The organism is Herbaspirillum sp. CF444, assembly GCF_000282135.1.
Classification (GTDB): Bacteria; Pseudomonadota; Gammaproteobacteria; order Burkholderiales; family Burkholderiaceae_D; genus Herbaspirillum.
The window spans coordinates 1-48,232 of sequence record NZ_AKJW01000006.1 but is presented as its reverse complement, the minus strand read 5'-3'; the positions used below and the strand labels follow the sequence as shown (position 1 = coordinate 48,232).

At 58.2% G+C, this 48,232-nt stretch carries 62 protein-coding genes; 9 read left to right on the top strand and 53 right to left on the bottom strand.

From position 1 onward, the window contains the following. Nucleotides 1-681: branched-chain amino acid ABC transporter substrate-binding protein (locus PMI16_RS00685; RefSeq protein WP_007875384.1), on the bottom strand; the 681-nt coding region annotated here is incomplete at its 3' end. A gap of 295 nt (nucleotides 682-976) precedes the next feature. On the opposite strand from PMI16_RS00685, the gene PMI16_RS00680 reads away from it, so the two are divergent. Further along, nucleotides 977-1,441: an Lrp/AsnC ligand binding domain-containing protein gene (locus PMI16_RS00680; protein WP_007875383.1), complete on the top strand. Its 465-nt coding sequence runs from the start codon at nucleotides 977-979 to the stop codon at nucleotides 1,439-1,441. Nucleotides 1,442-1,462: 21 nt separating this feature from the next. Here the strand turns inward: PMI16_RS00680 and PMI16_RS00675 are convergent, their stop codons facing one another. The 8 genes from PMI16_RS00675 to gpmA form a co-directional block, all read right to left on the bottom strand. After that, on the bottom strand, nucleotides 1,463-2,605 hold the full coding sequence (locus tag PMI16_RS00675) for a branched-chain amino acid ABC transporter substrate-binding protein (protein ID WP_007875382.1): 1,143 nt from the start codon (nucleotides 2,603-2,605) through the stop codon (nucleotides 1,463-1,465). A 136-nt stretch (nucleotides 2,606-2,741) separates the two neighbouring features. Then, a complete protein-coding gene (locus PMI16_RS00670; protein ID WP_007875381.1) occupies nucleotides 2,742-4,760 on the bottom strand; it encodes a TonB-dependent receptor in 2,019 nt (672 codons plus the stop codon). Nucleotides 4,761-4,886: 126 nt separating this feature from the next. Beyond that, a complete protein-coding gene (locus PMI16_RS00665) occupies nucleotides 4,887-5,258 on the bottom strand; it encodes a hypothetical protein (protein ID WP_007875380.1) in 372 nt (123 codons plus the stop codon). A gap of 391 nt (nucleotides 5,259-5,649) precedes the next feature. After that, the gene (gene dksA, locus PMI16_RS00660; RefSeq protein WP_034378678.1) at nucleotides 5,650-6,054 is read right to left on the bottom strand and encodes an RNA polymerase-binding protein DksA; all 405 of its coding nucleotides are present in this window, start codon (nucleotides 6,052-6,054) and stop codon (nucleotides 5,650-5,652) included. 784 nt (nucleotides 6,055-6,838) lie between these two features. Then, nucleotides 6,839-7,594: a HesA/MoeB/ThiF family protein gene (locus tag PMI16_RS00650; RefSeq protein WP_034378674.1), complete on the bottom strand. Its 756-nt coding sequence runs from the start codon at nucleotides 7,592-7,594 to the stop codon at nucleotides 6,839-6,841. A gap of 87 nt (nucleotides 7,595-7,681) precedes the next feature. After that, nucleotides 7,682-9,178, bottom strand: a complete 1,497-nt coding sequence (locus PMI16_RS00645; protein WP_007875377.1) for a S41 family peptidase — start codon at nucleotides 9,176-9,178, stop codon at nucleotides 7,682-7,684. Nucleotides 9,179-9,181: 3 nt separating this feature from the next. Beyond that, on the bottom strand, nucleotides 9,182-10,597 hold the full coding sequence (locus PMI16_RS00640) for a murein hydrolase activator EnvC family protein (RefSeq protein WP_007875376.1): 1,416 nt from the start codon (nucleotides 10,595-10,597) through the stop codon (nucleotides 9,182-9,184). Between the two features lie 14 nt (nucleotides 10,598-10,611). Beyond that, nucleotides 10,612-11,358: a 2,3-diphosphoglycerate-dependent phosphoglycerate mutase gene (gene gpmA, locus PMI16_RS00635; RefSeq protein ID WP_007875375.1), complete on the bottom strand. Its 747-nt coding sequence runs from the start codon at nucleotides 11,356-11,358 to the stop codon at nucleotides 10,612-10,614. Nucleotides 11,359-11,470: 112 nt separating this feature from the next. On the opposite strand from gpmA, the gene PMI16_RS00630 reads away from it, so the two are divergent. From PMI16_RS00630 to PMI16_RS00610, 5 genes are all read left to right on the top strand, one after another. After that, the gene (locus tag PMI16_RS00630; protein ID WP_007875374.1) at nucleotides 11,471-11,896 is read left to right on the top strand and encodes a rhodanese-like domain-containing protein; all 426 of its coding nucleotides are present in this window, start codon (nucleotides 11,471-11,473) and stop codon (nucleotides 11,894-11,896) included. After that, a complete protein-coding gene (gene grxC, locus PMI16_RS00625; RefSeq protein WP_007875373.1) occupies nucleotides 11,893-12,153 on the top strand; it encodes a glutaredoxin 3 in 261 nt (86 codons plus the stop codon). Before PMI16_RS00630 ends, grxC begins: the two co-directional genes overlap by 4 nt. Before the next feature lie 50 nt (nucleotides 12,154-12,203). Then, nucleotides 12,204-12,698: a protein-export chaperone SecB gene (gene secB, locus PMI16_RS00620; protein ID WP_007875372.1), complete on the top strand. Its 495-nt coding sequence runs from the start codon at nucleotides 12,204-12,206 to the stop codon at nucleotides 12,696-12,698. A gap of 136 nt (nucleotides 12,699-12,834) precedes the next feature. Further along, a complete protein-coding gene (locus tag PMI16_RS00615; RefSeq protein WP_007875371.1) occupies nucleotides 12,835-13,287 on the top strand; it encodes an SH3 domain-containing protein in 453 nt (150 codons plus the stop codon). Nucleotides 13,288-13,369: 82 nt separating this feature from the next. Continuing rightward, entirely contained in the window at nucleotides 13,370-14,371 is a 1,002-nt protein-coding gene (locus PMI16_RS00610; protein WP_007875370.1) for an NAD(P)H-dependent glycerol-3-phosphate dehydrogenase, read from the top strand. Nucleotides 14,372-14,463: 92 nt separating this feature from the next. Here the strand turns inward: PMI16_RS00610 and PMI16_RS00605 are convergent, their stop codons facing one another. The 7 genes from PMI16_RS00605 to PMI16_RS26365 all read right to left on the bottom strand — a co-directional run bounded on the left by PMI16_RS00605 (nucleotide 14,464) and on the right by PMI16_RS26365 (nucleotide 20,975). Beyond that, complete coding sequence (locus PMI16_RS00605) at nucleotides 14,464-14,703, bottom strand: hypothetical protein (RefSeq protein ID WP_007875369.1); 240 nt, start codon at nucleotides 14,701-14,703, stop codon at nucleotides 14,464-14,466. 245 nt (nucleotides 14,704-14,948) lie between these two features. Continuing rightward, nucleotides 14,949-15,581, bottom strand: a complete 633-nt coding sequence (locus PMI16_RS00600; RefSeq protein ID WP_007875368.1) for a protein-methionine-sulfoxide reductase heme-binding subunit MsrQ — start codon at nucleotides 15,579-15,581, stop codon at nucleotides 14,949-14,951. A 208-nt stretch (nucleotides 15,582-15,789) separates the two neighbouring features. After that, nucleotides 15,790-16,449 (bottom strand): HAD family hydrolase, encoded by a 660-nt coding sequence (locus PMI16_RS00595; RefSeq protein ID WP_007875367.1) that lies wholly within the window; start codon nucleotides 16,447-16,449, stop codon nucleotides 15,790-15,792. A gap of 12 nt (nucleotides 16,450-16,461) precedes the next feature. After that, nucleotides 16,462-17,613, bottom strand: coding sequence for a c-type cytochrome biogenesis protein CcsB (gene ccsB, locus PMI16_RS00590; protein ID WP_007875366.1), 1,152 nt, complete (start codon nucleotides 17,611-17,613; stop codon nucleotides 16,462-16,464). Nucleotides 17,614-17,723: 110 nt separating this feature from the next. Then, complete coding sequence (locus PMI16_RS00585) at nucleotides 17,724-19,856, bottom strand: cytochrome c biogenesis protein ResB (protein ID WP_007875365.1); 2,133 nt, start codon at nucleotides 19,854-19,856, stop codon at nucleotides 17,724-17,726. Nucleotides 19,857-19,987: 131 nt separating this feature from the next. Continuing rightward, nucleotides 19,988-20,656 carry a c-type cytochrome gene (locus PMI16_RS00580; protein ID WP_007875364.1) on the bottom strand — a complete coding sequence of 223 codons (669 nt, stop codon included), beginning with the start codon at nucleotides 20,654-20,656 and terminating at the stop codon, nucleotides 19,988-19,990. A 25-nt stretch (nucleotides 20,657-20,681) separates the two neighbouring features. Next, on the bottom strand, nucleotides 20,682-20,975 hold the full coding sequence (locus PMI16_RS26365) for a hypothetical protein (protein WP_237719758.1): 294 nt from the start codon (nucleotides 20,973-20,975) through the stop codon (nucleotides 20,682-20,684). Between PMI16_RS26365 and yihA the strand changes: the two genes are divergently transcribed. Together yihA and hemB are read left to right on the top strand one after the other, a co-directional pair. After that, nucleotides 20,871-21,566: a ribosome biogenesis GTP-binding protein YihA/YsxC gene (gene yihA, locus PMI16_RS00575; protein ID WP_237719757.1), complete on the top strand. Its 696-nt coding sequence runs from the start codon at nucleotides 20,871-20,873 to the stop codon at nucleotides 21,564-21,566. The genes PMI16_RS26365 and yihA overlap by 105 nt on opposite strands. Nucleotides 21,567-21,950: 384 nt before the next feature. Then, on the top strand, nucleotides 21,951-22,970 hold the full coding sequence (gene hemB / locus PMI16_RS00570) for a porphobilinogen synthase (RefSeq protein WP_007875362.1): 1,020 nt from the start codon (nucleotides 21,951-21,953) through the stop codon (nucleotides 22,968-22,970). A 163-nt stretch (nucleotides 22,971-23,133) separates the two neighbouring features. On the opposite strand, the gene PMI16_RS00565 is transcribed toward hemB, so the two are convergent. From PMI16_RS00565 to PMI16_RS00555, 3 genes are all read right to left on the bottom strand, one after another. Next, on the bottom strand, nucleotides 23,134-24,318 hold the full coding sequence (locus tag PMI16_RS00565) for an ABC transporter substrate-binding protein (RefSeq protein WP_034378682.1): 1,185 nt from the start codon (nucleotides 24,316-24,318) through the stop codon (nucleotides 23,134-23,136). A 123-nt stretch (nucleotides 24,319-24,441) separates the two neighbouring features. Further along, entirely contained in the window at nucleotides 24,442-26,046 is a 1,605-nt protein-coding gene (locus PMI16_RS00560) for an aldehyde dehydrogenase (NADP(+)) (RefSeq protein WP_007875360.1), read from the bottom strand. Nucleotides 26,047-26,058: 12 nt separating this feature from the next. Then, nucleotides 26,059-27,198: an iron-containing alcohol dehydrogenase gene (locus PMI16_RS00555; RefSeq protein ID WP_007875359.1), complete on the bottom strand. Its 1,140-nt coding sequence runs from the start codon at nucleotides 27,196-27,198 to the stop codon at nucleotides 26,059-26,061. Nucleotides 27,199-27,381: 183 nt separating this feature from the next. Between PMI16_RS00555 and PMI16_RS00550 the strand changes: the two genes are divergently transcribed. Continuing rightward, nucleotides 27,382-28,332: a LysR family transcriptional regulator gene (locus tag PMI16_RS00550; RefSeq protein WP_007875358.1), complete on the top strand. Its 951-nt coding sequence runs from the start codon at nucleotides 27,382-27,384 to the stop codon at nucleotides 28,330-28,332. Between the two features lie 63 nt (nucleotides 28,333-28,395). Here the strand turns inward: PMI16_RS00550 and PMI16_RS00545 are convergent, their stop codons facing one another. The 34 genes from PMI16_RS00545 to rpsJ form a co-directional block, all read right to left on the bottom strand. Then, the gene (locus PMI16_RS00545) at nucleotides 28,396-29,034 is read right to left on the bottom strand and encodes a peroxiredoxin (protein ID WP_007875357.1); all 639 of its coding nucleotides are present in this window, start codon (nucleotides 29,032-29,034) and stop codon (nucleotides 28,396-28,398) included. Nucleotides 29,035-29,255: 221 nt separating this feature from the next. Beyond that, nucleotides 29,256-31,031, bottom strand: coding sequence for a protein-disulfide reductase DsbD (dsbD, locus tag PMI16_RS00540; protein ID WP_034378680.1), 1,776 nt, complete (start codon nucleotides 31,029-31,031; stop codon nucleotides 29,256-29,258). Nucleotides 31,032-31,068: 37 nt separating this feature from the next. Beyond that, the gene (cutA, locus tag PMI16_RS00535) at nucleotides 31,069-31,401 is read right to left on the bottom strand and encodes a divalent-cation tolerance protein CutA (protein WP_007875355.1); all 333 of its coding nucleotides are present in this window, start codon (nucleotides 31,399-31,401) and stop codon (nucleotides 31,069-31,071) included. 34 nt (nucleotides 31,402-31,435) lie between these two features. Next, complete coding sequence (locus tag PMI16_RS00530; protein WP_007875354.1) at nucleotides 31,436-32,212, bottom strand: ABC transporter permease; 777 nt, start codon at nucleotides 32,210-32,212, stop codon at nucleotides 31,436-31,438. A gap of 27 nt (nucleotides 32,213-32,239) precedes the next feature. Next, entirely contained in the window at nucleotides 32,240-33,172 is a 933-nt protein-coding gene (locus PMI16_RS00525) for an ATP-binding cassette domain-containing protein (protein ID WP_007875353.1), read from the bottom strand. Nucleotides 33,173-33,555: 383 nt separating this feature from the next. Next, nucleotides 33,556-33,945, bottom strand: coding sequence for a 50S ribosomal protein L17 (gene rplQ / locus PMI16_RS00520; protein WP_007875352.1), 390 nt, complete (start codon nucleotides 33,943-33,945; stop codon nucleotides 33,556-33,558). Nucleotides 33,946-34,127: 182 nt separating this feature from the next. Further along, nucleotides 34,128-35,105: a DNA-directed RNA polymerase subunit alpha gene (locus tag PMI16_RS00515; protein WP_007875351.1), complete on the bottom strand. Its 978-nt coding sequence runs from the start codon at nucleotides 35,103-35,105 to the stop codon at nucleotides 34,128-34,130. Nucleotides 35,106-35,210: 105 nt separating this feature from the next. Further along, complete coding sequence (gene rpsD / locus PMI16_RS00510) at nucleotides 35,211-35,834, bottom strand: 30S ribosomal protein S4 (RefSeq protein ID WP_007875350.1); 624 nt, start codon at nucleotides 35,832-35,834, stop codon at nucleotides 35,211-35,213. 167 nt (nucleotides 35,835-36,001) lie between these two features. Continuing rightward, nucleotides 36,002-36,406, bottom strand: a complete 405-nt coding sequence (gene rpsK, locus PMI16_RS00505; protein WP_007875349.1) for a 30S ribosomal protein S11 — start codon at nucleotides 36,404-36,406, stop codon at nucleotides 36,002-36,004. Between the two features lie 43 nt (nucleotides 36,407-36,449). Then, nucleotides 36,450-36,815: a 30S ribosomal protein S13 gene (gene rpsM, locus PMI16_RS00500; RefSeq protein ID WP_007875348.1), complete on the bottom strand. Its 366-nt coding sequence runs from the start codon at nucleotides 36,813-36,815 to the stop codon at nucleotides 36,450-36,452. Nucleotides 36,816-36,843: 28 nt separating this feature from the next. After that, on the bottom strand, nucleotides 36,844-36,957 hold the full coding sequence (rpmJ, locus tag PMI16_RS25115; RefSeq protein ID WP_014004415.1) for a 50S ribosomal protein L36: 114 nt from the start codon (nucleotides 36,955-36,957) through the stop codon (nucleotides 36,844-36,846). Between the two features lie 38 nt (nucleotides 36,958-36,995). Continuing rightward, nucleotides 36,996-37,214 (bottom strand): translation initiation factor IF-1, encoded by a 219-nt coding sequence (infA, locus tag PMI16_RS00495; protein ID WP_005663428.1) that lies wholly within the window; start codon nucleotides 37,212-37,214, stop codon nucleotides 36,996-36,998. Nucleotides 37,215-37,248: 34 nt separating this feature from the next. After that, entirely contained in the window at nucleotides 37,249-38,580 is a 1,332-nt protein-coding gene (gene secY, locus PMI16_RS00490; RefSeq protein WP_007875347.1) for a preprotein translocase subunit SecY, read from the bottom strand. A gap of 25 nt (nucleotides 38,581-38,605) precedes the next feature. Beyond that, entirely contained in the window at nucleotides 38,606-39,037 is a 432-nt protein-coding gene (gene rplO, locus PMI16_RS00485) for a 50S ribosomal protein L15 (RefSeq protein ID WP_007875346.1), read from the bottom strand. Between the two features lie 27 nt (nucleotides 39,038-39,064). Continuing rightward, nucleotides 39,065-39,244, bottom strand: coding sequence for a 50S ribosomal protein L30 (gene rpmD, locus PMI16_RS00480; RefSeq protein ID WP_007875342.1), 180 nt, complete (start codon nucleotides 39,242-39,244; stop codon nucleotides 39,065-39,067). Between the two features lie 10 nt (nucleotides 39,245-39,254). Then, complete coding sequence (gene rpsE, locus PMI16_RS00475; protein WP_007875340.1) at nucleotides 39,255-39,773, bottom strand: 30S ribosomal protein S5; 519 nt, start codon at nucleotides 39,771-39,773, stop codon at nucleotides 39,255-39,257. Nucleotides 39,774-39,784: 11 nt separating this feature from the next. Next, a complete protein-coding gene (gene rplR, locus PMI16_RS00470; protein WP_007875338.1) occupies nucleotides 39,785-40,147 on the bottom strand; it encodes a 50S ribosomal protein L18 in 363 nt (120 codons plus the stop codon). A gap of 12 nt (nucleotides 40,148-40,159) precedes the next feature. Continuing rightward, nucleotides 40,160-40,693 carry a 50S ribosomal protein L6 gene (gene rplF / locus PMI16_RS00465; RefSeq protein ID WP_007875337.1) on the bottom strand — a complete coding sequence of 178 codons (534 nt, stop codon included), beginning with the start codon at nucleotides 40,691-40,693 and terminating at the stop codon, nucleotides 40,160-40,162. A 10-nt stretch (nucleotides 40,694-40,703) separates the two neighbouring features. Then, nucleotides 40,704-41,099: a 30S ribosomal protein S8 gene (gene rpsH / locus PMI16_RS00460; RefSeq protein ID WP_007875335.1), complete on the bottom strand. Its 396-nt coding sequence runs from the start codon at nucleotides 41,097-41,099 to the stop codon at nucleotides 40,704-40,706. 14 nt (nucleotides 41,100-41,113) lie between these two features. Continuing rightward, entirely contained in the window at nucleotides 41,114-41,419 is a 306-nt protein-coding gene (gene rpsN / locus PMI16_RS00455) for a 30S ribosomal protein S14 (RefSeq protein WP_007875333.1), read from the bottom strand. A gap of 7 nt (nucleotides 41,420-41,426) precedes the next feature. Continuing rightward, entirely contained in the window at nucleotides 41,427-41,966 is a 540-nt protein-coding gene (gene rplE / locus PMI16_RS00450; RefSeq protein ID WP_007875323.1) for a 50S ribosomal protein L5, read from the bottom strand. A 6-nt stretch (nucleotides 41,967-41,972) separates the two neighbouring features. Beyond that, a complete protein-coding gene (gene rplX / locus PMI16_RS00445) occupies nucleotides 41,973-42,287 on the bottom strand; it encodes a 50S ribosomal protein L24 (RefSeq protein WP_007875321.1) in 315 nt (104 codons plus the stop codon). A gap of 9 nt (nucleotides 42,288-42,296) precedes the next feature. Continuing rightward, nucleotides 42,297-42,665, bottom strand: coding sequence for a 50S ribosomal protein L14 (rplN, locus tag PMI16_RS00440; protein ID WP_006464924.1), 369 nt, complete (start codon nucleotides 42,663-42,665; stop codon nucleotides 42,297-42,299). A gap of 202 nt (nucleotides 42,666-42,867) precedes the next feature. Continuing rightward, nucleotides 42,868-43,140: a 30S ribosomal protein S17 gene (rpsQ, locus tag PMI16_RS00435; protein ID WP_007875319.1), complete on the bottom strand. Its 273-nt coding sequence runs from the start codon at nucleotides 43,138-43,140 to the stop codon at nucleotides 42,868-42,870. Continuing rightward, the gene (gene rpmC / locus PMI16_RS00430) at nucleotides 43,137-43,328 is read right to left on the bottom strand and encodes a 50S ribosomal protein L29 (protein WP_007875317.1); all 192 of its coding nucleotides are present in this window, start codon (nucleotides 43,326-43,328) and stop codon (nucleotides 43,137-43,139) included. The genes rpsQ and rpmC overlap by 4 nt, the downstream gene beginning before the upstream one ends. A gap of 12 nt (nucleotides 43,329-43,340) precedes the next feature. After that, on the bottom strand, nucleotides 43,341-43,760 hold the full coding sequence (gene rplP, locus PMI16_RS00425) for a 50S ribosomal protein L16 (protein WP_007875315.1): 420 nt from the start codon (nucleotides 43,758-43,760) through the stop codon (nucleotides 43,341-43,343). Between the two features lie 2 nt (nucleotides 43,761-43,762). Next, complete coding sequence (gene rpsC / locus PMI16_RS00420; RefSeq protein ID WP_007875313.1) at nucleotides 43,763-44,581, bottom strand: 30S ribosomal protein S3; 819 nt, start codon at nucleotides 44,579-44,581, stop codon at nucleotides 43,763-43,765. Between the two features lie 9 nt (nucleotides 44,582-44,590). Next, nucleotides 44,591-44,923: a 50S ribosomal protein L22 gene (gene rplV / locus PMI16_RS00415; RefSeq protein ID WP_183381547.1), complete on the bottom strand. Its 333-nt coding sequence runs from the start codon at nucleotides 44,921-44,923 to the stop codon at nucleotides 44,591-44,593. Between the two features lie 6 nt (nucleotides 44,924-44,929). Continuing rightward, a complete protein-coding gene (gene rpsS, locus PMI16_RS00410) occupies nucleotides 44,930-45,205 on the bottom strand; it encodes a 30S ribosomal protein S19 (protein WP_007875308.1) in 276 nt (91 codons plus the stop codon). A gap of 9 nt (nucleotides 45,206-45,214) precedes the next feature. Next, a complete protein-coding gene (gene rplB, locus PMI16_RS00405) occupies nucleotides 45,215-46,042 on the bottom strand; it encodes a 50S ribosomal protein L2 (protein ID WP_007875306.1) in 828 nt (275 codons plus the stop codon). Next, nucleotides 46,042-46,356 (bottom strand): 50S ribosomal protein L23, encoded by a 315-nt coding sequence (gene rplW, locus PMI16_RS00400; RefSeq protein ID WP_007875303.1) that lies wholly within the window; start codon nucleotides 46,354-46,356, stop codon nucleotides 46,042-46,044. The genes rplB and rplW overlap by 1 nt, the downstream gene beginning before the upstream one ends. Further along, on the bottom strand, nucleotides 46,353-46,973 hold the full coding sequence (gene rplD, locus PMI16_RS00395) for a 50S ribosomal protein L4 (protein WP_007875301.1): 621 nt from the start codon (nucleotides 46,971-46,973) through the stop codon (nucleotides 46,353-46,355). Before rplD ends, rplW begins: the two co-directional genes overlap by 4 nt. A gap of 3 nt (nucleotides 46,974-46,976) precedes the next feature. Next, nucleotides 46,977-47,633: a 50S ribosomal protein L3 gene (gene rplC / locus PMI16_RS00390; protein WP_007875299.1), complete on the bottom strand. Its 657-nt coding sequence runs from the start codon at nucleotides 47,631-47,633 to the stop codon at nucleotides 46,977-46,979. Between the two features lie 195 nt (nucleotides 47,634-47,828). After that, nucleotides 47,829-48,146, bottom strand: coding sequence for a 30S ribosomal protein S10 (rpsJ, locus tag PMI16_RS00385; protein ID WP_006464935.1), 318 nt, complete (start codon nucleotides 48,144-48,146; stop codon nucleotides 47,829-47,831). Nucleotides 48,147-48,232 lie beyond the last annotated feature (86 nt).

Below are 48,232 nucleotides of genomic sequence, written 5' to 3'. Positions count from 1 at the left end.
CCCGCCGATGAACACGGCTTGCGGCTTCTTGCCCTTGATGGAGGTCAGGATGGCGGTGAAGTCGGTTGCCTTGTCGTTGGTGAAATCCTTGCTGACGACCTTGATGCCGTTGGCTTGGGCGATCTTGATGAATTCTTCCGCCAGGCCCTGGCCGTAGGCGGTACGGTCATCGATCACGGACACGGTCTTGATCTTCAGTTCCTTGGCTGCATACAAGGCCATCTTGCCGCCCAGCTGGCTGTCGCTGGCTGCAACACGGTACAGCGTGGCAAAGCCTTGCTGGGTGATCTTGGGATTGGAAGCCACGGTCGCGATCACGATGCCGGCGTCGTTGTAGACGCGCGAAGCCGGGATGGTGACGCCCGAGTTGTAAGGGCCGACGACGGCTTTGACGCCTTGGTCAGCCAGCTTTTGCGCCACGCCCACGCCCGACTTCGGATCGGCCTGGTCGTCTTCCGCGACGATTTCGAATTTGATCTTTTTGCCGCCGATGACGAGACCTTGCGTGTTCAGACGCTCGACCGCCATTTGCAAACCGCCCTGGTTGTCCTTGCCGGCCGAGGCTTGTGGCCCGGTCAGCGGACTGCTGAAACCGATCTTCACTGTTTGCACTTCCTGAGCAGATGCGAATGCCGGGATGATGGCAAGTGAAGCGGCGATGATATGCATGCGGTTATACATGTTGTTTCCTCTCTTGGTTGAAGGTCAGGCTTGGGATAAATCGCTGAATTCAGGCCGGGCGGCAACAAAGGCTAGACGGTCGCAAGGCGCAACGGCAGATAACGGCATGGCGGGTGGTCTCTCTTCTGTGCTTTGGTCGGCTTGTCGCGTCCGGGTCTGTGTGCAGACTCCGGCGCAACGCTTTTTATGGTGCTCGATTCTATTTACTCTTGAATGATATTAGTCCCGATAATTGCACTTATAATCAGAATTTAATTCACTCCATTCGCTTTTAACTGAATAAAATTCAGATTCTATGGCTACGCTCGACAAAATTAGTAAAAAGATCCTGTCCGAACTGCAAAACGACGGCCGCATCAGCAATGTCGACCTGGCCGCTCGCGTCAATCTGTCCCCTGCCGCCTGCCTGGAGCGGGTGCGCAAGCTGCAGGACGCCGGCTATATTCTGGGTTACGCCGCCCAGCTCAATCCGGAATTGCTGGATGTCTCGCTGCTGGTGTTCATCGAGGTGGTGCTGGACCGCACCACGGCGGACGTCTTTGAAGCCTTCAAGAAAAGCGTCCAAAGCATTCCCGAGATCATGGAATGCCACATGGTGGCGGGCGGCTTCGATTATCTGGTGAAGTCTCGCGTGAAGGACATGAACGCCTACCGTGAATTCCTCGGCAAGTCGCTGCTGCAACTCAAAGGCGTGCGCGAAACACACACCTACGCCGTCATGGAAGAAGTGAAGAGCACGATCCGGCTGCCGATTAAATAACCCCCCTGCTGCGCCCCGGCCTCAGAAGCTGGACAGCGGCACCAGCTTGCCATCCTTCACGCGCAGGATAGTCACGGTCGAGTCCTTCATATTGTGCTTGGCGTCGAATTCATAGGTGGCCGTGACGCCTTTGTAGCGTATGCGCGCCAGTACCGGCATGAAGACACGGGAATCGATCGAATTGGCCGATTTCATCGCCCGCTCCAGCAGCAACACGCCATCGTAATACGTTGGCGCAAATACGCCCGGCATCGTGCCGTATCTGGCTTGATAGGCGGCGGCAAAGACCGCGCCGTCCGCTACCCGCGTCAGCCAGACTCCGCCTTGCACGCAATATGTTCCTTCACCGACGCCGCTGCCGGCCTGCGTCAGTATAGTGAAGGAGCACAAGGCGTCGCCGCCGAGCAGCGGCATCGACATCCCCAGTTGTTGCATCTGCTTGAGCATTGCGCTGGCTTGCGGTGCGTAGCCGCCGAAGAAGATGGCGTCGACCCTGGCTTCGCGGATCTTGTTCAGCACGCCGCGAAAATCGCTTGCCCTGTCGCTGACGACCTCTCGCAGCGCAATTTGCAGGCCGTTCTGTTTGCCGGTTTTCTGGAATTCCTCGATCAGCCCCTGCGCATAGGCGGAACCGTCATCGATAATGGCGACGACTTTAATTTTCAGGTTGCGCGCGGCATACAACGCCATCTTGCTGCCTATGTCACTGTCGCTGGCGGCGATGCGGAAGACTTGACTCGCTGCGTGATTGGCCGGCGACAAGGTCGCTTTCGGATTGGAGGCGACGGTGAGCGAGACGATGCCCGCCTCGTTGTAGATGGGTGCCGCGGACAGCGTCACGCCGGAATTGAAAGGGCCAAGCACCGCCCGGACGCCGGCATCGACCAGTTCTTTGGCCCGGATGGCGCCAACGTCAGGATCGGCTTCGTCATCCTTTGCCAGCAACTCGAAACGCAACACTTTGCCGTCGATGAGGGTGCCTTGCTGGTTTAAACGATCAATCGCGAGCTGTACGCCGTTCAAGGCATCCTTGCCGATGGAGGCTTGCGATCCCGATAAAGGACCGCTGAAACCAAGCTTGACGACCAGCATTGCCGGCGCGGCAGAGGCCGCAGAGGCGACCAGCAGCAGCAGCCATGCAGAAACATTGCGAATAATCAACATACCGTCCCCTGTAGGCTGCCAGGGCGGCGTTTTCACCCTTTGGCAAGACAGAGGATATAGCAATCCGGTATCGACCGCAGTTGAAACAACCCGGCGAAAAGGCGTCCTTTTCGCCGGATAGTGATTGCCGACGGGATCAGAACGCGCTGCGCACGCCGACAATCAGATTGCGGCCTGTTTGCGGCACGGTATCTTTCAATACCGAAGTCGACAGACGAATATCCTGATTCAGCATGTTTTTGACCAGCATGAACCAGGTGACGCGCATCGACGGCAGCTTCTGGGTATACGACAGGTTGGCGTCGAGCTGGGTATAGGACGGCGTATTTGTCGATTCAAACGAGGCGAGTCGATCCTGTTTCAGCGCATGCAGCACGCGCATGCCGCTGGCCCACGATCCCTGGCGATAGCCGAGATCGACGCCGTAGCGCGTGGCCGGCTGCAGCGGCAAATTGCCCTGGTTGTCCAGCTTGCCGCGCGACGTGTCGGCAAAACCGCGCACCGAAAAGCCCTCGTTGTTGAGGTTGTAGCTGACCTCCACTTCAGCGCCGTGAATGGTGGCGTCGCCCTGCGACCAGAAGCGCTGCAGGAATTCGCCGGCGGGATCAGGATTACCGCTGTCGTCGACCTGACCGTTGGTGCGGCCGTAGATGAAGTTCTTCACCTTGTTCTGGAACAGGTTGCCCTTCCAGCGCACCAGGCCCTCGGTCTTTTGCAGGCTCAGCTCGATGTTGTGCGAGGTTTCCTTTTGCAGACTGCTGTCGCCGACGTCGAAGGTCGAGGTCGCATCGTGCGGGCCCTTGGAATACAACTCTTCCACGGTCGGCGCGCGCTGCGCCACGGAATAGGTCGCGCCCAGGCCGTAGCCCGGCATGAAACTCCACAAGGCGCCGGTGGACCAGGAGAACAGATTGAAGTCGCGGTTTAGCAAGCCTTCCGGACGGCGCTGCACCGATTCCAGGCGCAGGCCGGCGCTGGCCAGCACGTCGCCGAATTTGCGTTCTTCCACAAGGAAACCGGCGAACGAGCTGGATTTGGTTTTAGGCGTGAGCTGCGGCGAGCCGTCAACCGCCGACAAGGCCGCGTAGTTGCTTTGCTCGGTCTGGACACCGAAGTTGCCGCGCCAGCCCGCCAGAGGCTTGTGCGTCAGTTCCCAACGCGTTTGCAGTACCCGGTTGGTGAAGACGGTGTCGGCGGCGCCGTTTTCCTTCTTTTCGGTGTGGGTGTAGTCGGTGTAGCCGAGTTTGAACTTGAACGACTCGATGCCGGCGAACGGTTCCCTGATCAGGCTGTCGACGTCGTAGCGTGTCTGGTGCAGGTCGATGAAGGACTTCTCCGCCGTCGGAATGCCGTAGTGATCGTCCAGCGACGACAGCGAGGCGCCGATGTGGCCCCAGTTTGCGATGTAAGAACCGCCGACGCCGACGCTGCTCTCATGCGTGAAGGAATTCGGCAAACGGCCGGAAGCGCTTGTTGCGTCGCCTTGCCTGGCGTTGCCGGGAATCTTGTAATTGTCGGTGTCGCGATAGTTGCCGTCGACGTGCACGCCGATCTGGCCTGCGGAACCGTCAACGCCGAAGGAGGTATTTTTCTGGCCGTCGGCGGTGCCGTAGCGCGCTTCGACCTGGCCGGTCGGCTTGCCCACCAGTTCGGTCGGGATACGATCGTTGACGACGTTGACCAGGCCGCCGATGGCGCCCGAGCCGTACAGCAGCGCCGCCGGGCCGCGCAGGATTTCAATCTGGCGCGCGGTGGCCGCTTCGGTCGCCACGGCATGATCGTTGGAGACGGTCGATACGTCGGCGGTCGACATGCCGTTTTGCAGCATCATCACGCGCGGGCCTTCCATGCCGCGGATGATCGGGCGCGAGGCGCCGGCGCCGAAGCTGGAGGCGGAGACGCCGAGCTCCTGCGACAGCGTGTCGCCGAGCGAATTGCCGAGCTTGTTGCGCAGCTCGTCGCCGGACAGGATCTTGGCGGGCGTCAGGATCTGCGCGCTTTCTTCAGAGGAGAAAGGACTGGCGGTGACGACTACTTCCTGAAGTTTTTGTTGCTGCTCGGTTTGCTGCGGCGCCGTCTGCGCGACGGCGACCGTGGACATGGCGGCGAGCGCGGACAGGACGGCGCTTGCCAAAAGAGTTGGCTGGACTTGCATGGTGTTCCTTGACTGACAAATGAGAGTGAAAATTTGCCCGGACGAATGGCAGAGACGATCGCGGCGACGAGCGTGAGCCCGCAGCTGCGGCATCGCAATCCGGACAAGGAATCGACGGTTCAGTTGTCAGCGCGGTGGCGCGCGCGAGGAGAAATGGCAGGCGACCGGCGCATCCCAGGAGGCGAATGCCTGCCACAGCGCAAGTACCTGCGCGCCCGGGATCAGAGGAGGAGAGAAGAAGTGGACATGGATGCCGGCGCCGCCGCCGGCGGCGTCATATTCGACGCAGGAATGATGATGCTTGTGATGTTCGGCGCCTTGCTTGCCGGCGGTCTTGTCATCCGCATCGTCGTCGACGTAGTTGAACACGGCTGCGTTGAACGAAGTCGCCGCAGCCTGCTTCGCTGCAGGTGGCCAGCCGGCGTGGGCAATGCCGTGCAGCAGGCCGAGAAATTGTGAAAACAGCAGCGCCAGCGACAGCAGCAATGCCCATCCCATGCGCCGTCCCGCTCGCGCCGGAGCGCGAGAACGGGATGCAGGCGGCAGTGTGGCGATGGCCATGGTGGTCGGGTTTCTGCTGACGATGGACGACGAAAAAGAGGATGCCGGGTAGTGCGCCGGCGAGGGCGAATTATAGCAGCATATTGCAACACTGTTGCATTTAGAGATGTAGGGGAAATTTGAAGCAGTTTCGCCGTCCGGTGCAAATAATCGCGGCGGCGAAACGACAAACCGGCTGTCAGAGCCGTTTCAGGGAACTCAACGCGACGTCATCGGACGGACGCACACAACCAAGCCGCGCCATGCAGCGATGGACAATGACGAAAACCGGAGGTTAGTAAGCGAATGGCGCCGGGTGGCGCCATTGCAGGAGGATTTCTGCAGGAACTCAGTCGCCGTACAGCTTTTGCTTCAGTTCGCGACGTTGCTGCGCTTCCAGAGACAGGGTTGCAGTCGGACGCGCCAGCAGACGCGGGATACCGATAGGTTCGCCGGTCTCTTCGCACCAGCCGTATTCGCCGGCATCGATGGAGACGATGGATTGTTGCACTTTTTTGAGCAGCTTGCGTTCGCGGTCGCGGGTACGCAATTCCAGCGCGTGTTCTTCCTCGATGGTCGCGCGATCGGCAGGATCGGGAACCAACACGGTTTCACGCAAATGCTCAGTGGTTTCGCCTGCGTTCTTGAGCAGATCTTTTTCCAGCTGTTGCAAACGGGCCTTGAAGAAAGCCAACTGCGCTTCGTTCATGTAGTCCTTCTCGCCCATCTTGAGGATTTGTTCCTCCGTGAGCAAGGTTTGCGTATCAGGGGTAGTTTTGGGAGTTTTAGTTGCCACTTCGCTTACTTTCAATACTACGGGTTTTTCAATTTTATCCTTTAATCCGGCGCTTGCTTCCTGGTTTGTTGCCTGGTTTTCTGCCTTACCGGCGCTGGCTTTGCTGCCGCCTGCGCTGGTGCCGGATTTGGTCGCTTTTGAATCCACTTCCCTTGCTGCCGATGGTACTGCCTTCTTGGGCATGCTATCGATTGCTTTGCCTGCGCTCTTCCCGGTGCCGGGCTTCGCCGACGCTGGTGCCGTTTTTTTAACGGTCAGGGATTTTACTACAACAACATTGCCTGTCGACGAAGTTGCGTTTTTCTTCGGCGCCACGGCCGTTTTTGCTGCCGCGGGGGCACTTGTTCCGGCCTTGCCGCCTGCTGCCGGAGTCTTGTCGCCGCCGGTCTTTTTCACCGGGGTTGCCGCCCTGCTTGCCATTTTCGGCGGCGCTTTGGCGACCGTTTTTGGTGCTTTGACGGCAGACTTGGCGGCTGCCGTGCCGACTGCGGCTACCTTGCTCGCGCCCGAGGTGCTTTTTTTGACGGTTTTCTTTGCGATGACGCCCATAGACTTCCCTTCCCCGAGTCGCTCGGTTTGCGGTAGATCAGTTGCCGTCGCCGGCTCGCAACGCGCACAAATGCAAATCCAATACAGTGTATACCAGAACTTGGCGCATAAATAGCACTTCGCAAGCCCCTTTTGCGCTGCCGCACCCATGCTGCACGGGTCATTGCGGGCTTTTTCGCCCTGCCGCAGCCGTTCAGGGGTGGACGGTTCCGCACACCGGACAGGCGGCGTTGCGCACGAAGCGGATGCTGGTCCACTCCATGCTGCGGGCGTCGAGGATCTGCAGACGACCGGCCAGCGACTCGCCGACGCCGGCCACCAGCTTGAGTGCCTCGGCCGCCTGCATGGCGCCGATGATGCCCACCAGCGGGGCAAACACGCCCATGGTCGAACACTGTACTTCATCGAATTTCTGGTCGGGAGGGAACAGGCAGGCATAGCACGGCGCGTCGTCCCGCCGCGTATCGAACACGCTGATCTGACCGTCGAAGCGGATGGCGGCGCCCGACACCAGCGGCACCTTGTGCTGCACGCAGGCGCGATTGACGGCGTGGCGGGTGGCGAAATTGTCGCTGCAGTCGAGCACCACGGAAGCGCTGCGCACCAACTCCTCCAGACGCGCGTCGCTGACGCGTTCGGCGACCGCAAGGACGTCGATGTCGGGATTGATCTCTTCCAGCGCCTGTCGTCCCGACTCGACCTTGAGCTGGCCGACGCGTCCGGTGGCGTGCATGATCTGGCGCTGCAGGTTGGTCAGGTCGACGGTGTCGTCGTCGACCAGCGTGATCTTGCCCATGCCCGCCGACGCCAGGTACAAGGCCGCAGGCGAGCCGAGGCCGCCGGCGCCGATCACCAGCGCATGCCCGGCCAGGAATTTTTCCTGGCCTGCGATATCGATGTCGTCGAGAAGGATATGGCGCGAATAGCGCAGCAATTGCTGGTCGTTCATGGCGTGGCGGCGATGGCGCGGTAAATGACAAGAGGGCTGCATTTCTGCAGCCCTCTTAATGTAACGCAATTCCTTGCTTTGCTTCTTTTACTTCTTTTCGATCTTTTCCGGCGGCGCCTTGTTGTCCTTGCGGATATCCTTCACCGGCTTGTCGTCCTTGCTGGAATTGTCGCGAATCTCAGGCTTGACCTTGGATTCCTGCACCGGCAGGCCCTTCAGATGGTTCAGCGCCTGGGCCAGCTGGAAGTCTTCCTTGCTGCCGAATTCGAGCGGCTTGCGCTTTTTCTCCAGCGCGATCAGGCGTTCTTCTTCCTTCTCGTCGACAGTCGTCGCCTTGACTTCGGCGGCGTCCTTGTCCTTGTCGTTGATCAGATGCTTGGTCAGGTCGGCTTCGCGCAGACGCAGGCCGTTGAGGCCGTCGCCGTCGGCGTATTCATCCACCATGATGTCCGGCACGATGCCGCGCGCCTGGATCGAGCGGCCGTTCGGCGTGTAGTAACGCGCGGTGGTCAGCTTGACGGCGGTCTGGCGATCGGGCGGCAGCGGAATGACCGACTGCACCGAACCCTTGCCGAAGGACTGCGTGCCCATGATGGTGGCGCGCTTGTAGTCTTGCAACGCGCCGGCCACGATTTCGGAGGCCGAAGCCGAACCCGAATTGATCAGCACCACCATCGGCACCTTCTTGATCGCATCCGGCAGACGCGCCAGCGGATCGGTCAGGGAGCCCTGAGCGTATTCATCGCGCTTGGCGGCATAGATGACCTTGGAGCTGGCCAACTGGCCGTTGGTCGTCACCACCACCGCATCCTTCGGCAGGAAAGTCCCCGACACGCCGATCGCGCCCGGCAAGACGCCGCCCGGATCGTTGCGCAGGTCGAGCACGATGCCCTTCAGGTTAGGTTCCTGGGCGTAGATCGCCAGGATCTTCTTGGCCATGTCGTCGACGGTCGGCTCCTGGAATTGCGTCACGCGCAACCAGGCATAGCCGGGTTCGATCACTTTCGACTTCACGCTTTGCATGCGGATTTCCTGGCGCATGATCGTGACGATGATCGGACGATCCTCTTCCTTGCGGGCAATCGTCAGCGTGATCTTGGTGTTGGGCTCGCCGCGCATTTTCTTGACGGCTTCATCCAGCGTCAGGCCCTTGACCGGCGTTGCATCCAAACGGGTGATCAGATCGCCCGCCTTGATGCCGGCGCGGTAGGCCGGGGAATCTTCGATCGGCGAGATCACTTTGACGTAGCCGTCTTCCATGCCGACTTCGATGCCCAGGCCGACGAACTTGCCCATGGTGCTTTCGCGCAGTTCCTTGAACGCCTTCTTGTCGAGGTAGGCCGAATGCGGATCGAGCGAGGCGACCATGCCGGAAATCGCCTCGGTGAGCAGCTTCTTGTCTTCGACAGGTTCAACATAGTTGGACTTGATCATCCCGAACACGTCGGTCAGTTGCCGGACCTCTTCCAGCGGCAGCGGCTCCGCTCCGCTTTTCTGCGCGATGGCGTCCAATTGCATCGAAGCCGCCACGCCTGCAATCATGCCCAGACCGATAAGACCGATATTCTTGAGTTTGCTGCCCATGTTTCACCTAGTAGTTACCCAGCCGAGTGGGTCGAAAGCGCGGCCCTGATGCCGCATTTCAAAGTATAAACCCGATTGCTCATTGCCGCCGCTATTACCTGCGCTGGCGATGACATCCCCGGTTTTGACGAGATCCCCTGCCCGCTTCAAGACGGACTGATTATTGCCATAAATGGTCATGTACTGATTGCCGTGGTCGACGATGATCAGGTTGCCGAAACCGCGCAGCCAATCCGCATACACCACCCGCCCGGCCGCCACGGCCTTGACTTCCGCGCCTTCCGGCGCGCGGATGAAGAGGCCTTTCCAGCTTGGCCCGTCGCCGCGCTTGCCGCCGAACTTGGCGAGCAGGTCGCCACGCACCGGCAGGCGCAACTGGCCGCGCAGGCTGGCGAATGGTTTACCAAAATTTTCCTCCGCAGAAGGCGTGGCGTCATTGCGGCCCAGCGATTGCGGCGCTTCGTCGTCGTCAATTGCCTCGGACGGCGCCGGCTTGCCCTTGGTTCCCGGCGCGGCCTTGGCCTGCTGGGCGGCGCGCTTGTCGTGTTCGGCCTTGGCCTTGGCCAATTGCTCCTGGCGGCGCCTTTCGCGCGCGGCGGCTTCGGCCTTCTTTTGCTCTTCGATGATCTGTGCCAGCTTGTCGACCAGGCCGGAGAGGCGCTGTTCGTCGCGCTGCAGGTTGCCGACTTCCTTGCGCTGGGCGGTAAGTTTGGTCGACAACTGGGCCAGCAGGCTGCTGCGCTTGGCCTTTTCCTTCTCCAGCAACTTCTTTTGCTCGTTCTCTTCCTGGGCGATTTCTTCCAGTTCGAACTTGGCGTTTTGCGTCGCGGCCTTGTTGTCCTTGATCGCCTGCAGGTTCACGCGCAGGGTTTCGATCAGGCGCGCCTGCGCCTGCGAGACGTAGCCCATGTATTGCAGCTCGCGGTTGATGCGATTGGGATTGTCGCCCGACAGCAGCAGCTTGATGCGGTCTTCGTTGCCGGCCACGTACTGCTCGCGCAGCAGCTTGGACAGCTGCGCCTGCTGGACATTGACGACGCCCGACAATTCGGACTGCTGCCTGACCAGCACGCCGAGCTTGGACTCGGTGTCGGCCTGTTCCTGCGTCAGCTCACGCAGCGAACGGTTGGCCTTGGAGATGGCCTGCTCCGACTCGGCCAGCGCATCGGCGGCGTTGCCTTTGGCGGTCTCGGTCTTGTCGATGTCGCGTTTGAGATTGGCCAGTTTTTGCTGCAGGTCGGCGCGCTCTTTCTCGGCCGCTTGCTTTTGCCGGGTGCGCTCGGTCACCTGCTGCGCCCAGGCGCACGACTGCCACAGCGCCGCCGACAGGAACACCGCAGCCGCGACCGCCGGGAGTCCGCTCGCCGACCGCAACTGCAGTGACGGCAGAATGTGCCGCCGGACGTATTGCCTGAGCATGCCGCGAAAGGTAGTTATTTCGATTTCCCTTGGCTGGCGACCGCTTTCAGGGCCGCTTCGATGGCCGACTGGTCGCCGAGGTAGTAGCTCTTGATCGGCTTGAGGTCGGCGTCCAGCTCATACACCAGCGGCTGGCCGTTGGGGATGTTGAGGCCGACGATATCGTTGTCGCTGATGCCGTCCAGATACTTGATCAGGGCGCGCAGGCTGTTGCCGTGGGCCGAGATGATGATCTTCTTGCCGGCGCGGATGGCGGGAGCGATGGAGTCGTTCCAGGCCGGCAGCACGCGGGCGACGGTGTCCTTGAGGCACTCGGTCAACGGGATCTGTTCACGCTTGAGGTCGGCATAACGCGGGTCGTTGTAAGACGCGCGCGGGTCGTTCGGCTCCAGCGGGTTGGGCGGCGTGTCGTAGCTGCGGCGCCAGACCAGCACTTGCTCGTCGCCGTACTGGGCGGCGGTTTCCGCCTTGTTCAGGCCTTGCAGGGCGCCATAGTGGCGCTCGTTCAGACGCCAGTCGTGCTGCACCGGCAGGTACATCAGGTCCATTTCGTCGAGCGTGGTCCACAGCGTGCGGATGGCGCGCTTCAAGACCGAGGTGTAGGCCAGATCGAAGGTAAAGCCGGCTTCCTTGAGCAGCTTGCCGGCCTGCCTGGCTTCGGCCACGCCTTTTTCGGTCAGATCGACGTCAACCCAGCCGGTGAAACGATTGGCGAGATTCCAGGTCGACTCGCCGTGGCGCATGAAAACGATTTTGTACATAGTGAGGAACAGTCAGAAAAAGGAAGCGATGAGAAAATAGCAATTGAAGATTTAAATAGCGTGTCAGCTTCTATTTTATAATGCCGGGATTCAGTAAACCCATTGAGATCCCGTGAAATTCATCGTAGACAATATTTTTCTGGTCGGCCTCGTCATCATTTCCGGTGGCGCGCTGCTCATTCCTTTCCTGCAACAGCGCGGCAGCAAGCTGACATTGCTGCAGGCCACGCAACTGATCAACACCGGTAAAACCCTGGTTCTGGACGTGCGCGACGTCGAACAATTCAATACCGCCCACCTGCGCGACGCCCGCAACATCCCGCTCAAGGACCTGGCGCAACGCGTCGGCGAGCTGGACAAGTTCAAGGGCAAGAACGTCATCGTGGTCTGCCAGTCGGGCACGCAAACCGCCAAGGCGGAAGGCATCCTGAAGAAAGCCGGCTTCGCCGAAGTACACGGCCTGACCGGCGGCATCGCGGCCTGGCAGGCACAAGGTCTTCCGACCGCCAGCCAAAACAGCCCGAAGGTCGCCAAATGACAGCCCGCGTCGTCATGTACAGCACTGCCGTCTGCCCGTATTGCATGATGGCTGAGCGGCTGCTCAAGAGCAAAGGCATCGAAGACATCGAAAAGATCCGTGTCGACCTCGATCCTCAGCAACGCGACATCATGATGCAAAAGACCGGCCGCCGCACCGTGCCGCAAATCTATGTCGGCGACACCCATGTCGGCGGCTTCGACGATCTGAGCGCACTGGACCGTGCGGGCGGACTCGATCCCCTGCTGCAAGCCTGACTCCCCTTTTTATCCATTTGTATTAATCCAACCTGAAACGAGAGCATTCCATGGCGGAAGAGAACCAACAAGCTGAACAGCAACCCGTATTCCAGATCCAACGCGTCTACCTGAAGGACCTGTCGCTGGAACAACCGAATTCCCCTGCGATTTTCCTGGAACAGGATGCACCGGCCATCGAAGTGTCGGTCGACGTCGGCGCCGAAGCGCTGGCTGACGGCATTTTCGAATCCACCGTCACCATCACCGTGACCGCCAAGGTCAAGGACAAGGTCGCGTTCCTGGTCGAAGGCAAGCAAGCCGGCATCTTCGAAGTGCGCAACGTTCCTGCCGAGCAACTGGATCCGCTGCTGGGCATCGGTTGCCCGAACATCATCTATCCCTACCTGCGCGCCAACATCGCCGACGTGATCACCCGCGCCGGTTTCCCGCCGATCCACCTGGCTGAAATCAATTTCGAAGTGTTCTATCAGCAACGCCTGCAAGCACTGGCCGAGCAACAAACCGATGGCACGCTGGTCACCGGTTCGACTACCGTCAACTGATACTGCCGTACCGCTGCATTGCCGTTGCGCCTGGGCGCACCCGGCAATGCGGGCGCGCCTCTTTCCTGCTATTCGACGCCGTAACGTGCCACTGTTCCCGGATACGCGGCATCAACCTCTACAGCGGAGCAAGTCCATGAAATTTTCCTCTCTCATTCTATCCGCTCTCGTACTAGGCTCGGCCGCGGCCGCCCCCGCTTATGCGCTCGACTTCAAATCGGTCGGCGCCGCGCCGGCGATCCTGTACGACGCGCCGTCCGAAAAAGGCCGTCGCGTGTCCATCGCGCCGCGCGGCATGCCGGTCGAAGTCGTGCTGACCTACGGCGACTGGAGCAAGGTGCGCGACGCCACCGGCGCACTGTCGTGGGCGCAATCCAAGGCTCTGGTCGCCAAGCGCAACGTCATCGTCAGCGCCGCCAATGCCAAAATCCACGCCGCCGCCGATGAGGCCAGTGCAACCGTCTTCAGCGCCGACAAGAACGTGCTGCTGGAACTGACCGATCCGACGCCCGTGTCGGGCTGGATCAAGGTCAAGCATCGCGACGGCCAAAACGGTTTCATCAAGACTTCCGAAGTATGGGGCGACTGATTGCCCGGCATTTCCGGCATCTGCCCCAGCGTCGGTCGTGCTTCTGCCTGCGATTAGCCATTAACCACCAGCGATTGCCTTCATGAATATTTCGATACTCGGCGCCGGCGCCTGGGGTACAGCACTGGCCATCAACCTGGTGCAACGTCACAAAGTCGTCCTCTGGGGCCGCAACGTGCAAGCCATGCAAGACGCCGCCGCCCAGCGCGAAAACATGGACTACCTGCGCGGCTTCCATCTGCCCGAGTCGCTCACGGTCAGTGCGGATTTCGACCTTGCGGTCGGACACGTGACGCACAACCCGGCCGACAGCCTGCTCATCGTCGCCTCGTCGGTGTCCGGCCTGCGCGCACTGGCCGAAACCTTGCGCAACCGCAATGTCCCCAACATCGTGTGGCTGTGCAAAGGACTGGAAGAACAAACCCGCCTGCTGCCGCACCAGATCGTGCGCGAAGTCATGGGCGACAGCGTGCCGGCCGGCGCCTTGTCGGGCCCGTCGTTTGCGCAGGAAGTCGCGCGCGGCCTGCCCTGCGCACTGACCATCGCCAGCAGCGACAAGGCTTTGTGCGAACGCGTCGTCGCGGCAGTGCACGGCGGCAACCTGCGCGTGTATTCGAGCGATGATCTGATCGGGGTGGAAATCGGCGGCGCCGTGAAGAATATCCTGGCCATCGCCACCGGCGCGGCCGATGGCTTGCAACTGGGCCTGAATGCGCGCGCGGCGCTGATCACGCGCGGGCTGGCGGAAATCAGCCGCCTCGGCATCGCGCTGGGCGGACGTGCGGAAACCTTCATGGGCTTGTCCGGCGTGGGCGACCTGATCCTGACCTGCACCGGCGATCTGTCGCGTAACCGTCGCGTCGGACTGGGTCTGGCACAAGGTAAAAAACTGGAGACTATCGTCGCCGAACTCGGTCATGTGGCCGAAGGCGTGCGCTGCGCACAAGCCGTGCGCTCGCTGGCGCAAGAGCTGAACATCGACATGCCGATCACCGATGCGGTGGCCGGCGCCTTGTTCGATGGCATTTCCGTGCAGGAAATGGTTGCGCAATTGCTGTCGCGCGATCCGCGCGAAGAAAACTGAAAAAAACTAAAACGCCATCAAACCGGGATTCCGGACTGCGCGATCGACATCAGCGGCAGTCCCGGCATCCCTGCTGAGCTATCCAGCCCTGATCAACGCGCAACGATGTCGCTGTCCACTTTGGGACGTTTGAAACGCTTGGGCGACTCGCCCTCGACGATGTCGTCGATCTGCTTGGGCAGCTTGTCGTAGATGGAGCAATCGTCTTCGCGCTCCTTGGCGCGGAACGATTTGCCTGCCTTGCTGAAACGGTTTTCCTTGGGAGAAAGCGCATATGACTGATGATGGCTGACGCCGGTCTTTGTCTTTGCGTTGCGTTCGATTGCTTGCATAACCCTGTCCTTACCGTCTTCCGACGTTCCTGTTCGTAACTTCCGCAGCAACATCGATCCTGTGAGTTGCCGTAGCCGTGCGTTTGTGGCTGCGCGTTTTGGCGCGCTGTACGTCATCTAACGCACCAAATGCGATTTGGAATACGCGAAAAACAGTTTTTTGTCAGGGAATAGCAAGAAAAGTGCAAACGAGCGCATGTTCGCCGCGCCGCAACAAAATATTAATATCCTTTATTTTCAATTACTTATATATTTTTCTGAGGCTTGAATTTAAAAAACATACGCAGTAGCAGCAACATCGAAACAATTGTTGCAAAAAGTATCGGCTGGGCCAGCAGATTCTTTCCGGCCTTCATCCACCAGAAGTGCAAGATGCCCAACGGCAAGATCACGTACATCAGACGATGCAGCCACTGCCAGCGTTTTCCGCCCAGGCGGCGCACCATGCCGTTGGTGCTGGTCAGCGCCAGCGGGATCAGCAGGACAAAGGCAATGAAGCCGACCGTGATGAACGGCCGCTTGAGCACATCTTTCCACATCTCCTCAACGTCGAAAAAATGATCGAACCAGAGAAAAGTCATGAAATGCAGCACGACATAGAAGAAGGAGAACAGCCCGAACATGCGGCGCAAGCGGATCAGCCAGTTCCACCCGGTCAGCCGGCGCAGCGGCGTGATCGCCAGCGTGATGCACAGAAAATACAAGGTCCAGTCACCGGTATTGCGCGTGATGAATTCGATGGGATTGGCGCCGAGCCGGTCCGTGAAGGCGAACACGGCAAGCCGGAAGAATGGCAAGAGCGACGCGGCAAACAGCAAAGCCTTGAAGATGCCGACCTGGCGTGGCGTCAGCTTGCGGACGGCATGGACGGGATTCATGTCGTCGCTTGCGGCCGGCGGACCTGAGCCGGCTTGGCGCCAGGGAAAAGAAGACCTTCAATATTGCAGGATAAACGCTTGATCGACATGAAAACTCCGTGAACGGCGAGGAACGAGGAGACTTATCCGTCTCGTCCCGCATCATCTTACAGAAATTCTCGTTTTTGATTTTTCCGGCGGCTTGCCGGGAAAAGAGCGTGAAATACGCTCAGGCCGCGGAAAGCAATCGCCCCGGCAGCTCAGCCAGCTCGCGGATGACGTGCACGCCGTCCGGCAAATCCAGCTCATGATCTTCGGATTGCAGCGCAAACACGGTCATGCCGGCGGCCAGACCGGCCTGAATGCCCGGCAGGCTGTCTTCGACCACGGCGCAGCGATGCGGCTCCACGCCCAGGCTGGCGGCGGCATGCAGGAACAAGGTCGGATCGGGTTTCCATTTCTGCACGTCGTAAGCGCTGAAAATGCGGCCCGCGAAATACGGCAGCATGCCGGTGACCTGCAAGCACAGTTCGATTTTGTTGCGAGGGGCGTTGGATGCAAGGCAGAACGGCACCGACAGCGCCTGCACCATCTCCAGCGCGCCATTGATCGGTAGCAGGCGCTCGCTCAGCATCTCGGTCATGACGCCGCGCAGTTCCTGCTCGAATACGGCCGGCAGCGGCGCGCCATGCAATTCCTCAATGCGCGCCAGGCACAGCTTCATGCTGGTGCCGCGAAACTGCTGCAAGGCCTCCTGCGCCGTCAACGTGACGCCGTAGCGCGCCACGTACTGCGACCAGGCATCGGCGACCACCACTTCGCTGTCGACCAGGGTGCCATCGCAATCGAACAGCACCAGATCGAAGCCGGACCTTGCATCTTTCTTCAAACCGGAACCCTCTTAAAGTTCGCCGTAGGAATGCAGACCCGACAGGAACATATTCACCCCGAGGAAGGCAAACGTCGTCACCAGCAGACCCACCAGCGCCCACCAGGCTGCGAACGGCCCGCGCAGGCCCTTCATCAGACGCATGTGCAGCCACGCCGCGTAATTGAGCCAGACGATCAGCGCCCAGGTTTCCTTCGGATCCCAGGACCAGTAGCCGCCCCAGGCTTCGGCCGCCCACAGCGCGCCGAGGATGGTGGCGATCGTGAAAAAGGCGAAGCCGACGGCAATCGCCTTGTACATCACGTCATCGAGCACTTCCAGCGACGGCAGGCGATCCGCCAGATAGCCCTTGGATTTGAGCAGGTAGGCCACCGCGACCATGGCCGACAAGGCAAACGTGCCGTAGCCGATGAAGTTGGCCGGCACGTGGATCTTCATCCACCAGCTTTGCAGCGCCGGCACCAGCGGCTGGATCTCGGCCGCATCGCGCGACATCGTGTACCAGAACAGGAAACCGACCGCCGCCGTGATCACCAGCAAGACAAAAGCACCGAGCTGGCGGGTTTCATAGCGCTCTTCGTAATACAGGTAGAACAACGCCGTGATCATGCAGAACAGGATAAACACTTCGTACAGATTGGAAATCGGGATGTGGCCGACGTCAGCGCCGATCAGGTAAGACTCGTACCAGCGCACCAGCATGCCGGTGAAGCCCAGCACCACGGCGGCCCAGCACAGCTTGGAGCCAATGGCGGAACCGACCGGCGAACGCGCGATCAGGCCGATCCAGTAAAACAGCGTCGACAACACGAACAAGGCGCTCATCCACAGGATGGCGGACTGGCTGGAGAGGAAGTATTTGAGGAAAAATTTCTTGTCGGCGAGCTCAAGGTTGCCGCCGTACATGGCGATCGCCGACAACGCCAGCACCGCCAGCAAGGCCATGAGCCAGCGCACCTGCTTCCAGTGCCAGCCGAGCCAGGCAAAGGTCGGCGCCGCCAGCACCAGGACGGCCTTTTCGTAGTAATCCATATGGCCGCCGTAGCGGTTCAGCGCAAACAGCGAGGCAGCGACCAGGGCGAGCGCATAAATCCAGTCCAGCACGCTGAGGCGTTTAAAAAAGCCGATATCCTGCGAGTAAGCGTGGGGTTGGCTCAATTCCATCATATTCTCCGATTTGTCTCCTGCCGCCATCCTACCCGTCCGTGGCGCGGGAGATATGTCGTTTCAGGCATAAGCGTTAAACGCCAATGCCCATAATCTCGGGCGCTAGCTTACGCCGTTTGCGTTAATTTCGCTTTGAGTAATTCGAATTCCTTGTCGAAATCCAGCGTCTTGCGTTGCGTGCTCATCGCCATCAGTGCATGCGAACCGCCCGAGTCATTTTCCTGAGGACGGATCCAGACCCACAAGCGACGCTCGCGGATGTACAGCATCGAGAACACCCCCAGCACCAGGAACAGGCAGCCCAGGTACACCACTTTCTTGCCCGGCGAGCGCGTCACCTGGAACACCGAGGCCTTGACCTCGTCGAAGCTGCTCAATTGCAGGTACACCGGCGCATGGTAAAACCCGGCGTCGGCCATGGCATTGATCGCCAGTTGCAGGAAGCGCGCATGCTTTTCATCGGTCGCCATCGGCGGCTGGCCAGCCTTCTCGCGCGCGACTTGCCACAACTCCCACATGCTGCCGTTGAGGATTTTCATGAAGATGTCGGCGGCTTTTTCCTGCTCCGCCGCCGGGATCTTCTCAATGAAGCGCGAAACGGCGATATAACCCGACTCCTTGCCGTCGCCGGCAAAAATGCTCAGGCCGCGCAGCGCCGACTGCTGCACCTGCTCCCGCAACTGGTCGGAATTGTTGCTGGTGCCCTTCATGGCCTGGCGCGCATAGCGCGCCGCGGCTTCTTCGCGCAGCGCCGGATTGGCCAGTGCGGCGCGCAGGCGCATCCATTCGTTGACGCTGTCGTTCTCGTCGGCCGGGATGCGCAGGTAGCGGAACGGTTCGTCCGGCACGTCGCGCACGCCCGCCAGGAAGACGTAAGCGCCGTCGACCTGCACCGACATCATGTAATTGAGAAACTCGCGCGCCTGGCCGGTCTTGTCGCGCAATTTATATTGCACGCTCGGTCCGACGTTCTTCAGGTCTTTGTTGTTGGCGTTCTTGGCGCCGGAGCCGAGATGCTTGTCGAAGCCTGCGGCAAAGCTCTGGTTGACGCTTTTATTGACGCTGCGCACATCCTGGCCGGCGCTGTTGCTCATGTTTTCGACGTTGAAGGGGCGGAAACCGGTCCATTCGACGGTGTAGTCGCTGTCTTTGCCTGCATCTTTGTCCTTACCGGATGGCGCGAGCGGCGTGCTGCCGTTGACTTCGCCGGCGATCTGGAAGCTCTTGTCTTCGGCGCCGCTCATCGCGTGCCCCGTCAGGCGCAACTTGCTGCCGCCGTCTTCAAAGCTGGATTGATAGACCGCGACGCCGTTGTAGATCAGCGGTTCGTTGACCTTGATCGTGGCCGAGAAATCCTTGCCGGTGGCGTTATCCCGCACCACCACGTCGCTGGCGAACAGCTTCGGCATGCCGGTCGAGTAATAGTCGATGACGAAACGTTTCAGCTGGATCGTGAACGGCAAGTCCTGGATCATCACGCCGTTTTGCTGCGGAATGATGGCGGTGCTGCTGCTGGCGCCTTCGGGGATCAGCGTGTTGCCGCGGAAGGTCGGGTTGCCGAGGCCGAGGCGATGCTCGGCCGGGATCTGCGAAATCAGGCCGTTGCCGGAGAACGGCGTCTTGCCGTAAAACCATTGCTGGAAGCGGATCGGCAAGTCGGAATCGAGCAGGCCGCCGACGCAGATGATGACGATCGCGCTGTGCGCAAAGATATAGCCCCACTTGTTGGCGGCCCCCTTCTTGGCGGCGACCAGCGTGGCGCCATCCTTTTCCACCAGTTTGACCTTGTAGCCGTTGGCGCCGATGCGTTGCGCCAGTTGCTGCGCCAGGCCGGCAACCGGTACGGCGGCGGTCCATTCCGCCTTGTGGTGGAAGTTTTGCAGCGATTGCTCGCGCACGTTTTCGCGCCAGCTTTTGACGTCCTTGATCATCTTGGGGCCGTTGCGCGCGATGCACAGCGAGGTCGACAACACCAGAAAGCCCATGATCAGCAGGAACCACCACGCCGAGTAGACCGCGTACAAACCCAGCTTGTTGAACACTTCGAACCAGAACGGCCCGAACTGGTTGACGTAGTTCGGCATCGGCTCGTTTTGCTTGAGCACGGTGCCGATGATGGAGGCGATGGCGATCAGCGTCAGCAGGCTGATGGCGAAACGCATGGAAGAAAACAGTTCAACGACGTCGGCAACCCAGCGCTGCCGGGTTTTCAGTTGTATGCCTGCGGTACTGCCTGTCATAAGTGCTACCTTTAATGATGCTGCTTGTGCAGCGCTTTTGCAATTCCTGAGCGACTCCCCGCGGCCCTTGCGCGGAAATGAAAAAGGGGCGGCTTCTCAGCCACCCCCTCCAATTTGTTACCTGCTGATTTTTACTTCAAACCGGCGATGTAGTCTGCAACCGCCTTGATTTCCTTATCCGACAAACGTTCCGCAATCGTGGTCATTTGCGGGCTGTTGCTGCGCATGCCGCCACGGAAGCTGGTCAGTTCGGTTACGGTGTAATCCTGATGCTGACCGGCCAGACGCGGATACTGTGCCGGGATGCCGGCGCCATTCGGGCTGTGGCAGCCTGCGCAGGCCGGGACATTCTTGGAAGCGATGCCGCCACGCCAGATGTGCTTGCCCAGTTCCAGCGTGTCCTTGTTCTTGGCCGCACCCGGCTTCGGCGCCTGCGCATTGAGGTAGGCGGCGATGTTCTTCACGTCCTCATCCGACAAGGCCTTGGCCAGCGGCGACATGATCGGATTATTGCGGCCGGCGGAGCGAAAATCGGTCAGTTGCTTGACGATATAAGCGGTATGCTGGCCGGCCAGGCGCGGATTGGCGGTAATCGTGGAATTGCCGGCGGCGCCATGACAGGAAACGCAGGCGGTGATGTTGCGGGCGGCATCGCCGTTGGTGTAAAGCGCCTCACCTTTGGCCGGATCAAGCTTGGCGACGGGCTCTGGTTTTTTTTCTTCGGCTGCAAATGCCGTGGAAGACACCGCCAGCACTGCAATAAACAAGGATTTCAACAATGGCGAAAAGGCACGATTCATTCAAACACCCTGAGACTTGATTGTATTAATAAATTGCCAGGTTGGCGACGATTCCTCTTTCCCTCTTTTCAAAAATGCCTGAAAAGTGTTTCCTCCAGCGCAACACAACAAGAGATAACCCCTTATTGTACAATAGCTTTTCGGCATTTTTGCCCACTTTTAATGCATTCCCCCTACTATGTCCCAACTTTGGCAAGCCCGTTTCTTCACCACGGTGAATCATCTCCGTGATTTGCCAACCACTCAGGTACCCGAGATTGCCTTCGCCGGTCGCTCCAATGCCGGCAAATCTACCGCAATTAATGTGTTGTGCAATCAAAAGAAGTTGGCTTTTGCTTCAAAAACGCCAGGACGGACACAGCATATCAACTATTTCTCCATCGGCGGCGCTCATGTGGCGCAGCATCGCAAAGATGAGACAAAAGTCGATGAAATCCGCGCCCTGCTGGTCGACTTGCCCGGCTACGGCTACGCCGAAGTGTCCGGCTCGGCCAAGCTGCACTGGCAGGAACTGCTGGGCGACTATGTCCGCCGCCGCGAGCAATTGGCTGCGCTGGTGATGATCGTCGACGCGCGCCGCCCCTTTACCGATCTGGATATCCAGATGGTCGAATGGTTTGCGCCGACCGGCAAACCGCTGCACTGCATCCTCAGCAAAGCCGACAAACTCAACCGCAACGAAGCCACCAACGCGCTGCGCCAGGCGAACACTTTTCTGGCCAGTTATGTGGATGCCGACGGCAAGCCGTTTCCGTTCACGGCGCAATTGTTTTCGGCGCTCAAGCGCACCGGTATCGACGAGGCCAACGACAAGATTCTGGAACTGGTCGGACTGGACGATGAAGACATCGACGACGCACAACCTGCGGCAGCGAATGATGCCGATGCCGGTCGGCACGAAGAAGAATGAACGCAGGAATGAAATAAAGCGTGAAAGCGGAACGCCAGATGTAAAAATGCCCTGGAAGGGGGGAAACCGTTCCAGGGCAAACGCCTATCGTTTGCACGATGAGCCCCGCTCAGGGAGGGAAGGGGAAGCGGGAGGCAACATACATTGCCTATGCGTAAGAACCCCTCCCCTTGGAAAAGTTTCAGAGGACGAATGGATTTTTTAATTATCGTCTTTTGATTATTTTTTGATTGAATTTATTTGAATTTGTCCGCAATTTGCCCGCATTTGGCGTCGCCGACAACATACCGGGTGCAAGGTAAGTTTTCCACCCCGCGACATCGGCTCAACGTCGCGCTCATGCACTTTTTTGTCCTTCTTCATGCGATTTAGTGAGTACCAATAATGTCATCGCCGATTAAATCCTCTTTCTCATCCCCGTTCCCCGCCATCCGTATGCGCCGCATGCGCAAGGACGCGTTTTCCCGCGCCATGATGCAGGAAAACGTCATCACCCCTGCTGATCTGATTTATCCGGTATTCATCCAGGAAGGCCATAACCTGCGCACGCCGGTCGGCTCGCTGCCCGGTGTTGAACGCCTGTCCATCGATCAGCTGCTGCAGGTCGCCGAAGACACCGTCGCACTCGGCATCCCGGTGCTGGCGCTGTTCCCGGTCATCGATCCGTCGCTGAAAACACCGGACGGCATCGAAGCCACCAATCCGGACGGCCTGGTGCCGCGCGCCGTCGCCGCGCTGAAGCAACGCTTCCCCGAACTCGGCATCCTCACCGACGTCGCGCTCGACCCGTACACCAGCCACGGCCAGGACGGCGTGATGGATGACAACGGCTACGTCCTCAATGACGAAACCACCGCCCTGCTGGTCAAACAGGCACTCACGCAGGCGCAAGCCGGCGTCGACATCGTCGCGCCGTCGGACATGATGGACGGCCGCATCGGCGCCGTGCGCAACGCGCTGGAAGCGGACAAGTTCATCCATACCCGCATCATGGCCTACTCGGCCAAATACGCCTCGGCCTTCTACGGCCCGTTCCGCGATGCGGTCGGCTCGGCCGCCAACCTCGGCAAGGGCAGCAAGAGCACTTATCAGATGGATCCCGCCAATAGCGACGAAGCGTTGCGCGAAGTCGCGCTCGATCTGGAAGAAGGTGCCGACATGGTCATGGTCAAACCCGGCATGCCTTATCTGGATATCGTGCGCCGCGTGAAAGACGAATTCAAGGTGCCAACCTTCGCCTATCAGGTCAGCGGCGAATACGCCATGATCAAGGCCGCCGTGCAAAACGGCTGGCTCGATCACGACAAGGCCATGATGGAAGCCATGATGGCCTTCAAACGCGCCGGCGCCGACGGCGTGCTGACGTACTTCGCCCGCGATATCGCGCGCTACTTGAAGAAGTAACCCGCCGCCATCTCGACCGGGGCGGCATGCCGTCCCGGGCTGCAGCACATCCCCTCCGCACATAAAAAAAGCGCACCCCGACGTGAGTCGAGATGCGCTGAAATGCATCGGCTTGCGCCGACTTCTGCTCAGAAGCCTTACCTACTTCATTCTGTTGCTGCGCTTACTTCCACAAGGAGCACTTCGACTCCGCCTTGGTCATGTAAGCCTGCTCGCCGGGAATCGTCTGCACCAGCTTGTAGTAATCCCAGGGGCGCTTGGATTCGGACGGCTTTTTCACTTCCATCAGGTACATGTCGTGCACCATGCGGCCATCGGGACGCACCACGCCGTTGGAGGTGTAGAAGTCGTTGATCTTGTTCTTGCGCAGGTAGTCCATGATCTTGTCGGCGTCGGTGCTGCCAACCGCCTTGACCGCTTTCAAGTATTGACCGACAGCCGACGCATCGCCGGCCTGGAACATCGTCGGCATTTTCTTCATCTTGCCGAAGTAACGATTGCCCCATGCGCGCGACTGGTCGTTGAGGTCCCAGTACCAGCCGTCGGTCAGGTACATGCCCTGCGTCACCTGCAAGCCCAGCGAGTGCGTGTCGGTGATGAAGATCAGCAAACCCGCCAGCTTCATCGTCTTGTTCACGCCGAATTCATTGGCCGCCTTGATGGCGTTGATCACGTCGCCGCCTGCCACCGCCAGGCCCAGGATCTGCGCCTTGGAGGCTTGCGCCTGCAGCAGGAAGGACGAGAAGTCGGACGTTGCCAACGGTGCGCGCACCTGGCCCACGACGCTGCCGCCACCGGCCTTGACCACATCGCTGGTGTCTTTTTCCAGCGATGTGCCGAACGCATAGTCGGCCGTCACGAAGTACCACGACTTGCCGCCCTGCCTGGTGATGGCGGCGCCCGTGCCGCGCGCCAGCGCCGTGGTGTCGTAGGCGTACTGGATGGTGTAGGCGTTGCATTCTTCATTGGTCTGGCGCGTGGTGCCGGCGCCGACCGAGATGAAGACCTTTTTCTTTTCGCCCGCGACTTTGCCCATGGCCAGGCTGGCTGCGGAATTGACGCCGCCGATCAGCATGTCGACGCCGTCGCGGTCGAACCATTCACGCGCCTTGTTGGCGGCGATGTCGGCCTTGTTCTGGTGGTCGGCAAAAACGAATTCGACCTTCTTGCCATTGATGGTGCCGCCGGCATCGGCAATCGCCATCTTGATCGCTTCGATGCCGCCCTGGCCGTCCATGTCGGCATAGGTGCCGGACAGGTCGGTGATGAAGCCGATCTTGATGGTGTCGCCGGCCGCGTTGGCCGCTGTGATGCTACCTGCGAATGCTGCGTACATTGCAGCGGACATCGCCGCCAGTTTCAGAAATTTCTTCAAACCCGTCTCCTCTATTGTTATGGTCCCGCTGCGGCGCGCAGCATTATCAATGCTTGCAGAACGACTGCGCGCCGGTTCCCTCTCTCCCTTAAGGCATCACGCTGTACGCGGATCCTTCACGACGGCCTTGGTTTGCTCGCCGTCGACCAGACGCATCAGGCCGAGCGGGTTGGCGTTTTGCAACGCCGCCGGCAGCAGTTCATCCGGATAATTCTGATAGCAGATCGGACGCAGGAAGCGATCGATCGCCAAGGTGCCGACCGAAGTGCCGCGCGCATCGGAAGTGGCCGGATACGGACCGCCATGCACCATCGCATCACTGACTTCGACGCCGGTCGGAAAGCCGTTGACCAGCAGACGGCCGGCCTTGTGTTCCAGCAGCGCGATCAGGTCCTGATAGGCGCGCAGGTCTTCCGGTTGCGCCTGCAAAGTCGCGGTCAGCTGGCCGTGCATGTTGCGGGCGAAGTCGATCAGTTGCTCGCGGCTTTCCAGCTCGACGATGACTGTCGCAGGGCCGAAGACTTCTTCTTCCAGCGGCGCATCCTTGGCGAACAGCACCGAAGCTTCCGCCTTGAACAGATGCGGCACAGCCTGCGTGTTCTGTGCCTCGCTGCTGCCGCCGGCGGCAACGACGACCACGCCGGGGACTTTGCTCAGGCGTTCCACGCCGCCGCCGTAGGTCTTGAGACCGGCGCTGTTGAGCATGGTCTGAGGCGTTTGTGCAGCCATTGCTTCGCGCAGTTGCCCGATGAACCTGGTCAACTCCGGCGAGCGCACGCCCAGCACCAGGCCCGGGCTGGTGCACAGCTGGCCGACGCCGACCACGACCGAGGCGATCAGGTCGCGCGCAATCGCTTCGCCGCGTGTCGCCAATGCCTGCGGCAACAGGATGATCGGGTTGATGCTCGACATTTCGGCGAACACCGGAATCGGTTGCGGACGCGCTGCCGCCATGTCGCACAGAGCGCGACCGCCGCGCAGCGAACCGGTGAAACCGACCGCCTGGATGCCGGCGCTCTTGACCAGTTGCGCGCCGACGCGATCGCCGTAAATCATGTTGAAGGTGCCGGCAGGCACGCCGCTGCGCTTGACGGCGCGCTCGATGGCGTCAGCCACCAGTTCGGACGTGACCAGATGGCCGCTGTGCGCCTTGAAGACAACCGGGCAACCGGCCGCCAATGCTGCTGCGGTATCGCCGCCGGCCACCGAAAACGCCAACGGAAAATTGCTGGCGCCGAACACGCCTACCGGACCGACGCCGATGCGGTATTGACGCAGATCGGGACGCGGCAGCGGCTGACGTTGCGGCAGTGCCGTATCGATGCGCGCACCGTAGAAATCGCCGCGACGCAAAACCTTGGCGAACAGGCGCATCTGGTTGCTGGTGCGGCTGCGCTCGCCTTGCAGACGACCGGCAGGCAATGCGGTTTCGCGCGATACTTCGGCGATGAAGTCGTCGCCGAGTGCATCGATTTCTTCTGCAATCGCGTCGAGGAATGTTGCGCGCGCTTCGGCCGACAGGGCACGATACGCCGGATACGCTGCGCTGGCGGCATCAACCGCGGCGCTGACTTCCGCTTCGGTCGCGGTCAGGAATGGAACGGCATGCGCTTCGCCGGTCGCCGCTGCGATGCTGAGCAATTTGACGTCGCCCTTGCCGCTGCGTGCGCCGCCGATGTAGTTGTGTCCGAGTATGGTCATTTGTCTCTCCGTTTACATCGATTGTGTGAGCAGGCGCGCGTAGTCGTCTTCCGACGCGACACGCGGATTGGTCTTGTGGCTGTGGTCAGCCAGTGCGCCCTTGATGATCTTGGGGAACATGTCTTCGGTGACGCCGAGTTCGGCCAGGCCGGTCGGCAGACCAAGACGCCTGCTCATGTCCTTGATCGCCGGGCCGATGTCGGCTTCACTCGACAGCCCCATGGCGTGCGCGATGCGCGCCAGTTTCTTTTCCTTGATGACCGATTCCGAATCCTTGTTGAATTCGATGATGGCCGGCAGGAAGATCGCGTTCAGGGTGCCGTGGTGCAGGCGCGGATTGATGCCGCCCAGCGAGTGACTCAGGCTGTGGACGCAGCCGAGGCCCTTCTGGAACGCCATCGCGCCTTGCATCGATGCACTCATCATGTTCAGGCGCGCTTCGCGGTCGTGCGGTTCCTTGGTGGCGCGTTCGATGTGCGCCCAGGCGCGCCACAGGCCATCCAGCGCAATGCCGTCTGCCGGTGGATTGAAGGACGGCGCCATGAAGGTTTCCAGGCAGTGCGCAATTGCGTCCATGCCGGTGGCGGCGGTCATCATCGCCGGCAGGTTCAGCGTCAGTTCAGGATCGCAGATCGCCAGGCGCGGCACCAGGTAGGGCGATAACACGCCGACCTTGCGGCCATCGTCGAGAATCAGGATGGCGCCGCGGCCGACTTCGCTGCCGGTGCCGGCGGTCGTCGGGATGGCGATGACGGGCGCCGTCTTGGCGGTAATGTTGGCGAGGCCGCCTTCGATCAGGGCGAAGGATTTCAGCGTGCCTTCGTGCGTGCCGCACACGGCCACGCCCTTGGCGAGGTCGATCGAGGAACCGCCGCCGACGGCGATGATGCCGTCACAGGCGCCGTCGCGGAACATCTTGACCGCTGCGCGCACGGCGGTTTCATTCGGGTTCGGGGGAGTCTGGTCAAATATGACGCACTGTGCGCCGTCTTTCAACTGGGCGACGACCTTGTCGAGGATGCCGGCGTTGCGGATGCCCACGTCGGTGACGATCAGCGGCTTGCGGATACCGATGCGGTCGCATTCCTGCTGCAGCAGCGCGAGCGCGCCATAGTCGAACTGAACCTGGGTAATGTAGTTAATCAGCGCCATTACATAGCCTTAAAGTTATAGATATACTTGCAATGCCATTCGGATCCGGCCGTCTCCAAATGTCGTTGTGTGCGGCGTTTTCCCTGCACAAATCAAGCTTTAGAGGCGAAACTGTATGCCAATCATGGCGCTTTGCCTAATGAGAGCTACTGATACAGCTATAACTCGAACTCATATACAATAATGCAAGACATCCCCTCGCTCAGCTCCATCACGTCCCGCCTGCATCTCAAGCAATTACGGCTGCTGACCGCGCTGGCCGATCACGGCTCGCTGCTCAAGGCGGCGGAGCAGGTTGCACTGACGCAACCCGGTGCCAGCAAGGCTTTACAAGAGATTGAGACAACTCTCGGCGCGCAACTGTTCGTGCGCACCAACCGAGGATTGGAAGCAACCGATCTCGGCCACTGCGTGATCCGCTATGCGCGCCTGATCCAAACCGACCTGGCGCACCTGCGCGAAGACATGATCGGCATCCTGCAAGGCCATGGCGGACGGCTGGCGCTGGGCGTGATCATGGGTGCGGTGCCGCTGCTGACCGACGCGCTGACGCGGCTGCTGGAAAAGCGCCCCGCCCTGTCGGTGGAAATCGTCGAAGACACCAGTGCGCGGCTGCTGCGCATGCTGGACCAGGGACGGCTGGACATGGCGATCTGCCGCACCAGCATCAGTCAGCAGCCGCACCTGTACGACAGCATCAACATCCACAACGAAAAGCTGGCGGTGGTGGCCAACATCCATCATCCGCTGGCGCAGCAACAAACATTGCAGCTGGCCGACCTGGCCGGTCAAAGCGATGTGCGCTGGATCGTGTACTCCGCCAACATGCCCATGCGCCTGCTGCTGGAGCGCGAATTCCACGAAACCAACCTGCGTTTTCCGCTGCATCTGCTGGAAACGACCTCGGCGTTCACGACCTTGTCGTTGTTGCAAAGGAACCCGTCCTTTGTCGCGCTGATGTCGGTCGACGTGGCGCAGTTCTGCACGCGCTTCGGCATGACCACCATCCTGCCGCTGGCGCTGCAGTCGCGCAGCGAGCCTTACCAGCTGGTGACGCGTCACGGCAGCATGCGCTCGTCGGTGGCGCAGTTGTTCATCGATGAATTTGCCGAGGTGCCGCCGGAGACGGCATAAAAAAAGCGCTCCGTTACGGGAGCGCTTTTTGGTGATGCAGCAGTTAATGGTCGCGATGCCTGCTTATTTGTTCGGCTGCGGCGTAATGCGCAGGTAAGGACGTGGCGAGGTGTAACCCTTCGGATATTTTTGCTTGATGACTTCTTCGTCCTTGACCGACAACGGGATGATGACGTCGTCGCCGTCTTTCCAGTTGCCCGGCGTGGCGACGGTGTAGCCGTCCGTCAGTTGCAGCGCATCCAGCACGCGCAGTACTTCGTCGAAATTGCGGCCGGTGCTCATCGGGTAAGTGATGATCAGGCGCACCTTCTTCTTCGGATCGATGATGAACAGCGAACGGACCGTCGCGGTTTCCGACTGGTTCGGGTGGATCATGTCGTACAGACCGGCGACTTTCTTGTCGACGTCGGCGACGATGGGAAAACCGACCACGGTCTTTTGCGTGTCTTCGATGTCCTTGATCCATTGATTGTGCGCTTCGGCGCCGTCCACCGACAAGGCGATGGCCTTGACGTTGCGCTTGTCGAATTCAGGCTTGAGCTTGGCGGTCAGGCCCAACTCGGTGGTGCAGACCGGCGTGAAGTCGGCCGGATGCGAAAACAGGACCACCCAGGAGTCCCCCGCCCACTCGTGGAACTTGATTTTGCCGATGGAGGAATCTTGCTCGAAATCCGGCGCGGTATCGCCCAAACGTAATGTCATCTCAGTCTCCTTGTAACGGAATAGTCGGGGAGTGCGCTTCGTTTCGGCAACCATGCAACTTGGCAGATCGTGGAACGCACCCTGAAACAGGATGTTAACTATAGCGTCTATGTCGACCGCGTTCCAACAACTATTAATGCCTAACCTAATAACCTTGAGCTATGACGCGAACCGTTCGGTGCAGGATGCCTTCTGGATAACGGAAAATAGTTGCCGGATGTTTACCTGACGGCTTGCAGGCTTTGCAAGAACTGGTCGGCGCTCTGGTAACCGATCACGCGCTTGCCCGCCAGTTCCCGTCCCTGGCGATCGAACAGGATGATGCCCGGCGGCCCGAATAGCTGGAAGCGCTTGAGCATGGCTTTGTCGTCGGCGTTGTTGGCGGTGACGTCGATCTGCAGCAAGACCATGTTCGAGAACTGCTCGCGCACGCGCGCGTCGGTGAAGGTGAATTTTTCCATCTCCTTGCAGGAGACGCACCAGTCCGCATAGAAGTCGAGCAGCGCCGGCTTGCCGCCGGTCTGCGCCAGCGCGGCATCAAGTTCGGCAATCGAGCGCACGCGCACAAAATCGGTGTGCGCAGCCTGAGCGCCACTGCCACTTCCACCATGCAGATGCGACAAAGGCGCCAATGCATCGCGCCCGCCGCTGGCAACACTGACCAGTTGCAGCAATCCCAAGGCAGCGAACACCAGGCCGAAGGCACGCGAGGTCCAGCGTACCGGCTGACTCCACAACAGATACGCGCCGTAAGCGATGCCGAGCGCAGCCCACCCGGCGACGAACAACCACGCAGGAATGACCGGCGACACCATCCACAATGCCGTCGCCAGCATCAGCACGCCGAAGAAGCGCTTGACCGACTCCATCCAGCCGCCCGCGCGCGGCAGCAAAGCACCGGCGGATGCACCGATGATCAGCAGCGGCACACCCATGCCGATCGCCATCGCCAACAAGGCGCTGCCGCCCAGCACCACGTCGCGTGTCTGGCTGATGTAGAGCAGCGCGCCGGCCAACGGCGCTGCGACACAGGGACCGACGATCAATGCCGAGATGGCGCCCATGATGAAGACGCCGACCAGTTTGCCGCCGCCCTGCTGTTCCGATGCCTGCGTCAATTTGGACTGCAACGCCGACGGCACCTGCAATTGATAGAAATCGAACATCGACAGCGACAAGCCGACCATCAGCAAGGCGAACAGACCCAGCACCCAGGGATTTTGCAAGGCTGCCGACAAGCCTTCGCCGATCATGCCGGCAGCAATACCCAGAGCGGTATAGATCAGCGCCATGCCGAGTACATACGTGACCGACAGCAGCAAGCCGCGTCCGCGACTGGACTGCGCACCTTCACCGACGATGATGGACGACAGGATGGGCACCATGGGCAATACGCACGGCGTAAACGACAGGCCGATGCCGAGCAGGAAGAACAACGACAGCACCGCCAGCAGCTTGCCGCTCTTGAGGACTGTACCGATCTTGTCCATGTCGGAGACATCTGCTCCGTTGGCGCTGTTGTTTGCAGCGTCGGCAGTCCCGGCTTTCACAACCTGGCCGATGGCGTCCGGCGACATGGCCGCTATCGTGTCCATCGGCGGATAGCACAAGCCTTTGTCGGCACAACCCTGCCCGCTTGCGATCAACTTGAATGGACCGGCAGCTTCAACCGGTATGCGGATACTGACGCTGTTATGGTAGGTCTCAACTTCTTTCTGGAAGTTGTCGTCGTACTTGACCTTGCCGTGCGGGAAATCAGGCTCGCCGAGCGTCGCGCCTTCCGCCTTGAAATGGAAACGGTCGCGGTACATGTAATAGCCGTCGGCGATCGCATAGTCGACTTCCAGCGTCCTGGCGTCGAGCATTTTGGCGGAGAACCTGAACGCGGCTTCGGGCGACAAATAATCCGCTGCGCGCGCCGCCGTCGACGCCAGCATCAAGGCTATGGGCGCTGCCATCAGCAGCGTCGCCATGCAATTCTTCCAGGTCTTCTCCATGGCGCCATATCGGGTATGTACGGCGGCCAGCAAACGCTTAAACATTCAACTCTTTCCTTGTTTCTGCAACGATCCAGTTCAGATAGGCCGGCAGACCGGCGGCGATCGGAATGGCGATGATTTCAGGCACGTCATACGGATGCGCCGCCTTGATCGCCGCCTCCAGTTCGGCGTAGCGCGCCTGCGTGGTCTTGATCATCAGCGTCACCTCGCTGGCATGCTCGATGGCCCCCTGCCATTGATATACCGACTGTACCGCAGGCATGATATTGACGCAGGCGGCCAGTCGTTGTTCCACCAGCGTGCGCGCTATTGTGCCTGCCAGTTCGGCATCGGGGACGTTGCTCAACACGAGCAGGGCTTGTTCCATGGCATCTCTCCGAATGGTATTGTCGGCATCCGCATCAAAACCGGCGGCGCGTGAAAATCATCGCCGCGTAAAAACCGCCGCAGCAATATGCCGCCAGTATCGCCAGATCGAGCAACGGCGACTGCGGCCAGCCGCCGAGCACCAGCGGGCGCACCAGATTGACGGCCGCGCTCAATGGCAGGAACTGCGACACCAGCTGCAGCCACGACGGCAGCTGCGCAACCGGATAATACACGCCCGACAGGAAAACCATCGGCGTCAAGATCAGCGTGAAGTAATAGGTGAAGAAGTCGTAGCCGCGCGCCAGCGCATTCATGATCAGTCCAAGCGCGGCGAAGGTCATGCCTGCGAAGAACAGCAGCGGCAGCACCAGCAGCACTTGCGGATGCAGACCAATGCCGAGCGCGAACATCACGCAGAGGATGGCGACGCCGCTGAAGAGGGACTTGGTGGCGCTCCACAGCAGCTCGGCCAGCACGATGTCGTCCAGCGCCAGCGGTGCGTTCATCAGCGCATCCCAGGTGCGCTGCACGCTCATGCGCGAATAGGCCGAATACAGGGCTTCGAACGACGACGCCATCATGACCGACATGCAGATCGAGCCCGAGGCGAGGTAGTGGATGTAGGGAATGCCATCGACTTCCTTGAGCATGCTGCCCAGGCCGTAGCCGAAGGCGATCAGGGTGATCAGCGGATCGGCGATGTTGCCGAGCACGCTGGCGACCATCAGCTTTTTCCAGACCAGGAAGTTGCGCCGCCAGATCGGATAGAAGCGCAACGAGAATGCCGGAAGGGCGTAGATGCTTGTCATGTCTGGTCCTTTGTTCTCAGTCGCGCCTCAGTCGCGCATTTCGCGGCCGGTCAGCTTGAGGAAGAGATCTTCCAGGTTGGCCGGGCGATGCAGGTAGCGCACGCCTTGCACGTGCTGCAGCGTCGCCAGCAGCGATTGCGCGTCATTGGTGTAGCAGAACGCCGTTTCGCCGCTATGCTCGATGCGGGCGGCGTGATCGCGGCCGTGCTGCTCCGCCCAGTTCCTGGCGTTTTCGCCGTAGACCTCCAGGACTTCGGCTTCGATGTGCTGAGCAATCAGTTGCTGCGGCGATCCCTCGGCAATCATCCTGCCGTGGTCGATGACGGCCAGGCGGTCGCACAAGCGCTCCGCCTCGTCCATGAAATGCGTGGTCAGCAGGATGGTTTTGCCGCGGGCCAGCAGGCTCTTGAGACGTTCCCAGATCATGTGGCGCGCCTGCGGATCGAGGCCGGTGGTCGGTTCGTCCATGAAGATCAGGTCGGGGTCGTTGACCAGCGCCCGCGCCAAGGTCAGCCGGCGTTTCATGCCGCCGGACAGCTCGCCGATGCGCGCATCTTTCTTGGCCGTCAGATTGGCGAACTCCAGCAGATCCGGAATCCGCTGCGCCATGAGCGCGTCCGCTATGCCAAAGTAACGGCCGAAGACTTGCAGGTTTTCCTGCACGGTAAAATCGGGATCGAGATTATCCGCCTGCGGCACCACGCCGACGCGCATGCGCGCCGCTCTTGCCTGATCCGGAATGGGCCGGCCGTTAAGGCGGATCTCGCCGCTGTCGGGCACCGACAAGCCGAGACAAAGCCGCAAGGTAGTGGTTTTGCCGGCGCCGTTGGGACCGAGCAGTCCATAGCATTCGCCGGGCCGCAATGCAAAGGACAGGTCGTTGATGATGGGCGTGCGCTCGGCGCCGGAACCAAAGGCCTTGTGCAGTTTGCTGACCGAAAGTATGGATGTCTCTGTCACGTTGTCCCCGGTGCTGCGATGTTATTGCGGTCTGCTGTCGGCGCTTGTCGTTGTGATGGCGGCGTCTGCAGCAGATGATTATTTCTACGCCGCGTTGCGCGTGCGGAGATGATACCGGAGTTACGGGCTGAGCCGAACTGCCGGCGAGAACCGTCGTTGATTGCCATTGCCACGATCGCGGGGCGACATCCCGAGAACCCGAGCGGTCACACTCCGCCGTTCGACCACGCACACTCCTAATCGTTTCAAGAAGACCTGCTGCTTGCGCGAAGTTATCCGTATTCTGTTTTTTGTTTGAGCCAAAAATGCAAAAAGCCAGGCAGAGCCTGGCTTTTCTTCATCGTGCTTATCGCGCTTGATGCGATGTCTGCATGCGGCGCAGATTACTCAACGCTTGGCGCTTCTTCGGAGACGTCCGGACGATCGACCAGTTCAACGAAAGCCATCGGCGCATTGTCGCCGACGCGGAAACCCATTTTCAGGATACGCAGGTAACCGCCGTTACGTGCTGCGTAACGTGGGCCCAGTTCGGAGAACAGCTTGCCGACGATTTCACGGTCGCGCAGGCGGGAAAATGCCAGACGCTTGTTGGCCAGTGTATCGGTCTTGCCCAGAGTCAGGATAGGCTCGACGACGCGGCGCAGTTCCTTGGCTTTTGGCAAGGTTGTCTTGATGGCTTCGTGACGCAGCAGGGATACTGTCATGTTGCGCAGCATTGCCAGGCGGTGCGAGGAAGTACGATTCAGTTTACGGAGACCGTGACGGTGACGCATGATATTTCCTTTCAGATTACAGTTTTAATCCAGTTCTTCTATCGGCAGTGTCTAGTTGCCGCGGACCGGTATCGATTGGGTTATTGCCTGTTGCCAGGACTTCTTGCTTCTACTGCGGTGCTGCTTGATTCTTTGCTCTGCATGACGAGCGGTTGAAACAACCGCTCGTCATCATTGCTTAATTACTTTTCCAGGCCGGCTGGCGGCCAGTTTTCCAGCTTCATGCCCAGGGTCAGACCGCGGGATGCCAGAACTTCCTTGATTTCGTTCAGGGACTTGCGGCCCAGGTTCGGCGTCTTCAGCAGTTCATTCTCGCTACGTTGGATCAGATCGCCAATGTAGTAGATGTTTTCGGCCTTCAGGCAGTTTGCCGAACGGACAGTCAGTTCCAGGTCGTCGACCGGACGCAGCAGGATAGGATCGACTTGCGGTGCACGCGATGGAGCTTCGGCAGTCGCTTCGGTGCCTTCCAGCGCAGCGAACACGTTCAGTTGATCAACCAGGACGCGGGCCGATTGACGGATCGCTTCTTCCGGGGTGATCACACCGTTGGTTTCGATGTTGATGACCAGCTTGTCCAGGTCGGTACGTTGTTCCACACGAGCGGACTCAACAGCGTAGGAAACGCGGCGGACCGGCGAGAACGATGCGTCCAGGATGATGCGACCGATGGTCTTGTTGGCATCTTCGGACAGACGGCGAACGTTGCCCGGCACGTAGCCACGGCCCTTTTCGACCTTGATCTGCATGTCCAGCTTGCCACCTGCGGTCAGGTTGGCGATCACGTGATCAGGATTGATCAGCTCGACATCGTGCGGCAGATCGATATCCGATGCCAGCACAACGCCTTCGCCTTCTTTCTTCAAAGTCAGTGTGACTTCGTCGCGGTTGTGCAGCTTGAAGACTACGCCCTTCAGGTTCAGCAAGATGTCAACGACGTCTTCCTGCACGCCGTCGAGGGACGAATATTCATGTACGACGCCGGCGATGGTGACTTCGGTCGGGGCGTAACCGATCATCGACGACAGCAGAACGCGGCGCAGCGCGTTGCCCAGGGTGTGGCCATAGCCACGTTCGAACGGCTCCATCACGACCTTTGCGTGACCGGCGCCGAGCGCTTCAACTTCGATGATACGTGGCTTCAACAAACTATTTTGCATGAAATGTCCTTTTCAATACCCTCGGTTCGTTACACCGATAAGGCTGATGGCATGTCGGAAAAATGCCCACCTAGAGGTGGGCACGGGGAAAACTCAGGATACGGATTAACGCGAATACAATTCGACGATCAGCGATTCGTTGACGTCGTTGGCGATTTCGTTACGGTCCGGGGAGGTCTTGTAAATACCTTCGAGCTTCTTGGCATCGACGGAAACCCACGATGGGAAACCGGATTGCTCGGCCAGCGACAGGGCTTCAGCGATACGCACTTGCTTCTTGGCTTTTTCGCGAACGGCAACGACGTCGCCAGCCTTGACCTGGTACGAAGCGATGTTCACGACGATACCGTTGACAGTCAGCGCCTTGTGGGACACCAGCTGACGCGCTTCAGCGCGGGTCGAGCCGAAGCCCATGCGATAAACGACGTTGTCCAGACGGGCTTCCAGCAACTTCAGCAGTGTTTCGCCGGTGTTGCCCTTGCGACGGTCCGCTTCAGCGAAGTAGCGGCGGAATTGGCGCTCGAGTACGCCGTAGATACGCTTGACCTTTTGCTTTTCGCGCAATTGGTTGCCGTAATCCGAAGTACGAGCACCGGAAGTGCGACCGTGTTGACCTGGCTTGGAATCCAGTTTGCACTTGGAATCCAGCGAGCGACGTGCGCTCTTCAGGAACAGGTCGGTGCCTTCGCGGCGGGAAAGTTTTGCTTTTGGTCCGATATAACGTGCCACGGTATTTCCTTTATTAAATGACGTCCCAAGACCATCGCTGGCCTGAACGCTAGTTTGATCTGCGTGCTATCAAACAGTGGGCTTAAGAACAAAACCCGCCAAGGTCATTGGCGGGTGATTTCCGACGCTTCCGCAGATTCTGCGAAAGCGCAAGATTATACTACAAATTAGATACGACGACGCTTTGGTGGGCGGCAGCCGTTGTGCGGGACCGGAGTCACGTCCTGGATCTGGGTGATCTTGATGCCCAGATTGTTCAGTGCGCGGACGGCCGATTCACGACCTGGGCCTGGGCCCTTGATGCGCACTTCCAGATTCTTGATACCGCATTCGATTGCAACCTTGCCGGCGGCTTCAGCAGCGACCTGAGCAGCAAACGGAGTCGATTTACGCGAACCCTTGAAACCGGCACCACCCGAAGTCGCCCAAGACAAAGCATTACCTTGGCGATCAGTGATCGTGATGATGGTATTGTTGAAGGAAGCGTGAACGTGAGCGATACCTTCTGCAACGTTCTTCTTAACTTTCTTGCGCACACGTGCTGCTGCGGCGTTATTTGGGGCTTTTGCCATAATTATTTCCTTGATTCCGATAATCGACTAGCGGGTACCGGGATTATTTCTTCAACGATTGAGCAGCCTTGCGCGGACCCTTGCGAGTACGTGCATTGGTGCGGGTACGTTGGCCACGGCAAGGCAAGCCCTTACGGTGACGCATACCACGGTAGCAGCCCAGATCCATCAAACGCTTGATGTTCATGGACAGTTCGCGACGCAGGTCACCTTCGACGACGAATTTTGCAATTTCGTCACGAAGCTTTTCCAGCTCGTTATCGTCCAGATCCTTGACCTTTTTGTTGGTCGGAACACCCGTAGCGACGCAGATTTCTTCTGCGCGTGGGCGGCCAACACCGTAGATGGCTGTCAGGCCGATAACAGTGTGCTGATGGTTGGGGATATTCACCCCTGCAATACGTGCCATGCGTTATTCCTCGATCAATAACGTTAAATTAACCTTGGCGCTGTTTATGACGCGGTTCTGTGCAGATCACACGAACTACGCCTTTGCGCTTGATGATTTTGCAGTTGCGGCAGATCCGCTTGACTGATGCGAGCACTTTCATTGTGGCCCTCTTTCTTTCAATACTAGGTTCGTTTCACACTACTTGGTACGGAACACGATACGTGCCCGGCTCAAATCATAAGGAGTCAGTTCCACTGTCACCTTATCTCCAGGGAGGATGCGAATATAGTTCATCCGCATTTTCCCGGAAATATGGCCGAGTACAACATGTCCGTTTTCCAACTTAACTCTGAATGTCGCATTAGGCAGATTCTCCAGAATCTCGCCTTGCATCTGAATAACGTCGTCTTTTGCCATTCCGTCGTCTGTTCCTTTGGACGCTACCCTTCACCTATCGTGAAGTCATGCCGCCCTTGAAATTTGCCTTACGAAGCAACGATTCATACTGCTGTGACATTACATAATTCTGAACCTGCGCCATGAAATCCATGGTGACGACCACAATAATCAGAAGAGAAGTTCCACCGAAGTAGAAAGGCACCTTCCAACGTGCGATCAGGAATTCCGGCAACAAGCAAACCAGTGTGATGTACACCGCACCAGCCAACGTCAAGCGCATCAAGATCTTGTCGATGTAGCGTGCTGTTTGATCACCAGGACGAATACCGGGAACAAACGCGCCGCTCTTTTTCAGGTTATCTGCAGTTTCTTTGCTGTTGAATACCAACGCAGTATAGAAAAAACAGAAGAAAACAATTGCGATCGCATACAGCAGCGCATGAATCGGTTCGCCTGGCGCCATCGATGCTGCCAAATCCTTCAGGAAACGAATGAAAGGATTCGATGTATCGCCGGAAGTGAACCAGCTCGTGATCGTCGCCGGGAACAAGATGATCGACGAAGCAAAAATGGGAGGAATCACACCAGCCATATTCAGCTTCAACGGCAAATGACTGCTTTGACCGCCGTAAATCTTGTTGCCAACCTGGCGTTTCGCATAGTTCACCAGAATCTTGCGCTGGCCGCGTTCAATGAACACCACCAGGAACGTCACCAAGGCGACGATCAGGCAGATCAGAATTGCCGACAATGCGTTCATCGAGCCCGTACGGACCAGCTCAAACAAACCACCCAATGCGTTCGGCAAACCAGCTGCGATACCGGCGAAAATAATGATGGAAATACCATTACCCAAGCCACGCTCTGTAATTTGCTCGCCCAGCCACATCAGGAACATCGTACCGGTCACCAGCGTCACGACCGTTGTCAGGCGGAACGCCAGACCCGGATCCAACACAAGACCAGCTTGCGATTCCAATGCGACGGCAATACCCAGCGCCTGGAACGTTGCCAGCACCAGGGTGCCGTAGCGGGTGTACTGGGTGATCTTGCGACGCCCGGCTTCACCTTCTTTTTTCAACGCTTCCAGTTGCGGCGATACCACCGACAGCAACTGCATGATGATCGACGCCGAGATATACGGCATGATCCCAAGAGCGAAAATTGTGAAACGCGACAGAGCACCACCGGAGAACATGTTGAACATGCCCAGAATGCCGCCCTGATTTTGTTTGAACAATTGCGCCAACTGCGTCGGGTCAATTCCTGGCACAGGAATGTGAGCACCGATGCGATATACAACTAATGCCGCCAGCAAAAACCACAAACGGCCCCAAGGGAAACCTTTTGCAGCGCCTTTAGCAAGTTGGGGTGTAGTCGCCAATTAATGCTCCGCGTCAACTGTCAGATTAAGCTACCGAACCACCGGCAGCTTCAATAGCTGCTTTAGCGCCCTTGGTAGCAATCAGACCTTTGACTGTTACTTTCTTGGTCAGCTCGCCCGACAAAATGATGCGGACAACCTTGGCCAGCTCAGGAACGATACCGGCTTGCTTCAGTGCCAGGATATCGACTTCGCCAACTGGCAAGCTTTCCAGGTCGGACAAACGAACTTCAGCCTTGTACGGCGTTGCCAGCGACTTGAAACCGCGCTTTGGCAGACGACGTTGCAGAGGCATCTGACCGCCTTCGAAGCCGACTTTATGGAAACCGCCCGAACGCGATTTTTGACCCTTGTGACCACGGCCGGCTGTCTTGCCCAGGCCAGAACCGATACCACGACCGACGCGACGCTTGTAGTGCTTGGCGCCTTCTGCGGGTTGGATTGTGTTTAATTCCATGATTTGCTCCGTTCGCAAGCCCAAGGCTTACGAAACCACTTTCACAAGATAGGACACTTTGTTGATCATGCCGCGAACCGATGGAGTGTCTTGCAATTCGGAGACCGAATTCACGCGACGCAGTCCCAGACCGCGCACTGTTGCACGGTGGTCTTGGCGAGTACCGATCAAACCCTTGACCAGTTGTACTTTGATTGTGTTTGCCATCTGTTTCACCTTAGCCCAGGATGTCTTCAACAGACTTGCCGCGCTTGGCTGCAATTTCTGCTGGAGTGTTCATTTTGGCCAAACCGTCGAGTGTTGCACGGACCATGTTGTAAGGATTGGTGGAACCATTCGACTTAGCAACGACGTTGGTCACGCCCATCACTTCGAAAATTGCGCGCATTGGACCACCGGCGATCACGCCAGTACCGTCTTTGGCCGGCGACATCAGAACAGACGATGCGCCATGCTTGCCGGTGACTGTGTGTTGCAGAGTACCGTTCTTCAAGGTGACCTTGATCATCTTGCGACGGGCTTCTTCCATTGCCTTCTGCACTGCAACTGGCACTTCCTTCGACTTGCCCTTGCCCATGCCGATGCGGCCATCGCCGTCACCAACAACTGCCAGCGCTGCGAAACCCATGATACGACCACCCTTCACCACCTTGGTGACACGGTTGACCGCGATCATTTTTTCGCGCATGCCGTCATCTGGCTTGTCGCTTTGCGTTTTGGATTGCATTTTTGCCATGATGATTTTCCTTAGAACTTCAGGCCGGCTTCACGCGCAGCTTCAGCCAGCGCTTTGACGCGACCGTGATAACGGAAACCGGAGCGGTCAAACGCTACTTCGGTGACTCCAGCTTTCAGTGCCTTCTCGGCGACGCGCTTGCCTACCAGTGTCGCGGCAGCAGCGTTGCCGCCCTTGCCGGTTTGGCCAGCCAACTGTTGGCGCACTTCTGCTTCCAACGTCGATGCCGAAGCCAGGACGTTTGCGTCGGGGCCGATGATGCTCGCGTAGATGTGCGTGTTGGTACGATGCACGGCCAGGCGATTGACCTTTAATTCTGCGATCTTGGCACGGGTTTGAGTCGCGCGGCGCAGACGTGATTGTTTCTTGTCCATCGTCAACCCCTATTACTTCTTCTTGGTTTCTTTGAGTACAACCACTTCATCCGAATAACGAACGCCCTTGCCCTTGTAAGGCTCTGGCTGACGATATGCACGGATTTCAGCGGCGACCTGGCCAACTACTTGGCGGTCGATACCCTTGATTAAGATCTCGGTTTGAGTCGGGGTTTCACACTTGATGCCTTGTGGCATCTGGTGAACGACTGGGTGCGAAAAGCCCAGCGACAGATTCAACTTGTCGCCTTGTGCTTGAGCGCGGAAACCCACACCAACCAAGTTCAGCTTCTTTTCGAAACCCTTAGTGACACCGTTGACCATGTTATTGACCAACGCACGCAGGGTACCGGACATCGCATTTGCTTCACGGCTGTCATTTGCAGCCTCGAAGTTCAGCGTGCCATTGTTGTTTGCAACCTTCACCAGGCCAGTCAATGGCTGGGAAAGCGAGCCCAACGGGCCTTTTACTGTGATCTGCGCTGCAGTAATGGTCGCTTCCGCGCCACTCGGCAGTGCAATCGGCATTTTACCAACACGAGACATATTGCACTCCTTAGGCCACGTAGCAAATCACTTCGCCACCGACACCGGTAGCGCGCGCTTTGCGATCTGTCATGACGCCACGTGGAGTGGAAACGATTGCCACACCCAGGCCGTTCATCACGTTAGGAATCTCGTCCTTGCCTTTGTAAATACGCAGGCCGGGACGGGACACGCGCTCGAGGCGCTCGATAACTGGACGACCGGCGTAGTACTTCAGGCCGATTTTCAGTTCTGCTTTGCCGCCGGCTTCAGCCACGGCGAAATCTTCGATATAGCCCTCGTCCTTGAGGACGTTTGCAATTGCGATTTTGACTTTCGACGACGGCATTGCTACGGTCGTCTTTTGCACAACTTGCGCATTGCGGATACGGGTCAGCATATCGGCGATAGGATCGCTCATACTCATTGCTTGTTCTCCTATTACCAGCTGGCTTTAGTCAAACCCGGGATTTCACCACGCATGGCGATTTCACGGACCTTAATACGACCCAAACCGAATTTACGGAATGTGCCACGTGGACGACCTGTCAGTGCGCAACGGTTACGTTGGCGGGTCGGAGCCGAGTTACGCGGCAGCGCTTGCAACTTCAGGCGCGCTTCGTAACGTTCTTCTTCCGACTTGGATTGGTCGTCGATGATAGCCTTCAACTCAGCGCGCTTGCCGGCGTATTTCTTCACCAGATCTGCACGCTTTTGTTCACGGTTAATCAGTGCCAGTTTTGCCATGGCAGCCTCAGTTTCTGAACGGAAATTTAAATGCGGCGAGGAGCGCTTTCGCTTCGTCGTCGGTCTTCGCGGTTGTCGTGATGCTGATATTCAAGCCACGCAGCGCATCGATTTTGTCGTATTCAATTTCGGGGAAAATGATCTGCTCTTTCACACCGATATTGTAGTTGCCACGACCATCGAAAGCACGACCGGAGACACCACGGAAGTCACGCACGCGCGGCAGAGCCACGGTGATGAAACGATCCAGGAACTCGTACATCTGGGCGCCACGCAGGGTCACCATGCAACCAATCGGATAGCCTTCACGGATCTTGAAACCCGCGATCGCCTTACGCGCCTTGGTCACGACCGGCTTCTGACCAGCAATCTTGGTCAAATCGCCGACAGCGTGCTCGATGATTTTCTTATCCGCAACAGCTTCCGACAGACCCATGTTCAATGTGATCTTCAGAATGCGCGGAACTTCCATTACCGACTTATAAGCGTACTTAGCAGTCAAGTCGGCAACGACTTTTTCTTTATAGAACTCTTGGAGACGTGCCATGATCTATTAAACCTTAACAACTTCGCCGCTGGATTTGTAAGCACGGACTTTCTTGCCGTCCACGCTCTTGAAACCCACGCGATCTGCCTTGCCGGACGCCGCATTAAACAATGCGATGTTCGACACATGAATTGGCATCAGCTTATCGACGATGCCGCCAGTTGCACCAGTCATTGGATTAGGCTTAGTCGCTTTTTTAGCGACGTTGACGCCTTCAACAACAACGTAATCAGCGCTGACACGCTGAGTTACCACACCGCGCTTACCTTTGTCTTTGCCGGTCAGCACGATGACTTCATCGTTCTTACGAATCTTTCCCATGACCACTCCTTACAGAACTTCAGGCGCCAGAGAGACGATCTTCATGAAGCGCTCTGTACGCAGCTCACGAGTAACTGGCCCGAAAATACGGGTACCGATTGGTTCCAGCTTGGCATTCAGCAGAACGGCTGCATTGCCGTCGAACTTGACCAGGGAACCATCCTGACGACGCACGCCCTTGGCGGTACGAACGACGACAGCGTTGTAAATTTCACCTTTTTTGACGCGACCGCGTGGAGCTGCGCTCTTCACGGTAACTTTAATCACGTCGCCGATGCCTGCGTAACGGCGCTTGGAACCACCCAAGACTTTGATGCACAAAACTTCGCGCGCACCAGTGTTGTCGGCCACTTCGAGCCGGCTTTCAGTTTGAATCATGATATTTTCTTTCCCAACTTAATCCGCTCAAATCACACAATGTGAATCGCGGTCAGTCTTGGTCCTGTTAGCAAGCGAACTCGCTAGTTAGGGGACGATTAAGCTACGTAACTGCATCTTGCCTCTTACCCTTGCCAAACACCAAGAAGCAAAAGAAGAGCTGAGCATTATGGCACCATAATGCTCAGTCTGCAAGCCTTACTTATACAATCTGTGCCACTTGTACAACGCGTGTCACGCTCCAAGCTTTGGTCTTGGAGATAGGACGACCTTCCTGGATCTCGACTGTATCGCCAGTCTTCGCCTGGTTCGACTCATCATGAGCGTGGTACTTGTTGGTACGCACGATGATTTTGCCGTACAGCGGATGCTTGACGTGACGCTCGATCAGAACGGTAACAGTCTTATCCATCTTGTCGGACACAACCTTGCCAATCAGCGTGCGCTTGAGCGCTTGTTTCACTTGATCGTTCATTGTTGACCCTTCGAATTGATGACTGTTTTCACACGTGCGATATCGCGACGTACTTTCTTCAGTTGCGCGGTATTGTTCAGTTGCTGCGTAGCCACTTGCATGCGCAAGCTGAATTGAGCCTTCAACAGCTCATTCAGTTCTTTGGCCAGAGCCGCTTCGTCTTTACCACGGAGTTCAGATGCTTTCATATTCCGCTCCTATTATTGACCGACTTGACGAACAACAAAAGTCGTCGACAGTGGCAATTTGGCTGCTGCCAAGCGGAACGCTTCACGCGCCAGAGCTTCGTCAACACCATCCATCTCGTACAGCATCTTACCTGGCTGAATTTCAGCCACGTAGTACTCTGGATTACCCTTACCGTTACCCATACGCACTTCAGCAGGCTTTTGGGAAATCGGCTTGTCCGGGAAAACGCGAATCCAGATACGACCGCCACGTTTGATGTGACGGGTCATAGCGCGACGAGCGGCTTCGATCTGACGTGCCGTGATACGACCACGACCAACTGCTTTCAGACCGAACTCACCAAACGATACGGCTGTACCACGCGAGTGCGAGATACCCGTATTGCGACCTTTTTGTTCTTTACGATATTTTCTACGTGCTGGTTGCAGCATGATTATTCTCCTGCTTTCTCAGCCGACACACCGGCATCGGCAGCTTGACGTGGAGCACGCTTGGCACCCGCACCTGCTGGAGCACCACCGGTCTTCGAACGAGGACGAGCACCTGGCTTGCCATCGTCACGACGTGGACCGCGACGCTTCTTGTCGTCTTCCGGCTCACCGACCAACACTGGTGCTTCGCCGTTAGCCAGACGATCGCCCTTGTAAACCCAAACCTTGATACCGATGATGCCGTAGGTGGTTTGTGCCTCGCCGAAACCGTAGTCGATATCAGCGCGCAGGGTGTGCAGAGGCACGCGGCCTTCGCGATACCATTCCTTACGCGCAATTTCGATGCCGTTCAGACGACCGGACGACATGATCTTGATGCCCTGAGCGCCCAGACGCATTGCGTTCTGCATCGCACGCTTCATGGCGCGGCGGAACATAATACGCTTTTCGAGCTGTTGAGCGATCGAGTCGGCGATCAGCTGAGCATCGGCTTCCGGCTTGCGGATTTCTTCGATGTTGACGTGCACCGGCACGCCCATCAATTTACCCAGCGCTGCCTTCAGCACTTCGATGTCTTCACCCTTCTTACCGATCACAACGCCTGGACGGGAGCTGTAAATGGTGATGCGGGCATTCTTCGCCGGACGCTCGATAACGACGCGACCAACCGAAGCGTTCTTCAGTTTTGTCTTCAGGTAAGCACGAACCTTCAGATCTTCGTTGAGCATGTCGGCAAAATTGTTATTGCCTGCATACCAGCGCGATCCCCAGTTACGTGTAACCGCCAGACGGAAACCGGTTGGATGAATCTTCTGTCCCATCGTGACTCCTTAGTTTCCGACAGTCACGTAAATGTGACAGGATTGCTTGGAAATACGATCACCACGGCCTTTTGCACGCGCTGTGAAGCGCTTGAGGACCGTACCTTTTTCCACATAAATGGTCTTGACCTTGAGCTCGTCAATGTCGGCGCCATCATTGTGTTCGGCGTTCGCGATTGCGGACTCCAGAACCTTCTTGATGATGACCGCACCCTTTTTAGGGCTGAAGGCCAAGATATTCAGTGCTTGATCAACTTTTTTGCCGCGGATCAGGTCTGCGACCAGACGGCCCTTCTGAGCCGACAGGTGCACACCACGCAGGGTAGCTTTAGTTTCCATCATAGGACCTTATTTCTTAGCCTTCTTATCGGCGGCGTGACCCTTGAACGTACGGGTCAGCGCGAATTCGCCGAGCTTATGACCAACCATGTTTTCGGACACATAAACCGGCACGTGTTGCTTGCCGTTGTGCACCGCGATCGTCAAACCGATGAAATCCGGCATGATTGTCGAACGACGGGACCATGTCTTGATTGGCTTCTTGTCTTTGGTCGCTTGAGCTGCCTCAACCTTTTTAACCAGGTGGGCGTCGCAGAATGGACCTTTTTTCAATGAACGTGTCATGTTTTATCCTTATTTCTTGCCGCGGCGCGAGACAATCATTGAAGTCGTACGCTTGTTGCTGCGTGTCTTCTTGCCCTTGGTCTGTTGACCCCACGGCGAAACCGGATGACGACCTGCTGCAGTCTTACCTTCACCACCACCGTGCGGGTGATCGACCGGATTCATGACCACACCACGCACTGTCGGGCGAACACCGCGCCAACGCATTGCACCAGCCTTACCAATCTTGCGCAGATTGTGCTCGCCGTTGCCGACTTCACCGATCGTTGCACGGCATTCGATGTGAATGCGGCGCACTTCGCCGGAGCGCAGACGAACCTGAGCGTAAGTACCTTCGCGTGCCATCAGCACAACGCCGGCGCCTGCTGTACGAGCGATCTGGGCACCCTTGCCCGGCAACATTTCCACGCAGTGGATTGTTGTACCGACAGGAATATTGCGGATCGGCAGAGCGTTACCAGCCTTGATCGGCGCTTCGGAACCACTGACCAGTTGATCGCCGACAGCAATGCCCTTAGGAGCGATGATGTACTTGCGTTCGCCGTCTGCGTAGCACAGCAGAGCGATGTGCGCAGTACGGTTCGGGTCGTATTCGATACGCTCGACCTTGGCAACGATACCGTCCTTGTTGCGACGGAAGTCGACAACGCGGTAGTGTTGCTTGTGGCCGCCACCGATATGACGGGTGGTGATGTGACCGTTGTTGTTACGACCAGCAGTCTTGGACTTCTTTTCGATCAGGGCGGCAAACGGACGGCCCTTGTACAGGTCGCTGTTGACGACCTTGACCATACCGCGCCGACCGGGCGAGGTTGGCTTAACTTTTACGAGTGCCATTATTTAGCCTCCTCGGTGAAGTTGATTTCTTGACCGGGCTTCAGGCTGACAAATGCGCGACGTGTGTGGTTGCGACGACCAACCGAACGGCCGGAACGTTTTTGCTTACCTTGACGATTCGCGACCTGAACAGACTCCACTTGAACCTTGAACAGCAGTTCGACCGCAGCCTTGACTTCCAGCTTGGTCGCATCTTGCGTTACCAGAAAAACGACTTGCTCGTTCTTCTCGGCGACGAAAGTTGCCTTTTCAGAGATCACCGGCGCCAGCAGCACTTTCATCAAGCGCTCTTCGCTATGTTTAATTGCGTTCATGCCAGCAACTCCTCAATCTTAGCCAGTGCTTGCTTGGTGATCAGCACTTTCTTGTAGAACACCAGGGAGACTGGATCAGCTTGACGCGGCTCGACAACCAGCACGTTCGCCAGGTTGCGCGACGCGAGCAACAGGTTTTCGTCCAGCGTGTCAGTAATGACCAGAACGGAGTCCAGACCCATGACCTTCAGCTTTTCGGACAGCAGCTTGGTCTTCGGTGCTTCGACCGAGAAATTCTCGACGATCGACAGACGACCTTCGCGAGCCAACTGGGACAGAATCGAGCAGACACCTGCGCGATACATCTTCTTGTTGACTTTGTGCGAGAAGTTTTCGTCAGGCGAGTTCGGGAAAATACGACCACCGCCACGCCACAGTGGCGAAGACGACATACCGGCACGAGCGCGGCCAGTACCCTTTTGGCGCCACGGCTTCTTGGTTGTGTGATGCACTTCTTCACGATCTTTTTGCTTGCGGTTACCGCTGCGAGCATTGGCTTGATAAGCCACGACGACCTGGTGAATCAGTGCTTCGTTGTAATCACGACCAAAAATGGTGTCAGGAGCAGCGACGTTCGATGCGGCTTGACCTTGATCATTCAGGAGCTTGAGTTCCATGAATTAGGCTCCCTTCTTGACTTTAACTTTAACTGCCGGGGAAACGACCACTTGGCCATTTTTCGCGCCTGGAACAGCACCCTTGACCATCAGCAATTGACGCTCAGCGTCGATGCGTGCGATTTCGAGGTTTTGTACTGTGCAGGTAACGTCACCCAGGTGACCGGTCATGCGCTTGCCAGGGAAAACACGACCTGGATCCTGCGCCATACCGATGGAACCTGGAACATTGTGCGAACGGGAGTTACCGTGCGATGCGCGACCGGATGCAAAGTTGTAACGCTTGATCGTACCAGCATAGCCCTTACCGATGGACACGCCTTGCACGTCCACTTTCTGACCAGCTTCGAACAAGCTTGCAGCGACGACGTCGCCAGCTTTCAACTCGGCAGCCTTGGCTGCATCAATGCGGAATTCTTTCAGAACGGTCCCGGCTTCAACGCCAGCTTTGGCGTAGTGACCGGCAGCAGCTTTAGTCACACGCGAGGCGCGACGCTGACCGAATGCGACCTGAACAGCGGAATAACCATCCACTTCAGGCGTTTTGATTTGGGTCACGCGATTGTTCGACACATCCAACACGGTCACAGGAATAGAATCCCCGTCTTCCGTGAAGATACGCATCATACCAACCTTGCGACCAACAAGGCCTAGGCTCATTGTTTTTCTCCATTCCCGCCTGCGATTGGGCGGGGCTGATGTTTGTACAACTAAAATATGTGGAGTCACGAATCCCGCGACTCCACCGAAGCCGATCAGTATAACCGGGTAAATTTTTATTTGCAATACCCGACAGTGTCGTGGTATGTCAAAGTTTTATCCGACCATACTTTTTACAACACTTGCTGCAAATGCTTATTGCAGCTTGATTTCTACATCAACGCCAGCCGGCAGATCCAGCTTCATCAATGCATCGACAGTCTTGTCGGTCGGATCGACGATATCCATCAGGCGTTGGTGCGTGCGGATTTCGAATTGATCGCGCGAAGTCTTGTTGACGTGCGGGGAACGCAGAACGTCGAAACGCTGAATGCGTGTCGGCAGCGGAACCGGACCCTTGACGACGGCGCCGGTGCGCTTTGCCGTATCGACGATTTCCAGTGCGGATTGGTCGATCAGACGATAGTCGAATGCCTTCAGGCGGATACGAATTTTTTGGCTAGGAACTGACATGATTTTCCTTTAAAGAACGAACCGCGGATGACAGCCATCCGCGGCAATGATAAATAGTTATTACTTATTACGCGTCAGGCAGGATC

Coding starts and splice junctions, on each gene's coding strand:
- rplF (WP_007875337.1), bottom strand. CDS start 40,693: ATGTCTCGTGTTGGTAAAATGCCGATTGCACTGCCGAGTGGCGCGGAA.
- rpsE (WP_007875340.1), bottom strand. CDS start 39,773: ATGGCAAAAATGCAATCCAAAACGCAAAGCGACAAGCCAGATGACGGC.
- rplV (WP_183381547.1), bottom strand. CDS start 44,923: ATGATGGAAACTAAAGCTACCCTGCGTGGTGTGCACCTGTCGGCTCAG.
- grxC (WP_007875373.1), top strand. CDS start 11,893: ATGACAGCCCGCGTCGTCATGTACAGCACTGCCGTCTGCCCGTATTGC.
- rplX (WP_007875321.1), bottom strand. CDS start 42,287: ATGGGAAAGATTCGTAAGAACGATGAAGTCATCGTGCTGACCGGCAAA.
- cutA (WP_007875355.1), bottom strand. CDS start 31,401: ATGGAACAAGCCCTGCTCGTGTTGAGCAACGTCCCCGATGCCGAACTG.
- PMI16_RS00675 (WP_007875382.1), bottom strand. CDS start 2,605: ATGTTGATTATTCGCAATGTTTCTGCATGGCTGCTGCTGCTGGTCGCC.
- PMI16_RS00530 (WP_007875354.1), bottom strand. CDS start 32,212: ATGACAAGCATCTACGCCCTTCCGGCATTCTCGTTGCGCTTCTATCCG.
- rplD (WP_007875301.1), bottom strand. CDS start 46,973: ATGGAACTCAAGCTCCTGAATGATCAAGGTCAAGCCGCATCGAACGTC.
- rplB (WP_007875306.1), bottom strand. CDS start 46,042: ATGGCACTCGTAAAAGTTAAGCCAACCTCGCCCGGTCGGCGCGGTATG.
- rpsM (WP_007875348.1), bottom strand. CDS start 36,815: ATGGCACGTATTGCAGGGGTGAATATCCCCAACCATCAGCACACTGTT.
- rplW (WP_007875303.1), bottom strand. CDS start 46,356: ATGAACGCAATTAAACATAGCGAAGAGCGCTTGATGAAAGTGCTGCTG.
- rpmD (WP_007875342.1), bottom strand. CDS start 39,244: ATGGCAAACACAATCAAAGTACAACTGGTCAAGGGTTTGATCGGTACT.
- rpmC (WP_007875317.1), bottom strand. CDS start 43,328: ATGAAAGCATCTGAACTCCGTGGTAAAGACGAAGCGGCTCTGGCCAAA.
- hemB (WP_007875362.1), top strand. CDS start 21,951: ATGTCATCGCCGATTAAATCCTCTTTCTCATCCCCGTTCCCCGCCATC.
- PMI16_RS00605 (WP_007875369.1), bottom strand. CDS start 14,703: ATGCAAGCAATCGAACGCAACGCAAAGACAAAGACCGGCGTCAGCCAT.
- infA (WP_005663428.1), bottom strand. CDS start 37,214: ATGGCAAAAGACGACGTTATTCAGATGCAAGGCGAGATTCTGGAGAAT.
- PMI16_RS00650 (WP_034378674.1), bottom strand. CDS start 7,594: ATGAACGACCAGCAATTGCTGCGCTATTCGCGCCATATCCTTCTCGAC.
- PMI16_RS00545 (WP_007875357.1), bottom strand. CDS start 29,034: ATGACATTACGTTTGGGCGATACCGCGCCGGATTTCGAGCAAGATTCC.
- PMI16_RS00615 (WP_007875371.1), top strand. CDS start 12,835: ATGAAATTTTCCTCTCTCATTCTATCCGCTCTCGTACTAGGCTCGGCC.
- PMI16_RS00560 (WP_007875360.1), bottom strand. CDS start 26,046: ATGACCATACTCGGACACAACTACATCGGCGGCGCACGCAGCGGCAAG.
- PMI16_RS00610 (WP_007875370.1), top strand. CDS start 13,370: ATGAATATTTCGATACTCGGCGCCGGCGCCTGGGGTACAGCACTGGCC.
- rplN (WP_006464924.1), bottom strand. CDS start 42,665: ATGATTCAAACTGAAAGCCGGCTCGAAGTGGCCGACAACACTGGTGCG.
- PMI16_RS00680 (WP_007875383.1), top strand. CDS start 977: ATGGCTACGCTCGACAAAATTAGTAAAAAGATCCTGTCCGAACTGCAA.
- rplQ (WP_007875352.1), bottom strand. CDS start 33,945: ATGCGTCACCGTCACGGTCTCCGTAAACTGAATCGTACTTCCTCGCAC.
- ccsB (WP_007875366.1), bottom strand. CDS start 17,613: ATGGAATTGAGCCAACCCCACGCTTACTCGCAGGATATCGGCTTTTTT.
- PMI16_RS00515 (WP_007875351.1), bottom strand. CDS start 35,105: ATGCAAAATAGTTTGTTGAAGCCACGTATCATCGAAGTTGAAGCGCTC.
- rpsH (WP_007875335.1), bottom strand. CDS start 41,099: ATGAGTATGAGCGATCCTATCGCCGATATGCTGACCCGTATCCGCAAT.
- rplP (WP_007875315.1), bottom strand. CDS start 43,760: ATGCTGCAACCAGCACGTAGAAAATATCGTAAAGAACAAAAAGGTCGC.
- PMI16_RS00645 (WP_007875377.1), bottom strand. CDS start 9,178: ATGGGCAGCAAACTCAAGAATATCGGTCTTATCGGTCTGGGCATGATT.
- dsbD (WP_034378680.1), bottom strand. CDS start 31,031: ATGGAGAAGACCTGGAAGAATTGCATGGCGACGCTGCTGATGGCAGCG.
- rpsN (WP_007875333.1), bottom strand. CDS start 41,419: ATGGCAAAACTGGCACTGATTAACCGTGAACAAAAGCGTGCAGATCTG.
- PMI16_RS00550 (WP_007875358.1), top strand. CDS start 27,382: ATGCAAGACATCCCCTCGCTCAGCTCCATCACGTCCCGCCTGCATCTC.
- rpsQ (WP_007875319.1), bottom strand. CDS start 43,140: ATGAACGATCAAGTGAAACAAGCGCTCAAGCGCACGCTGATTGGCAAG.
- rplC (WP_007875299.1), bottom strand. CDS start 47,633: ATGAGCCTAGGCCTTGTTGGTCGCAAGGTTGGTATGATGCGTATCTTC.
- rpsC (WP_007875313.1), bottom strand. CDS start 44,581: ATGGGACAGAAGATTCATCCAACCGGTTTCCGTCTGGCGGTTACACGT.
- PMI16_RS00555 (WP_007875359.1), bottom strand. CDS start 27,198: ATGGCGCTGATTAACTACATTACCCAGGTTCAGTTCGACTATGGCGCG.
- PMI16_RS00585 (WP_007875365.1), bottom strand. CDS start 19,856: ATGACAGGCAGTACCGCAGGCATACAACTGAAAACCCGGCAGCGCTGG.
- rplO (WP_007875346.1), bottom strand. CDS start 39,037: ATGGAATTAAACACAATCCAACCCGCAGAAGGCGCCAAGCACTACAAG.
- PMI16_RS00580 (WP_007875364.1), bottom strand. CDS start 20,656: ATGAATCGTGCCTTTTCGCCATTGTTGAAATCCTTGTTTATTGCAGTG.
- PMI16_RS00665 (WP_007875380.1), bottom strand. CDS start 5,258: ATGGGATGGGCATTGCTGCTGTCGCTGGCGCTGCTGTTTTCACAATTT.
- rpsK (WP_007875349.1), bottom strand. CDS start 36,406: ATGGCAAAAGCCCCAAATAACGCCGCAGCAGCACGTGTGCGCAAGAAA.
- gpmA (WP_007875375.1), bottom strand. CDS start 11,358: ATGTACAAAATCGTTTTCATGCGCCACGGCGAGTCGACCTGGAATCTC.
- rpsS (WP_007875308.1), bottom strand. CDS start 45,205: ATGACACGTTCATTGAAAAAAGGTCCATTCTGCGACGCCCACCTGGTT.
- PMI16_RS00600 (WP_007875368.1), bottom strand. CDS start 15,581: ATGAATCCCGTCCATGCCGTCCGCAAGCTGACGCCACGCCAGGTCGGC.
- PMI16_RS00565 (WP_034378682.1), bottom strand. CDS start 24,318: ATGTCCGCTGCAATGTACGCAGCATTCGCAGGTAGCATCACAGCGGCC.
- secB (WP_007875372.1), top strand. CDS start 12,204: ATGGCGGAAGAGAACCAACAAGCTGAACAGCAACCCGTATTCCAGATC.
- rpmJ (WP_014004415.1), bottom strand. CDS start 36,957: ATGAAAGTGCTCGCATCAGTCAAGCGGATCTGCCGCAACTGCAAAATC.
- PMI16_RS00670 (WP_007875381.1), bottom strand. CDS start 4,760: ATGCAAGTCCAGCCAACTCTTTTGGCAAGCGCCGTCCTGTCCGCGCTC.
- PMI16_RS00640 (WP_007875376.1), bottom strand. CDS start 10,597: ATGCTCAGGCAATACGTCCGGCGGCACATTCTGCCGTCACTGCAGTTG.
- rpsJ (WP_006464935.1), bottom strand. CDS start 48,146: ATGTCAGTTCCTAGCCAAAAAATTCGTATCCGCCTGAAGGCATTCGAC.
- rplR (WP_007875338.1), bottom strand. CDS start 40,147: ATGGACAAGAAACAATCACGTCTGCGCCGCGCGACTCAAACCCGTGCC.
- rplE (WP_007875323.1), bottom strand. CDS start 41,966: ATGGCACGTCTCCAAGAGTTCTATAAAGAAAAAGTCGTTGCCGACTTG.